This window comes from Collinsella tanakaei (assembly GCF_030373545.1).
GTDB lineage: Bacteria > Actinomycetota > Coriobacteriia > Coriobacteriales > Coriobacteriaceae > Collinsella > Collinsella tanakaei_C.
The window spans coordinates 230,498-288,168 of the sequence record NZ_JAUDCO010000002.1 but is presented as its reverse complement, the minus strand read 5'-3'; the positions used below and the strand labels follow the sequence as shown (position 1 = coordinate 288,168).

The window sequence follows — 57,671 nt, the reverse complement described above, 5'->3', positions numbered from 1 at the left end:
TTCGCTCTGATGCCAGTGCGTTCGGCCAACCTGATATCTGTCAGACGGCTGTCGGGCGAGAGATATCGTCGGACAGCCGTTTTTCTCAAGGTTCCGTTTTCCATCTCTACTTGACATAACATATATTATCGTGGTTTTGTTGAAATCCCCGGATAGCAGTGTTTTCGACACTCGTCTACGACATCGACCGCGCCCGTTGATCACGCATACAGGATACCGAACACACGCGGTCCACGTCTCGTTCCGCATACGCTGTCGACATACACCCGTGCAGACCGTACGCTGGCTTACACGCCCGCAGCGACCTCATTCAAATTCCTCGCGCGCGACGATATTCGGTCGGCACGCTCAGACGCCCCCTGAGCCCTTGAGTCCGGTACACGGGCACTGGGGCCCCGCACGTTCTGAGCTTCAACGTCAATCGACTCTGAGTGACCCGGCGGCACCCGAACCGGACTCATCGGTTGACGAATCGTTCAAGCAGACGCTGTGACTACCGGTAGAAGTCCCTGCACGCCGCAGCCGCACGTTAAGCGAAACATCATCGCATGCGACGATATGCCCGGACACTCGATCGAGCGTCCGGGCATATCGCAAGAAACCTTGAGCACAACGCTTTAAGCTTCCCTATTAGTTAGGCACCTAATTAGTAGACAGCACGTCAGAAGCTTCCTGAATGTAGGCATACGCCGCGCTTGCAGCGATCGCACCGTCGGAAGCCGCGGTGACAACCTGGCGAAGGCGCTTCGAGCGAATATCGCCGGCACAGTACAGCCCAGGGGTACGGGTGGCCATGTTCTCGTCGGTGACCACTCCCCCGTCCGGCGCAATATCGGCAAGCTGGGTGACCAGCTCGGTCACGGGATCATTGCCCGCAAAGACGAAGATGCCGAACGATCCCTCCGAATACGTTTCGGTATATTGATCACCGGTCTTGTTGTCGCGGAAGGTCACCGACCCGAGCAGGCGCTCGCCCGTCGCCTCGACAAGCGATGTCGAATACTTGACCGATACGTTGTCGCGAGCAAGAAGCTTGTCGACACGACCTTTCGGAGCGCGGAACTCGTCGCGTCGAACAACCATCACGACGTCGCTGGCGACATGCGATAGGAACAGACCCTCCTCGCACGCGGAGTTTCCGCCTCCGACCACAAAGACGCGTTTTCCGCGATAAAACATAGCATCGCAGGTGGCGCAATACGAAACGCCGCGCCCGCGAAATTCGTTCTCGCCGGCAAAGCCCAACGGACGCGGCGTCGCTCCCGTGGCGACGATCACGACGGGCGCGACATACGAACCGGTGTCCGTCTCAAGCGAAAAACGGCCGTCATCCAGATGAGTGATAGCGTTCACCATGGCATAGGCTACCTCGGCACCTGCCGACTCGGCGTGCTCGAGCATCTTGGATCCCAGCTCGGCGCCTGATATCGAAGGGATGCCGGGATAGTTGTCGACCATATCGGACGTCGCGATCTGACCGCCGGGCATACCCTGCTCAATGATGAGCGTGTGCAGGCTCGCGCGCGCCGCATAGATTCCGGCCGTGCTGCCCGCAGGTCCGGCGCCCACGATAATCGCATCATAGGTCTTACAGGCATCCATGGTTACCTCCCGTGCGAATGTCCCGACAGCCATCGATACGACAGCTATACGTTTGTTGAATAATCAGGAACAGGCTGCCTTACAGCGTACAATATACCCCGACACGCAGACCGCAGGGAGTTTCGATGTCCTCAACGGATATGATTCAAAACACGGAGGGCCCCGCCGCGGAGCCCGAGGACAACCAGAGCTCCGACCTCGCGTCATCTCGTCCTGTCATAACGATCATGCATGCGTCGGTCGGCTCGGGCCATAAGGCTGCCGCAAACGCCGTCGCACAGGCAATCGACCGCATGCGCGGCACCTACGGTGTTCCGGAAGACGTGGAAGTCGACGTCATCGATGTCCTCGATTTCGGCCGAATCAAGTTTGACGGAAACAAGACGGCAGCGGCATTCACCGGCGCGACGAGGCCCATCTACGATATCACCTGGCGCTACACCCTTACCGGCCGCCTCCTTTGGGGTGGCGGAACGGGCTGGTCTCGCGTCATGTTCCCCGCGTTCAACGAGTATGTTGCGCGCAAGCGTCCGCTTGCCATCATCGCCACCCATATCACGGCGGCCAATGTGGCCGTCGGAGCCCGCATGATCACCGGCATTACCTACCCGATCGTCTGCATCCCCACTGACTACGAGATCGAGGGATGGTGGCCCCATCTTGAGACGGATCTGTTCTGCGTCGCCACCGAATTCATGGCGGAGACCCTGCGTCCACGCCATGTAAAGGAGTCCCGCATCGAGATCACGGGTATCCCGGTCCGCGGCGGCTTCGACAAGCCGCTTGACTTCAGTGCAGAGCGAAAGCGGTTCGGCCTCCCTGCCGACAAAACGGTTGTTTTGGTCATGGCGGGCGCAAGCCTTCCGCAGCCGTACGTGCGCTTCCGCGCGGCCATCGAGCAGATTCTTCCGTTCCTGCGCGGCTTCGAGCACATGCATTTCGTCTTCCTGCCTGGACGCGATACCGAGTATTCCACGCGTCTGAAGACGATCTTCGATGCCATGAAGCTCGAGAACGTCTCGGTCCTCGACTACGTCGAAGACATGGCCACGCTCATGAGGATCTGCGATGTCGCCATCCTCAAATCGGGAGGACTCACCGTCACCGAATGCCTCTGCGCACGCCTGCCGATGATCCTGCTGGGAAAATCCTACGGCCAGGAGAAAGCCAACACCACTATGCTCACGGGATTCGGCGCCAGCATGCACGCGACCACCGCGCGCGAGCTCATCCTTATCCTACGTCACCTGCACGATAATCCCGCAGCCCTCGACGCGCTGCTCATCAATGCCGACGCGCTGCGCAAGCCGAACGCAGCGGAGGACATCGTCAAGAAGACGTGCGCCCTTATTGGAACCACACAGCCCCGGCCCAAACGGTTCGCACGCTTCTACTGGGGCGATAAGCCCGCGCATATTCGATAGAAAAACGGACCCGTGCGCACGAGGTGCACAGGTCCGTCAAAGCAACCCTTGATGCGAAGGCGCAAACGCTACGCCATGCCGCTCGAACCAAAGCCACCGGCGCCACGATCGGTCTTGTCGAGCTCGTCGACTTCGACGAGATTGACAACGGGCACAGCCTGAATGACGAGCTGGGCAATACGCTCGCCGCGCTCGATAACGATCGGCTGCTCAGGATCGAGATTGACCGCGATGACCTTGAGCTCGCCACGATAGTGGGAATCGATCAGGCCAGGCGTGTTGGCAATCGAAAGACCGCGCTTGAGTGCCATACCGCTTCGCGGCTGTACAAAACCGGCAAAGCCCTCAGGGATAGCGATGGCCAGCCCCGTGGGGATGAGCGCCCTTCCATGAGGGGGAATCTCTACCTCGGCATTGGCACGCAGGTCAAGGCCGGCATCGCCGGCATAGGCGTAACGAGGCAGCTCAACCTCGGGATCGAGGCGCTTGATCGAGACGTTCAGTACGGGCATGAAACTCACCTCAGCTTATCGAGTTCATCGAGAAATTCGTCGACATCCTTGAAATCACGGTACACGGAAGCGAAGCGGATATAGGCGACCTTATCGATGCGCTCAAGCCGTTTCAGGACCATATCGCCGATCTCGTGGGAGCTGACGGCGGTCAGCGTCCGACCCCTGAGCTCGTGCTCGATATCATCGATCAGGGCGTTCAGGGAAGCGAGATCGATATCGCGCTTCGCGGTGGCGCGCATGAGACCGACGAGCAGCTTGTTGCGATCAAACGGCTGAGTGGTGCCGTCGCTTTTGAGAACCTCGATGGGATCCTCGCACCGCTCAAACGTCGTAAAGCGATAGCCGCACGACTGGCATTCACGACGACGCTTGATGGCGTTGGTCACCTCCTGCGTCCGCGAATCAACGACGCGCGTGGTGTCCTTGCCGCATTTGGGACAACGCATGGGATTCCTCCGAACGAATGCTCCGATACCGCAAAGAGCATACCACGCGTACGGAAAACCCTGTGAGATGCTAGGCAAACAACAGAAGCGACGATGGCTACGCCGGCACGACGATGGTGTCGCCCGGCTGCAGGGAGATCACGGAAAGGTCGTTCCAACTGCGGATGATATCGACGGTCTGCTGCGTGTCGACCCCGTCGATATGATGATCCTCCGCGATGGACCACAGCGTGTCGCCGGACTCGACGACGATTTCCAGGCGATCGGCATGAGCCAGGGCAGCATCGAATTGAGCCTGCTGAGCCTGAAAGACGCCGATCATTCCGATCAGCGAGACGGCAATCAGCGCGGCAGCGATAAAGATGTGAAGACGATCGGGCTCCGCACGGCGAGGCGCGGGCGCCGGAATATGCTCGGATGCATCGAGTCGACCTTCGATGACCTGAAACGCGGACGTGCGAGCAGCGGGCGCCAAAGCGAGATTGCCGTCGACCATGGCAAAGGACTTCATGGAACTCTCCTCTCATCGGGCTGACAGGACAGGTATACCTCGGCGCCCGGACAAAAACTTCTGGCATAAGAACGAGTGTTCGTATATCATTATGGTCGAACAGTTGTTCCTGTCAAGAGAAAATGGAACATATGTTTGGTAGAAGGAGGCAGGCCGTGGCACGCAAGATCACGAAGCGTCAGCAGCAGATCTATGATTTCATTCGCACGTACCAGCAGGAGAAGGGCTATCCGCCCAGTGTACGCGAGATGGCTGCCGCCGTCGGACTCTCCTCCCCCTCCACCGTCCACGCCCACCTCTCGGCGCTCGAGGATCACGGCCTGATCAAGCGCGACAAGACAAAGCCGCGCGCGCTCGAGGTGTTCAACGAGGACGGAACCTCCGCCAAGCCCTCCCAGGAGGTAACAGAACCGGTCGACCGCGGCACCGTTTCGCTGCCGCTTATCGGCCGTGTCGCCGCCGGCATGCCCATTCTTGCCGAGCAGAATATCGAGGACACGTTCACGCTGCCCTCCGAGATCGCCACGGACTCGAGCTCCTTCGTACTCGAGGTGCATGGGAACTCAATGATCAACGTCGGCATCTACAACGGTGACTACATCATCGTTCGCGAGCAGAAAAGCGCCATGAACGGCGAGATCGTCGTTGCGATGATCGACGGCGAGGCGACGGTCAAGACGTTTTACAAGGAGCAGGGACGCGTGAGGCTGCAGCCCGAAAACGACGCCATGGAGCCAATCTTTGCCACCAACCCGACGATTCTTGGTAAGGTCGTCGCACTCATGAGGCGTTTTTAGGACAACGCATGCACGCGTCCCCCTCCGCTCAGACCGCCCAGCCGTCGCGCAGGCGTATCGTGCTGCTGGATACCCTGCGCGGCCTGCTTCTTGTGTCCATGATTGCCTTCCATGCGACCTATGATGCGGCGTATATCTACGGTTACGACGTGTCTTGGTTTTTGGACCCATTGATACAGGATGTCTGGAGGGCTTCGATCAGCTGGTCGTTTCTTTTTCTCGCCGGCTGGATGACGAGCTTCTCCCATAACAACCTTCGGCGCGCAGGGGTCTATGGAGCGGCGGCGCTCCTCGTCTGGCTGGCGACGACCGTTGCCGCTCTCGACACGCCCATCAACTTCGGCATCCTCTTCTGCATGTTCTCCTGCACGCTCGTATGGGCTGCTGCCCAGCGGATTCTTATCCGGATACCGAGCGCTCTCGGCATCGTCGTCTGTCTCGCGCTGTTCGCCGCGCTGTGGGACGTCCCCCATCAGACCTATGGTATCCCGGGCCTTGCCTGGCTCGGTCTGCCCGATGCGGGTTTCAGCTCGGGTGACTACTATCCCATCATTCCCTTTGCGTTCATGTATCTGAGCGGTGCGTTCGCTTCACGGCGCTATAACGCCCGCCATCGCGGTGAATATCCGGATTTGGCCTACCACAATCTCGTTCCACCGCTGACGTGGCTCGGGCAGCGCAGCCTTGTTGTCTACCTCGCCCATCAGGTGCTGATCGTTCTCGTATTTGAGGTGCTTGCAGTTCTCTAGCGAGCGGCTTGGACTACACGGTCTGATATCGCTCAAGAGACGAAGCGATGCGGCGCGGAACCTTCGCGACAACGCGTACGCAGCTCTCCAGGTACTCCTCAGAAATCACCTGACCCCGTTCGTGCACAAGACGGATGAGGCCGCCTTCACGATAGGGAATCTCGGCACTGACCAGACGGTCGCTTGCAGCCGCTTCCGCGGAGAGCCGCTCGGTGAGGTCGTCGATGCCCTCACCGGTTCTCGCGGAGAAGAACACGGCACCGGGATGCCGAGCGATGAAGTTCTGCTTATCTGCCTCAGCGAGCAGGTCGATCTTGTTGAACAGCAGCAAGGTCGGCTGTTGTCCTGCTCCGATCTCATCAAGAACACGATCGACCGCCTCGAGCTGACGCTCGAAGTCGGAGTCCGAGCAATCGATGACCTTCACAATCAGATCGGCTTCGAGAACCTCAGATAGGGTCGACTTGAATGCCTCGACCAAGCTATGGGGAAGCTTCTGAATGAAACCGACGGTATCGGTTATCGTCACCGACCGTCCTCCGGGAAGCGTATAGGCGCGAGTCGTCGGATCAAGGGTTGCGAACAGCTTGTCCTCAGACAGGACATGTGCACCAGTCAGCGTGTTGAGCAGCGTCGATTTGCCGGCGTTCGTATAGCCGGCGAGCGCGATTCGGAACGCATCGGAACGCGACCTGCTTTTCGCTTGAACCCCGCGACGGCGCTCGAGGAGCTTGAGCTCCCGACGCAGGGAGGAGATGCGATTGCGAATGAGGCGTCGGTCGACTTCCAGCTGGCTTTCGCCCTGGCCGAAGCGGCTTCCGATGCCGCCGCGCGTCTGCTCTTTCGCCAGATGCGACCACATGCCGCGCAGTCGCGGGAGCAGGTACTGCAACTGCGCCAATTGCACCTGGAGCCGGCCTTCGCGCGTCGTCGCGTGCAGGCCGAAGATATCGAGAATCAACGCGGTGCGGTCGATGATCTTGGTCGGCTCCCCCACCGCGCGCTCAAGATACGATTGCTGCGAGGGCGTCAGATCGTCGTCGAAGATAACGACATCGGCGGAAAGATTCCCCACCAATGATTTGAGTTCCTCGAGCTTGCCGGAGCCGATGAACGATTTCGGAACCGGACGGTCGAGCCGCTGCGTCAGTCGCCCGACGACAACGGCGCCGGCCGTATCGGCGAGGCGCTCGAGTTCGTCAAGGGACCGGTCGGTCGGCCACCCTCCGCTGCGCCACTCGACTCCCACCAACACGGCTCGCTCAGGCTCGATGGCCGTCGAGAGAAACGTGAAGCGACCCATCAGTGCGCCTCCTCAAGCCGACGGAGCACCAACTCGGCAGCCTCAGATTCCGACATGCGATCCATGTCGATCCATACGATCCGCTCGTCGCGCCTGAACCAGGAAAGCTGCCGTTTCGCATAGCGCCGGCTTCTCAATTTGATCAGCTCGATGGCCTCATCCATCGAAAGTGCGCCGTCGAGTGCGTCCATGATCTCTTTGTATCCGATGGCCTGACGAGAAGTGATGGCATCTCCCGCACCGCACTCGACGAGTCGCTTGACCTCATCGACGAGCCCCTGCTCGATCATGAGGTCAACGCGGGTATCGATACGTCGGTACAGGCGCTCTCGATCCATCGTCAGCGCGAACTGAAGGCTACGGTAGTACGGCTGCGGCTGGGAAAAGCGCTCCTTGCGATCCGCATAGCGCTCCCCCTCGTCAAGCATCTCGAGGGCGCGAATGACGCGGCGCGTGTTATGGGGATGTATGCAGGCGGCACTCTCAGGGTCTCGGCGCGCCAGCTCATCATGAATCCCTTTGGCGCCAAGGCGGGAAGCCATATCTTGGTACGCACGACGGCGTGGACTCTCCACCTCGCCGGCAGGAAACTCCATCGCATCGATGACGGCTTTAATATACAGCCCGGTACCACCGCAGAGAATCGGCGTCTTGCCACAGCCAAGCAGACGATCGACCTCGGCGCGGGCATCGCGCTGAAAGAGCGCGGCGGAGTACTCCTCATACGGCTCCACCACATCCACCATGCGCAAGGGTACGGCGCGCTCCGCAGGCGGCGTCTTAGCGGTACCGATATCCATCCCGCGATAGACCTGCATGGCATCGGCGGAGATAACCTCGGTCGCAAGCTCACGCGCGACACGATCGGCAAGCGCACTTTTGCCCGAAGCGGTGGGACCCGCGATCACGAGGACAGGGCTCGTACGCCGAGCAATCGATGCGTCAGCCATCAGCGCGAAGACCCGATGACGGTGCCGGAAAGGTACCACGTGCGCGCACGGTCGACCTTGACGTCGACGATTTTACCGACCAGATCCTCGATGGAGACGCCCTGAGGGATGGGCGCGTGCACCGTCTGGTTCTTCGGACTCTTGCCCAACAGAATCGACGGGTCCTTCTTGGACGTACCCTCAACAAGCGCGGGCACCACGGCGTTCAGGTCATGTTGGTTGAACGCGTAGGCGCTATCCTCGATGACCTTGACGAGTCGATTGAAGCGCTCAAGAATCACGTCGCGCGGCGTCGGGTCGTCGATTTCGGCCGCAGGCGTGCCGGCACGCTTGGAATAGATGAAGGTGAAGGCCTGAGCGTACCCGACCTGCTCGGCGAGCGAGAGGGTCTGCTCGAAATCCTCCTCGGTCTCACCCGGGAATCCGACGATGATGTCGGTGGAAAGCGCGATATCGGGAATGCGGTCGCGCACGCGGTCGATCAAGTCAAGATACTGTTCGCGCGTATAGCGACGGTTCATGAGCTTCAGGATGCGCGAGGAACCCGACTGGACGGCGAGATGCAGCTGCGGCATGACAGCGGGAACCTCGGCCATCGCGTCGATGGTCTGCGGAAGCAGGTCCTTGGGATGGGACGAGGTGAAGAAGATGCGCTCGACCCCCGTATCCCCGACAGCACGAAGAAGCTCGGCGAAGCGGGGTTCGCCGAACAGGTCGCGTCCGTAGGAGTTGACGTTTTGACCAAGCAGCGTGATTTCGCGCACGCCCATGCGAACAAGACCGGTGACCTCGTCGACGATCTCCTCGAACTGACGGCTCTTCTCGCGACCGCGGACATAAGGGACGATGCAGTAGCTGCAGAAGTTGTTGCATCCCGTCATGATGGGCACCCACGCGCGATAGCTCTCGGCCCGATGCCAGGGCATCGAGGTCGCAGCGCACGGATCGGATTCCTCGCACAGCACCTGCGAGGAGCCTTCGGCAAACGCCCGATCGATGAGCTCGGCGACGTGAGTGATGGAATGGGTCCCGAATATGACATCCACGTTGTCGAGGTTGGTGAGCAGGCCGGCGCCATCACGCTGTGCGATGCAACCGCCTACGGCGATAACGCGTTTGCCGGAGGGAGCGGGCGGCAGGCTCTTGCAAGACGAGCACTGGCCGTACAGGCGCGTGTCGGCAGCCTCGCGCACGCAGCACGTCATGAAGATGACGATGTCGGCGTCCTCGGGTTGTGCGACCTCAAGGCACCCACACGAATCGAGCAGGCCGCTGACCCGCTCGGAATCATGCATATTCATTTGGCATCCGAACGTTCGGATGAAATAGGTCTTACCGAAAAGATTGGAAGTCTGCATACCCTACCCGACTCGAAGGCTGTCATCCATGCGGTCGAAATCAAACGCCCCGCCCGCATGCGAAGAAAGACTATGGACATAGATGGCGAGACGAATTGCGGTCCTGGACTCACCGTTGATGAGGATATCCGAAAAGACAGGCGCGCAGGAGATATCGAAGCCGGTGGGAATCAAGAAACCGCGCGCGATGGCGATGGCCTTGATGGCCTGGTTGACCGCGCCGGCGCCCACGCACTGCAGATTGACCGGCACGCCGTCCTTCACCATGCCGGCGATAGCACCGGCCACAGAGGCCGGGGAGGATTTACTCGATACCTTCAGGAATTCCATGCTTCGTTTCTCCTGCATATGAGCCATGTTTTTGCATATGTACAGTAAATGTATCCTATTGGGAGCAGCTGGGCAAGGATTATTCCTCCTTGCCGATATCAAACGTGACCGTGATCTTGTCGCGGGTCACACGAACGCGCGGATCGCCCGCCAACGAGAGGTAATACCGCTGGGCGAGATCGGCGAAATCGCGTTCGACGGCACGGGAGAACCGCTCGATATCCTCACGTGCCATTTTAAGACCTCGGCGATCGCGCTCAAGATCGATGTCGGCGGGCTTAGAGCGCTGCCCGGCGGACCGCTCACGCAGCAGACGAGAGGCGACACTCCGCTGAGGCTTGATCGAACCGTTGAGAATGCGATGTGCGGTGCGCTCAGAGATGGAAAGACCGAGCGAAGCGGCGATCGCGATGAAATCGGAGGCGTCGGCGGCGCTGCCAAGGCGTTCGATGATGGGAAGGTCGGCGGCGTCGTTCAAGAACAGCAGCGTCGACGTATCGACATCGCGCGTCGCATGGGCAAAGAGCGTCGCTGCGATCTCGGTCGGCGAACCCATATAGACGTCGCATCCATGCAGCTCGCTGCAGGCGAACTCGCAGGCGGCACGAATCATGTTGTGGGGACCGCGCGAGCAGACGAGCTGCCCGGCGTCATCCTTCTCGGCAACCGGCCAGGTGGACTGGTCGGCGCGCTCATTCAAGCGGGCGGTGTCGACAACGACCCGAATGGATGAACCCTTGCCAGGTTCCGAGCAGACAACCGATGCCTCATCAGCGTTCTGACGGATGGAGAACAGCGCCATGCCGCGTCCGTGAACGCCCCAGCGATCCATCTTCATCGACTCGAGCTTCGAGGTGACGCGCGCATCGAAAATACGTTCATGCATGTCGGCGGGAATACCGCTTCCGTTATCGAGAAAAAGGAGGGTGCGAACACCCTCCTCCTTCTGCGTTGCAAGATAGATGCGCGTGGCGCCCGCATCGCGAGCATTGCGCAGCATCTCGATGACGATATCCTCGACGTGCTGAATGTCATGTTTTGCCTGACGGCGCTCCGCCTCGGATACGCGCAGGCGCACGAACCCGTCGCCCAGGTTCTCCTCGACGCGAAGATTGCCTTCACCGGACATCGAGGCGATAAAGGAGATGAGCCCGCTGGCGTCAGACATGGTGCCTACTTCGCGATATCGACCGCGCGGCTCTCGCGGATGACGACGACACGAACCTGACCGGGGTACTCCATCTCGTCCTCGATCTGGTGGGCGATATCATGCGCGAGCACGGTGGCCTGAGCATCGGAGATCTTATCGGGCTGGACCATGACGTGGACCTCGCGGCCGGCCTGCATGGCATACGTGCGCTCGACGCCGTCATGAGAATTGGCGATCTCCTCGAGCTTCTCGAGACGCTTGATGTAGTTCTCGGCAGACTCGCGACGAGCGCCCGGACGGGAGGCGGAGATGGCGTCGGCAGCCTGGACCAGGACCGCAAGCACGGAATTGGGATCGACGTCGGCATGATGCGCCTCGATCGCGTGAACGATCGCGGGCTTCTCGCCGTACCGACGGGCAAGGTCGGCACCGATCACCGCATGAGGACCCTCGACCTCGTGGTCGATTGCCTTGCCAAGGTCATGGAGCAGGCCGGCGCGCTTGGCCACGCGAACGTCCACGCCGAGCTCGGAGGCCATGATGCCGCAGAGCTCGGAGACCTCGATGGAATGCTGCAGGACGTTCTGACCGAACGACGTACGGTAGCGCAGGGCACCGAGCGTCTTGACGAGCTCGGGATGAAGGTCATGGATGCCCGTATCGAACGCGGCCTGCTCGCCCGCCTCGCGCACACGCTGGGAAACGAGGTCGGAAGCCTTGCGATACATCTCCTCGATGCGCGCGGGATGGATGCGGCCGTCGGCGATCAGGTTCTCGAGGGCCACACGGGCGGTCTCGCGACGAACAGGATCGAAGCTCGAGAGCACGACGGTCTCGGGCGTATCGTCGATAACGAGGTTGACGCCGGAAACCTGCTCGAAGGTACGGATATTACGGCCCTCGCGGCCGATAATGCGGCCCTTCAGGTCATCGGACGGGATATGGACGGAGGTGACCGTCACCTCGGCGGTGTGGTCGGCAGCGCAACGCTGAATGGCAAGGGAGATGATCTCCTGCGCGGTCTTATGGCACTCGGCGCGGACCTGCTGCTCGGAATCGCGGATGATCGCAGCAGCCTCATGGGTCACCTCGCCACGGACCTTATCGAGAAGCTCCTTGTGTGCGTCGTCGCGCGTGAGCTCGGAGATGCGCTCAAGCTCAGAGGTCTGCTTGGCGACGAGCTCGTCAAGCTCACGGCTGCGCTTCTCGATCTGGCCCTGCTGGCTGGACAGCTGGTGCTCGCGCTTGTCGAGCGCATCATTGCGGCGGTCGAGAGACTCCTCGCGCTGCATGACGCGGTTCTCGAGCGTGCGCAGCTCGCGCTTGCGCTGCTTCTCCTCGGCCTCGGCGGCCTGCTTGTTTTGGATGATTTCCTCTTTGGCCTCGATCAGGGCTTCCTTCTTCAGGGTCTCTGCCGCTCGCTTCGCGTCGCCAATCAGGCGCTCTGCCTCAGCATGAGCCGACTCGATCTTCGAATCGGCCTCTTTGAGACTTCCGCTCTTGGCGCTGCGCATGGCGAACACGGCACCGAGAGCCCCGATAACGAGACCGATGATACCGATTACGATTTCCATGCTCGGTTTCTCCTTCAGTACGTTCAAGCAACAATAAGGACGCCGCCCGCGTACGGACGACATCAGACATTTGCTAGGGAATGGTCACCCAGTATGAAATGAATGTTCTCAATATCAATCTCATCAACGATGAGCGCATATCACATAACAAATGACGTATTCATCCTACGTTTACATAAGCACGATGTCAAACGGGCCAAACAGGCAAAACGCCGAAACCATCAAGACTCGACGGTTGACGTGGACGCAATCAAATCACTTCGATATCGTTGAGATGCGAGCGGACGGCTTCATTGGCCACAGCGAACGAATATCCTCGCGATACCAGAAACCGCACGAGCTTCTCGCGGGGGCGCGAAGCGGGCACCGACTTGCGGGACAGCGCGTCGAGGGCGCGTGCAAGATCGCCCTGCTCATCAAAGAACTCATCGGGATAACCGGGGATGTCATCGAGATTCACACCGCGCCGACGAAGCTCGGCCTCGATCTTCACCCTCCCCCATCCACGGCGCAGCCGTTCGTCGATGAAGTATTTGGAGAACCTGGCGTCATCAAGATACCGGCGCTCCCGAGCCAGCCGGAGCGCCTCGTCGATCTCGATATCGCGAAATCCGTATGCGGAAAGCTTGCCGCGCATCTCAGCGCACGCGTAATCGCGGCGCGAGAGCATCTCGGTCAGCAGCGAGAAGCAGACTCGAAGCTCAAGGTCGTGTATGGCGTCAAACGCATCGTCCACCGGCATCGGAAGCGCTAAAGAGCCCTCGTCGAGCAGACGCCCGACACGAACCGGCACGACGATATCGCTGACACCTCCGTTCGAAAGCGAAACGGAGACCTCGGCGAGCGGCTTTCGCCCTCGCCGGGCAGCGCGCGCCCGCGCCTCGGCGTCAGGCAGCGCCACGCTGATATCGATCGCGTCAACCTGCGAGGACGAAAGCTGCGAATTAGCATCCATGAAGGCTACTCGGCCTTGAGCGCAGTCTCGGCTACCTCGGCCGCCTCGACAGCCTCACCGGTCGACTCATCATCGAAATCCAAACCGCACGCAACGCGCACCTTGTGCTCGATCTCATCGGAGAGCTCGGGGTTCTTGCGCAGGAACTCCTTGGCGGCCTCGCGTCCCTGGCCCAGGCGCTCCGAGCCGTACGTATACCAGGCGCCGGACTTCTTGACGATCTCGTAGTCGACACCCATGTCGAGGATAGAGCCCTCCTTGGAGATGCCGGTGCCGTACATGATGTCGAACTCGGCGGTCCTGAAGGGCGCAGCGACCTTGTTCTTGACGACTTTACAGCGCACGCGACTGCCGACGATCTCGTTGCCGGCCTTGATGCTGTCAACGCGTCGAATGTCGATGCGCACGGACGAGAAGAACTTCAGGGCGCGGCCACCGGTCGTCGTCTCGGGGTTGCCGAACATGACTCCGATCTTCTCGCGAAGCTGGTTGATGAAGATGCAGGTGGTGCGGGACTTTGCGAGCGAGCCGGCAAGCTTGCGAAGAGCCTGGCTCATGAGGCGCGCCTGAAGACCGACCGAGGAGTCTCCGATCTCGCCTTCGATCTCGGCGCGAGGCACGAGGGCGGCGACGGAGTCGATGACGACCACGTCGATGGCGCCCGAGCGGACGAGCATGTCGCAGATCTCAAGTGCCTGCTCACCGGTGTCAGGCTGGGAGATCAGCACCTCGTCGATATCGACTCCGATGCGAGCGGCATAGCCGGGATCCAGGGCGTGCTCAGCGTCGATGAACGCCACCACTCCCCCTTCGGCCTGCGCCTCGGCGAGGATCTCAAGCGAAAGGGTGGTCTTACCCGAGGACTCGGGGCCGTAGATCTCGATGATGCGACCGCGGGGAACGCCCCCGATGCCCAATGCGGCGTCGAGGGAGAGCGCTCCCGTGGGGATCGCCTCGACTTCGAGCTCGGGACCGCCATCGCCATAGCGCATGATGGAACCGGTGCCGAATTTCTTCTCGATCTCGGCCTTGGTGACCTCGACCATCTTGTCGCGCTCGGCGCCATACGTGCGCTCGTGAACCTGCTTCGCGGGGGTTGAGCTCTTAGCCATGCGATTTCCTCCTTGGTGTCATTGCCGTCTTGACTATAGTCGAACAGCTGTTCGCAGTCAAGCTCGTCATCGCTATCCTACGATGGCGTCTTTGACACGTGACGAACGGTTTCCGACAGATACCTTTCACGGTGCATACCAATCTGCCCGAAACGATGTCCGACAAGACGACATTCTCGACAGCCGCGCAGGTAAACATGGGAGCGCAACGTCGACACGACAAGCGAGCGAGCGCGCGATCGCATGAGGGCGTACACGGAGGGCACGCGAAACTCTATCGATTCCCCATCGCTTCCGCCCGCTCGCAACACAGCTGGAGGGCCCTCAGCGCCGCCTGAGCACGAACGGCATCGCGGTCGCCGGCGAACATGCATCGCTCGGACGACGTGCGGAACGCATCGGAGCACCCGATGTACACGGTGCCCACCGGATTAATCTCGGTTCCGCCCCCTGGGCCGGCATACCCAGTCAGGCTGACCGCGATATCGGACGAAAAGACGCGACGGGAACCGTCGGCCATCTCCTCGGCGACCTGGGAGGAGACCTCCGTGTAGCACTCGAGGGAGCGCTCGGACACGCCGAGCACCGCATGCTTGACCTCATTGACGTAAGTGACCGCTCCGCCGCGCAGGACGCTCGATGCGCCCGGTATGCCCGCAATCGCGGAGGCAACCATGCCGGCCGTGCAGGATTCCGCCGTAGAAACGGTCAGCTGGCGCGAAGAGCACGCCTCCACGAGCCGGGCCGCGCTGTCCCGAAGGGCGCTGTGCAAAGCATCGTCGACCATATAGCCCCTAAGAGAAGATGACGTCGCGGCTTTTCCAGAGATACTGGATGCCGGAGACGACAGTCAGCACCACCGCGACGACCATCAGCGCATTCGATATCATGAGCAACACGATCGAGACCGGGCTCACGCCGGCCGAAGCGGTGAGCGCCGAAAAGGCGAACGTGAACAGATAGCTGCAGATGGCCACCATGGTGACGGCGGTCTTCACCTTGCCCAAGCCATCGGCGGCGATGACGACGCCGGCGGCGCTGGCAACCATGCGCATCGCGCTGACCAGAAACTCGCGGACAAGGATGATGAAGACGAACCACAGGTTGACGTATCCCATATCCATAAGCAGCAGCAATGCCGAGAAGACCAGCAACTTGTCCGCAATGGGATCGAGAAACTTTCCGAAATCGGTGATCTCGTGACGTGAACGGGCGAGGTAGCCGTCGACCTTGTCGGTAAGGCTCAGCACGACATAGAGCCCAAATGCGACGAACGCGAGCGCCGCGCTGGCCTGACCGAAATCGTTATGGTAGGAAAGGTCGCAGATGACCATGAACACCGGAATGAACAGGATCCTCACGCACGTGACGACATTGGCGGGTGTCCAGATAGCAGAACTGCTGCCCGCGCCGGATCTATCGTGACCGCTCATGAGATTCCTCATCCTTCCACTACGTGACCGATGAGCTCATAGCAGAAGCTATCGGTGAACTCGACTGTGAGAATATCGCCGACGCTCGCCTCGGATGCGTCCAGATGCACCGCGCCGTCGCTGTCGGGCGCCTGGAACCACGCGTGGCCGATGAGCTCGGGACCGTCCTCGGTCTGCTCGATGCCGTCCACGATCACCTCGGCGACCTCGCCCACGTGCGCCGCGGTGGCGGCGAACCCAAGGGCCTCGGCGAGGTCGACGGCGGCCTGGGTGCGCTCGAGCTTCTCGTCGTCATCGATCTGCCCGTCCATCTTCGCCGCACGCGTCCCGTCCTCAGGCGAGAACGCGAAGACGCTCGTGTAGTCGAAGCCGACGCGGTCCATGAACGACAGCATCGACTCAAACTCCTCGTCGGTCTCCCCGGGGAAGGCGACAAGATAGGTCGTACGGATCACCATGCCGGGAATCTCGGTGCGCAGGCGCGCGAACAGCTCCTCGAGCTCGGGCTCGGACCCCGTGCGATTCATCGCGCGCAGCACGCGGCCACTGCAGTGCTGGACGGGGATGTCGATATAGGGCAGCACCTCGGGCGTGTCGCGGATGGCGGCGACGAGCTCGTCGGTCATGCCCTCGGGCTGCAGGTACAGGACGCGAATCCACACCTTCTGCGGGCGTACGGCGGCGGCGACCGCCTCGAGCAGCTGCGCCAGCGTGCGGGGCCCCTCGACCGTCTCGTCGAAGTCGTTGCCCCAGATACCGGTATCCTGCCCGATCAGGACCAACTCGCGGACGCCTCCGGCAACAAGATCGTGAACCTCGGAGAGGATGGAAGCGGCCGAGCGCGAGCGATAGCGGCCTCGGATATAGGGAATGGCGCAGAAGCTGCAGAAGCGGTCGCAGCCGTCCGAAATCTTGATGTAGGCGACCGCGCCTTCGACCGTGCGCTTGACGGCGGGAATGTGCGCGGGGACCGTGCGCGCGATACCGAGGACGCCGTCGACGACACCGACGATGCCGTCCTCCTCATCGGTGCGCACGAATGCCGCCACCTCGGGCAGCTCAGGCGGGAGATCCGCGCCGTAGCGCGACGGAACGCAGCCGCACATGACGATCGGCACGCTGCGGACGCCGTCATGGACCTCCTCGGCGAGCGCCAAGGTCGTCTCGATGCTCTCGGACGTGGCGGATGCCAGGAAGGAGCACGTGTTGACGATCACCAGATCGGCCTCGGCGGTGTCATCGGTCTCGCCGTACCCGGCGGCTGAGAGCAACGAGCGCATGCGATCGGTGTCGACCTCGTTTTTCGCGCACCCAAGTGTTATGTAGAGAATCGAAGACGTCGATGATTCCATGGATTCAAGCGTACCTTTCTTATGCCGGACGCATGCGTTAGCGGTAGTTGACGAACTGGAGGGGCTGGCCGTAATCCTGGTCACGCAGGAACTGGATGACCTGCTGCAACGCATCTTTGGACGGGGACGACACGCGAAGCTTATCGGCCTCGATGGTCACCTTCACCTTGATCTTCGTATCCTTGACGTCCTTGTTGATTCGCTTGGCGGTCGCCTGGTCGATACCTTCCACGATGTGGCCGACGACGCGAATCGAGCCGCCGGATGCCGCCTGGGGAGCATCCCACTTGACGGCCTTCAGATCGATGCCGCGCTTGATCAGCTTGGAGTTCAGCACGTCGATAACCTGCTTCGAGACGAAATCGGCAGGCGCGTTGACGGTAAAGGTGCCCTCTCCCTTCGAAAGCTCGATGCGGGCGCCCGAGTCCTTGAGATCGTAGCGCTGCGCGATCTCACGGGAGCACTGCTGGTACGCGTTGTCGATCTCCTGCATGTCCACCTGGGAGACGACGTCGAAACTGGAATCCTTCGCCATGGCGATCATCCTTTCAAGAAACTTGTGTCCGCGCTATCGTGCGGACTCATCGGTCGTATCGGAAGAGGAATCCGAATCGGTCCGCTCGGCGTCGGCGCCGTCGGAGCCCTCAGCGCCTTCGTCGACGGTCTTGGGAACGGTGAGGGTGACCTTGCCCACGCCGGAGGTCTTCGTGTCCCAATCGACGCTGTCGCCGTTTTTGGTCACATGGACATCGGCGGGATGGTCGACGGTGATCTCGACGGAGCTCGTCGGGGTGTACTCGACCTCATAGGGGCCGGCAACCTGCTCGGAGAGCACGATGGTGCCGTCAACCTTGACCTCGAGCCACGAGGAGGCGCCCTCATCGAGCGAAACGGTCACCTTGGTCTCGACGGGCTCTGCGGGCTTGGCGTCGGCAGCCTTATCGTCGCCGTCGGAGGCATCGGCGTCCGCCTCCGAATCGGCATCTGCCGCATCGTCGGTCTCCCCATCCGTTCCGTCGGTCGCGCTATCGGAGGGTTCATCCGCATCGGTGGCGGTATCGGTGGCGGGCTGCGCCTGGGTCACCGGAGCCGAGCCGGCAGGAGTCGTCTCGGCAGGGGCGCTGCAGCTTCGCACGAGCAAGAAGATGACGAGCGCAAGCAGGATCAAGATGATGGCGAGCCCGCCGATCATGACGCGCGGGTCCATGGGAAGGCCGCTGGCGGCACCGGAACGCGGACGCGAGGAGCCGCGGGAGCGGGAGCGCTGCGGATAGCCGTCGCGCGAAGTACCGGAGCGCGAACGGGGGCCACGGCCGGAACGGGCCGCATCACGCAGGTCGGAGCGGCGCATACGGGCCGTGACCTCCATATCGATCGGGCCGGCGCCCGCGCGCTCGCCCGGGTGCGTCCGCCCGGAGGCGGTCCTCACGTTGCGCGGCCTGCCCTCTCCCGTCGAAGCGAGGCTCGCCACGCGGCGCTCGTTGCCGGCGACGCGCATGGGAACGTGACCCGACGTCATATCGGACACATAGCCCGCCTGCGGAGGACGCTGGGCGTAGCGAGAGCTCGGAGGCGTGGGATCCACCATCAGGTAGCGGCCGCTCGTGCTGACGCTGCGGGGCACGGGGTCGGTCGCGCCCTCGGTGAACCGGCTGCCGGCGGAGCTTCCGCCCCGCTCGAACATATAGAGCTCATCGAAGTAGGCGTTCACGACCTCACGGGGATTCAGACCGAGGTAGCGGGCGTAGCTCGCGATCATGCCCTGCGCGTAGCCGCGCGGCGGCATCGAGGCGAAATTCCCGGTCTCGAAGAACTCAATGATCTGGGGTCTTATTTTGATGACGTTGGCGACCTGCTGGATCGACATGCCCAACTCACGACGTCGATTGAGCAGCATCTCGCCGAAGCGACTGGACATCAGAACCCTCCAAACTCATCTTCTTGGGCCATGCGGGCCTCGACGGCTTCGAGCTCGGAAAGTCCTTCCTCATCGAGGAGAACCTCGCGCGGCTTGGAGCCGTCAGGGGGTCCGACAACGCCCTTTTCCTCAAGCATATCCATGATACGACCGGCGCGCGCATAGCCGACCTTAAGGCGGCGCTGCAAACCGGAGGTAGAACCGAGCTGCGTCTCGACCACGATGCGCGCGGCCTCCCAGAGCAGCGGGTCGTCATCTCCCCCGTCGTGGGAGGAGGCGGAACCGCCCGCCATGGAAGCGGGAGCAACCGCCGAGAGAATCTCCTCGTGGTAGTCTGCGGGGCTTTGCTCTTTGACGAACTCGACGACCGAGAAGATCTCCTCGTCCGAGACGTAGCAGCCCTGGATGCGCTTGGGCTTGCCCCAGTCGACGCGGCTGAAGAGCATGTCTCCCTGACCGATAAGCTTCTCGGCGCCCGTCTGGTCGAGGATGACGCGGCTGTCGATGCCCGTGGCGACGGTGAGGCCGATGCGGTTGGTGATATTCGCCTTGATGAGACCGGTGACAACGTTGGAACTCGGGCGCTGCGTCGCCACGATCATATGGATACCCGCGGCACGACCGAGCTGCGCGATGCGCACGATGGACGCCTCGACGTCCTTGCCGGCGACCATCATGAGGTCGGAGAGCTCATCGATCACGATGACCAGATAGGGCATCTTCGCGGGCGGGTTGTCGTACTTCTCGAAGTCGCCCGCGGCCTGTTTCTCGTTGAACGTCGAGATCTTGCGGACGCCGATGCGCTCGAACACCTTCAGGCGACGCTCCATCTCGGAGACCGCCCACTGCAGGGCGCTCGCCGCCTGCTTAGGCTCGGTCACGACCGGGACGTACAGGTGGGGCAAGCCGTCGTAGGGAGCGAACTCGACACGCTTGGGGTCGATCATGATCAGGCGCACATCCTCGGGGAACGTGCGCATGAGGAGGCTCATGAGGATGGAGCTGATGACCACCGACTTGCCGGAACCCGTCGTGCCCGCGATGAGCAGATGCGGCATCTTGGCAAGGTCGGCGACCATGGGCTGGCCTTCGGCATCCCGACCGAGCGCGAACTCGAGCGGGCCGCCCTTGACGTAGGGCAGGATATCGCCGAACGCGACGGTCTGACGCGTGCGGTTGGGAATCTCGATACCGACCAGGGAGGTGCCGGGAATGGGGGCGAAGATGCGCACCGAATCGGTGGCGAGCGAAAGCGCGATGTCGTCCTCAAGATTGGAGATGCGGCTCACGCGCTCGCCCTCGCCCGGCTGCACCTTGAACGTGGTGACCGTGGGACCGGAGATCCATCCGACGACACGCGAGTGCAGGCCGAACTCCTGCAGCGTCGCCTGCAGGGCGGACGCGGTCTGCTCAAGCTCCTTCTCGGAGCTTTTGCCGGAAGCCGAGGCGGGGCTATGGCGGAGCATGGATGCGGGCGGCAGCTTGCGCTCCCCGTCGTCAGCGTCGGCGGCCGGCGAGACGGGCTGCACGGGCGTGCGCGAAGACGAAGCTTTCTTCTTGGCGGCAGGCTTTTGCGCGGTCGCCGGAGCAGCCGCTACCCCAGCTGCACCCTGAGCCGCCTTCTTCAGGAAATCGGGCACCGGGGGCTCGGCGACGGCTGCGGCGGCAGCGGCAGGAACGGCAGACGACGGGGCCGCGTCATGAGCGCCGCCAGACGACTGGCCGGAATCCGGCTCATCCCAAGGAAGCGCATCGAGCGGCTCGAGCGCAGATGAAGCGGAAAACGTGTCGGCCGCCGCCTTATGGATGGCATCGAGCCCGCGCGCAGGCGTCGCGGCCGCCGTGTCAGACGCGGGAATCGCATCGACCTCGGTCAGATCGCCCGCAAAGCGCTCCTTCACCGGAATGAGGGTGGTCTTCGCATGCTCGGCGGCAAGCTGATCCGACACGTCGACGAAGGGGTCCTCGCCGGTATCGGGGGCCGCATCCGCCACGCTCGACACACGGCTCCCCAGATAGGTGGTGCGCGCCGTCCCCTCCTCGTCAAACAGCGATGCCTGGGCGGGAGCGGCGGGGTGCGCTGCAGCGCGGGGGGCACGTGCGGAATCGGCGCCAGGGGCCGCATCGCCCCAAGGGCGCTCGTTGACATCGACGCGACGGCGCTGGGCAAGCGACTCCGCGCGAGCGGCGACGCCCCGTACGACATCGCTCACCGAAAACCCGATGATCACGAGGCCGAGCACGATAACGCCGACCAGGATGACGTAAGAGATGGTCTTGCCCAGAGCACCCTGCAGAGCGCTGGCGATGAAGGCGCCGACATACCCACCGGATGCCGACAGGTTTTCCGGCTCGAACATAGCCGCACTCGACAGCTCGGTATAGGGCACCGACAGGGAGAGCATGGAGATGATCGCAACGAAGATGAGGCCGGCCCCGGCTGCCGTGCGCAGCGAGACGGGCTCTCCGCCGCGGACGAACAGCAAAGCCGCGACACCGAGGATGCACAGAGGAACGACATAGGCGCCCAAACCGAACCCCAGATGGTAGAAGCCGGCAACAGCGGCAGCGACCGGGGCGGACGTGGGCGAGATGACCGAGATGAAGGAAGCCACCGCGAAGACGGCAAGCAGCACCCCGGCGATATCACGACCCGACCCGGCATCCATCAAGGGCTCCAAGGGCTGCTCTTTCTCGGCAGCCTTGTTGGCGCGCAGCTCGCGCGGCGACACCGCGGCGCCGCCGGCGCGCTTGCTCGCGCCGCCCTTCTTCGATGTCTTCTTGTTCCCCGAAGCCGCCACGCTAGACCTCCATGACGACCGGGATGATCATCGGGCGCGTGCGGGTACGGTTCCAGATGAAGTTGGACAGCGAATCGCGCACCGCCTTGCGCAGCGCGTCGGTGCCGCTGCTCGTGAAGTTGAAGGAGCCCTTCTCGATCATCTTCATGATGGACGCGGACGCGTCGGAAGTAAACTCGTCGTCGATGGTGAACGAGACGCCGCGACCGGAGAACTCGATGGCGTCGATGCGCTTGCGCTTGAGCGAGACGATGGCGACCGCGGTCACCATGCCGTCGTTGGCGAGCTTCTGGCGATCGCGCAGCACGATGGGGTCGGTATCGCCGATGCGCAGGCCGTCGACATACACCACACCGGACTCGACCGGCTCGCCGAGGCGCACCTCGCCGCCGCGCATTTCAAGGGCCTCGCCGTTATCGAGGATGAAGATGTGATCGGCGGGAATGCCCACCTTGCGCGCCAGGCGCGCATGCGCGCGCAGATGCACCGCCTCGCCATGCACGGGCATGAAGTATGCGGGGCGCGTCATGGCGAGCATCAGCTTGAGCTCCTCCTGGCTTCCGTGGCCGGAGACATGGACGAGCGTGCGATTCTTGTCGTAGACGTCGCAGCCGATCTTGGCAAGGCTGTTGATGACCTGCTGGACGCCCTTCTCGTTTCCGGGAATCGGCGTAGCGGAGATGATGACCGTATCGCCGTCGTGCATGGAAAGCGTCTTGTGCTCGCCGTTCGCCATGCGGGAGAGCGCCGAGAGGGGCTCGCCCTGGCTGCCGGTGCACATGACGACGATCTTGTCCTCGGGCAGGTTGTTGATCTCGTAGGCGTCGATGATGTCCTCTTCGGGGATATCCAGATACCCGAGTTCGCGGGCGACGCGCGTGTTGGTGAGCATCGAACGGCCGGTCACGACGATCTTACGGCCGCAGCGGCGCGCCGCATCGCAGATCTGCTGCAGACGGTGGATATGGCTCGAGAAGCTGGCGACGAACACGCGACCCGGAGCGTCCTTGATGGCAGCGTACAGCGACGGGCCGACCTCGGCCTCGGACTTCGTGAAACCGGGCACCGTGGCGTTGGTGGAGTCGGACATGAGCAGGTCGATCCCCTGCTTGGCAAAGCGGCTGATCGACGCGTAGTCGGGCGTCACGCCGTCGATGGGCGTCTGGTCGAGCTTGAAGTCGCCCGTATGCATGACGTTGCCCTGCGGGGTGCGGATGAACACGCCCAGGGCGCCGGGAATCGAGTGCGTCATGGAGAAGAAATCGATGGAGATGCAGCCCAGATTGACGTGGCTGCCGCCGGCGACCTCACGGAACTTGGGTGCACGGATGCGGAACTCGGCGAGCTTGCCCTCGATGAACCCGAGGGTCAGCTTGCTCGAGAAGATAGGAACCTTGTTATTCAGGTCCTGCAGCAGGTAGGGCAAAGCACCGGTATGGTCCTCGTGACCGTGGGTGACGACGATGCCGCGCAGCTTCTCCTCGTTCTCGAGGACATAGGTGTAGTCCGGAAGCACGAGGTCGATACCGGGCTGCGAGTCATCGGGGAACATGAGGCCCGCGTCGACGAGTACCATGTCCTCGCCGCACTCGAACACGGTCATGTTCTTACCGATGCCGTCCAGACCGCCCAGGGGAATGATCTTGAGCGGCGCCGACTTCTTCTTAGTTGTTTGAGCCATAAAGCGAGCTACGTCCTTTCTATTGATCGCGATCAATGCAACGGCGGTCGTGCCGCCGAACCGTTCTGGTAATTCCGCATGGCAGATGCCATGGGCGAAACACATGGATATTGCATTGTACCAACAAGAGCCTAACGATTTTCGCAGCAGCAGCCGTCCCCACACGAACAGCGGAACGCCCGATATACAAAAAAGGTCCCGGGTATGATCCCGGGACCCTGTGCGCGTTCTATCGCGTTTCGTTAGCCCTCGTGATGGCGACGGGGCGCGCGGCCGCCGTTGTCGCCGGGCGTGCGACGGGGACGGTCGCCGTGCTCGCGACGCGGACGACCCGGACGGTCACCGCGCTCGCGGCGCTCGCGATTGCCCTTGAAGCCGCCCTCGGAGCCGGAGCCCTCGGGAGCCTTCGGCTTGTCGATGCGATCGAGCGAGACCTTGCCCTTCTCGTCGACCTCGATGACCTTGACCTTCACCTCATCGCCCACGTTGAGCACGTCCTCGACGCGCTCCACGCGACCCTCGGCAACGCGGGAGATGTGCAGCAGGCCGTCCTTGTCGCCGAAGAGGCGCACGAACGCGCCGAACTTCTCGACCGTGACGACGCGGCCGTCGAAGACCTCGCCCACCTCGGGCTCGCGGATGATCTCCTTGATGCGGGCGATGGCCATGTCGGCCGCCTCGCCCACACCGCCCACGACGACGGTGCCGTCCTGCTCGACGTTGATCGTGGCACCCGTCTCGTCCTGGATGCTGCGGATGGTGTCGCCGCCCTTGCCGATGATGTCGCGGATCTTCGCGACGGGCACCGTGACGGTCTCGATGCGCGGCGCGCTGGAGCGGAGCTGCTCGCGCGGGCCGGGAATGACGTCGAGCATCTTGCCTAGGATGAAGGCACGGCCGGCCTTGGCCTGCTCGAGGGCGGTCTTCAAGATGTCGAACGTGAGGCCGGTGGCCTTGTTGTCCATCTGAAGGGCCGTGATGCCGCGCTCGGTGCCGGTCACCTTGAAGTCCATGTCGCCGAGGAAGTCCTCGATGCCCTGGATGTCGGAGAGGACGACGGTCTTGCCCTCCTCCTGGATGAGACCCATGGCGATGCCGGACACGGGGCGCTTCAGCGGCACGCCGCCGTCCATGAGGGCCAGGCAGCTCGCGCAGGTGGACGCCATGGACGAGGAGCCGTTGGACTCCATGACCTCGGAGACGACGCGGATAGCATACGGGAACTCCGTCTCGTCGGGCAGCACCGGCAGAAGGGCGCGCTCGGCGAGGTTGCCATGGCCGATCTCGCGGCGCTTGGGAGCGCCGATGCGGCCGGTCTCGCCCGTGCAGAACGGCGGGAAGTTGTACTGGTGCATGTAGCGCTTGCCCTCGACCGGCTCGATGGTGTCGAGGCGCTGGCCCTCGCTCAGCATGCCGAGCGAGAGAACGGAGAGCACCTGGGTCTGGCCGCGCTGGAACAGGCCGGAGCCGTGAACGAGCGGCAGGTAGGAATCCTTGACCATGATGGGGCGGATCTCGTCGGCCGCACGGCCGTCCACGCGCTCACCGGTCTCGACGACCATGGTGCGCATTGCCTTCTTCTCGAGCTTCTTGAGGTTGACCGGGATCTCGCGCTCCCACGTGAGCTGTTCCTCCTCGGTGAACTCGGCGCGGATGCGCTCCTTGAGCTCTTCGACGTGCGCGATGCGGGAAAGCTTGTCGGCGTCGGACAGGGCGGCGTACATCTCGTCGTAATGGGCGAAGATGCGCTCCTCGACCTCGGGGACGGGCTGATCGAGCACATACTCCTTCGGCTGGATGGGACCGTTGACGCGCTCCCACTCCTCGATGAAGGCAAGCTGCGCGTCGCAGAAGGCGCCGATGGCCTCCTGGCCGAACTGCATGGCGGCGAGCATGTCGTCCTCGGTGACCTCTTCGGCGCCCGCCTCGACCATCGAGATGAAGTCGCGGGTACCGGCTAGCTCGAGGTCGAGGTCGGAGTTCTCGCGCTCCTCATAGGTGGGGTTGACGATGAACTCGCCCGTCTCCTTGTTGCGACCGATGCGCACGCAGGCAAGCGGACCCTCGAACGGCACGCCGCCCACCGTAAGGGCAAGCGAGGCGCCCATCGTGCAGATGACGTCGATGGGGTTCTTCTGGTCGGCCACGAGCGAGGTCGCGACGATCTGGACCTCGTTGCGGAAGCCGTCGGGGAAGCTCGGGCGGATGGGACGGTCGATCATGCGCGCGGTGAGCGTCGCCTTCTCGGAGGGACGGCCTTCGCGCTTGAGGTAGCCGCCCGGAATGCGGCCAGCGGCGTACATCTTCTCGTTGAAGTCGACGGTCAGCGGGAAGAAGTCGTAGTTCTTGCGCTCTTTGGACACGACGACGGTCACGAGCGCGGTGGTGTCGCCCTGCTTGACCAGGGTGGCGCCGGTCGCCTGCTTGGCAAGCTCGCCGCTCTCCAGCGTGTAGGTCTTGCCGTACAGCTCGAAAGTCTTAGATACGAGAGTCATTTTTCTCCTTCATCTCCGCACGCCCCGTTGCGTGCGGGCCTCGAATAGTGTCTGCGGGACATCCCGCAGGCGGCGTAGAGGTCGCGGTTGCGGCCCCTTACATGAAAAGGAGCCCCCGCGGGGGCTCCTGCATGCACAACGTGTTACTGGATGTTGTCGCGGATGCCGAGTTCCTTGATGAGCGCACGGTACTCGAAGATGTCGTTCTTCTTGATGTAGGACAGAAGACGACGACGGCGACCGACCAGCATGAGCAGACCGCGGCGGGTGTGGAAGTCCTTCTGGTGGGACTTCATGTGCTCGGTGAGCTCGCGGATGCGCTCGGTGAGGATGGCAACCTGAACCTTGGGGTTGCCGGTGTCGACGGGGCTGTTGCCGAACTGCGCGGTGAGCTCGGCCTTGCGCTCCTTGGAGACGGTCATGGTGTACACCTTTCTCTTGAATACGCCCAACACTGGGAAGCCGCCGGTGCAGCGAGCCTCTAAGTGCGGGTAACCAACATCTGCATATGGTACCACAGCCGCGTGCGTTCACGAGAACTGCACGATACGCCGCCTGCGGGGACCCGAGGCGGCAGCGGCGCGCACGTGACGGACCGGGTGAGATGCGACCGGCCATTGTGCCCACGGGTTTGCCTCAGTTACCGACTCATAACTGAGACAAACCCGTGGGCACAACAGAGCGCCAGCAAACGGCAAAGCCGCGGCCGGGGACGGACCCCGGCCGCGGCATATCTCACCGAAGCGCTGCGCTGTCTGCGATTAGAGCAGCAGGAAGTACAGCAAAAACGCGGCGCCAGCGACCCACATGAGCGGGCGCACGTACATGGCGCGGCGCGTCACCACGGCCACGAGGATGTAGGTAATGAAACCGAGGCCGATGCCGTTGGAGATCGAATAGGTGAACGGAATGCCGGCGATGATCATGAACGTCGGGAAGCCCTCGAGCACGTCGTCCCAGTTGACCATGGCGACGTCGCCCATCATGAGGAAGCCGACGAACACGAGCGCACCGCAGGTCGCCGCCGAGCTGATGCAGGAGATGAGCGGCGACAGGAACGCGGCCAGGATGAACAGGATGCCGGTGAAGACCGAGGTCAAGCCAGTGCGACCGCCATCGGCTGCGCCCGAAGCGGACTCGACGAACGTCGTGACGGACGAAGCGCCCAAAAGGCCGCCCACCGCAGCGGCGACGGAGTCGACGATGAGGATCGGCTTGATGTCCTCGACCCTACCGTCCTCGGTCAAAAACTCGCCCTGCTTGGCCACAGCCATGGCGGTGCCCATGGTGTCGAAGAAGTCGCTCATCATGAGCGAGAACGCGAACAGCAGGATCGTCGGGGTGGTGATTGCCTTGACAAGGCCCATCACACCGTCGGAATCGTTCATGAACGGAGCGCCGGCCGTCGAGAAGTCGAGCGGCGCGACGATGCCGGAAGGCGCCTGGGTGACGCCCAGAGGAATGCCGCACACCGCAGCGATGAGGATGCCCCACAGCAGCGCGCCCTTGACCTTCATGGAGTAGAGCACGACGGTCGCCACGATGGAGATGGCGCCGACCAGAAACGTCGGGTCCGTCACGCTGCCGAGCGACACGAGCGTGTCGGCGTTGGCCAGGATGATGCCGCCGTCCTTGAGGCCGATCATGGCGATGAACAGGCCGAGGCCGATCGAGATGCCGCGACGCAGCGACACCGGGATGGCCTCCATGATGGCCTCGCGCAGGCCGCACAGCACGAGCAGCAGAATCGCGATACCCTCGATGAACACGACGGCCATGGCGGTCTGCCAGCCAAGGCCCATCGCACCGCAGAGCGTATAGGCGACAATGGAGTTGATGCCCATGCCGGAGGCGCACGCGAGCGGGCGATTGGCGAACAGGCCCATCATGATGGTCATGATGCCGGCGCCCACGCAGGTCGCCGTGACGGCAGCGTTGATGGGCACGCCGCCCGCCTCCAAGATGAGCGGGTTGACCACGATGATGTAGGCCATGGCCAGAAACGTGGTGAGTCCCGCGCGCAGCTCGGTTGCCACCGAGGAGCCGCGCTCACCGATCTTGAAAAACTGTTCCATACGGGTTCTCCCTCTCCCAAAACAAGCGGCCTCCGTTCGGAAAGCCACCCGGACACTCTAGCACGTCCGAGCGTTATGGACGCGATTTTGTAACAAGAGACCGTATTGGAGAGCGGGTTTGTACGGATTGTTTAGGCGACGGGTTTGTCTCAGTTGCAGGCGCGTAACTGAGACAAACCCGTAAGCGCAAATCAGCGACGATCCGCCAAGAGGCGACAAGATTGCACCCGACAAGATTGCACCTGGCACCAACTTGTCGCTATTGTTCCAGCGGGATGAAACGGCGAGCGGCGATGGGCGGCAGCACGATGCCGAGAACCGCCCAGATATACGTCCCTATCGCCGAGCTCCATTCGCCCACGAGGATATAGTAGATGCCGAATAGCACATTGAGGATCAGCGCTGTTCCGCCCAGAAGCGCAAGGCCAAGCAGCCAGCCCTCCTTTGCCGTCCAGGTTTGCTCGTTCGGGTATCCAGAAGCCTAGAGCGAGAACAGCCGTTGCTTGACGGCGCGGTGCGCCCGATAGATCAGCACGTACGCGCAGACGGTGACGATGATGGCCACGATGATGAGCAGGCTCGCGAGCCCGAGCGCGCGAAACCAACCGGAGATATCTTCATCGCCGAGCACAAAGACCGCGTACCCGTACCACCCTGCCGCAGCGATCGCCATGATCGCGCTCACGATCAATTCGAATTTGATGCACTTGAGAATTGCGATACGAGGAGCCTCTCCCAATACATGCCAGCGCTGCATGAACTCGCCCATGGTTCCTCAAACACCAGAAGCACTTCCCTACCGGACTGCTACCCACAACAAAGCGGCGCAAACCTTCTGCGGCAGAAAAAGCCGCGACCGGCAGACGGCCGGCCGCGGCTGAACTCACGGGAGGCGACAAGATTGTACCTAGCACCAACTTGTCGCTAACGGGGCATGGACCAGGCGGTGTGGTCGGTGTGGAGCAGCTCCTCGGCGCGCTCGGAGAGCGGATGCTCGAGATAGTCGTCGTAAACGAGTTTCACGCTCGGATTCTCGTGGCTGAAGCGGACCTCGGAGGCCGCATCGAGCCCCCACAGCACGTCGCCGCGCTCGCCTGCAAGCTCGCAGCCGTCGTGGATCGGCTGGCCGCCGCCGCCCACGCAGCCGCCGGGGCACGCCATGATCTCGACGAAGTCATAGGAGACCTCGCCGGCGCGCAGCGCCTCGATGAGCCGATGGGCGTTGCCCAGACCGTGCGCCACCGCGACGCGCAAGGGCGTTCCGGCCAGATCGAAGGTCTTCTCCTTCCAGCCGTCCAGGCCGCGCACTCCCGAGAACGCATCGGGATCGGGGTTCTCGCCGGTGGCGAGATAGTACGCGGAACGCAGGGCGGCATCCATGACGCCGCCGGTGGCACCGAAGATCACGGCAGCGCCGGTACCGAAGCCGAGCGGCTGGTCGAGCTTTTGCTCCTCGATCGTGGTCGCATCTATATGCGAGGCGCGCACCATGCGGTCGACCTCGCGTACGGTGAGCACGTCATCGACATCCGGGTCGCCGTTCTCCCCCACCATGGTGGGCAGCGCAGCCTCGGACTTCTTGGCGACGCAGGGCATGATCGACACGCAGAAGATCTTGGAGGGATCGACGCCCAGCGCATCGGCGTAGTAGGTCTTGGCCACGGCGCCGAACATCTGCTGCGGTGACTTGGACGTGGACACCTGGTCGAGCATGTCGGGATAGTGCGACTTGACGTAGCGGATCCAACCCGGGCAGCACGACGTGAACATCGGGAACTTGATGTTCTCGCCGCCGGGCTCACCGGCCTTCTTGATGCGCTCGAGCAGCTCCGAGCCCTCCTCCATAATGGTGAGGTCGGCGGAGAAGTTCGTGTCGAACACGTAGTCGAAGCCCATCATGCGCAGCGCGGTGGCAAGGCGCTCGACGGTCGCCTCCTCACGGGGCAGGCCGAGCGACTCGCTCCACGAGGTACGGACGGCGGGCGCGATCTGCACGAGGCAGATCTTGTCCGGATCGGCCAGGGCGTCGAAGACGCGCTCGGTGTCGTCACGGGCGCGCAGGGCGCCGGTCGGGCAGTGCGTGATGCACTGGCCGCACAGAGCGCAATCGGTCTCGGAGAGCTTCTTGCCGCCGGCGACGTTCACGACCGTATGGCTCGCGCGGCTCGTGAGATCCCACACGCCGGTCCCCTGAACCTTCTCGCAGATCTGGATGCAGCGCAGGCACTTGATGCACTTGTCGTTGTTGCGGATGAGCGGGAACGAGGGGTCGGACTTGAAACCCTCGAGGTGCTTGGAAAACGGCAGGTCGGTAATGCCAAGATCGTTGGCGAGCGACTGCAGCGAGCAGTTGCCCGAACGGGTGCAGCTCGTGCACTCGGAATCGTGCTGCGACAGCAGGAACTCGACGTTGGTCTTGCGGGCGATGCGCGCTTTGTTGCTGTTGGTGCGCACGACCATGCCGTCGAGCACGTAGTTGTTGCACGCGGCGACGAGCTGATCGATGCCCTCGATCTCGACCACGCACACGCGGCAGGCGCCGACCTCGTTCAGGTCGCGCAGATAGCACAGCGTCGGGATCTTGATGCCCACGCTCGCGGCGGCATCGAGAATCGTCGTGTGCTCGGGAACCTCGACCTCGCGGTCGTCGATGATGAGCTTTACCACTGGAAGTTCCTCCCCCCACGGAACGCGCCGAAGCCGAAGTGATCGCAACGCAGGCAGCGCGAGGCCTCCTGGTGGGCCTCCTCCTCGGTCAGGCCGATCTCCGCCATCTCGAAGTCGCTGATGCGCTCGGCGGCGTCGCGCTCCTTGAGCTCGCAGCGACCGCACAGACGCTTGCCCTTGAACTGAACAGGCGGCAGCTCGACGTCGAGCTCGATGTTGTGGTCGAACCCAAGATGCCGGTCGATGTTGGCTGCCGCAACCTTGCCGGCGTTGATGGCGCGGATGACGGTCGCGGGACCGGTCTGGCAGTCGCCGCCGGAGTACACGCCGTCAAAACCGGCCACCGCGCCCTCGGTATCGGTGACGATGCGGCCCCACTTGCACGGGATGCCAATGTTCTCGAACGTAGCCGAGTCGATGTCCTGGCCGATCGCGACGATCACGCGGTCGCAGGCGATCAGCTGCTCGGGCGCAGCTGCGGCGCGCGGCGCGGGGCGACCGCGGCGAGGCGCACCGATGATCTGCGGCTGAACCACCACGCCGGCAACACGGCCGTCGTCGGTCGTCTCGATGCGGACCGGGGCGTTGAGCTCCATGATCTGGCATCCCTCGGCCTCGGCACCGGCGATCTCGGCGTCCTGCGCGGTCATGTCGCAGATGCGACGACGGTACGCGATGATGACCTTCTCGGCACCCAGGCGCACGCTGGAACGCGCGACATCCATGGCGACGTTTCCGCCACCGATGACCACAACGCGCTCGCCGGAAAAGTCCGGCATCTCGCCATCGCCGATGGCGCGCAGCATCTGGACGGCCGAGACGACGCCTTGAGCGTCTTCGCCCTCAAGGCCGAGCTTCTTGTCGCTGTGGGCGCCGATGGCCAGATAGACGGCGTCGTAATCGCGGCGAAGCTGCTCGAGGCCGGCGCCGTCGATAGAGCACTCGAGCTCGACATCGATGCCGCAGTCCAAGATCCACTGGATCTCGGCCTCGAGGTCCTCGCGCGGCAGACGGTAGCTCGGGATGCCGTAGCGCAGCATGCCGCCGAGGTGCTTGCGCTGCTCGAAGATCTTGACCTTGTGGCCCATGAGCGCCAGGTAGTACGCGCAGCTGATGCCAGCGGGGCCGCCGCCGATGACAGCGACCTTCTTGCCGGTCGGCTCGGCCATGTTGGGACGGTAGTCGTGCTCCATATGGTCGGTCGCATAGCGCTTGAGCGCGAGGATGTTCAACGGGTCGTCGACGATGCCGCGACGGCAGTGCATCTCGCAGGGATGCTCGCACACGCGGCCGCACACGACCGGCAGCGGGTTGTCCTTGCGGATTAGACGCACCGCATCGGCGTAGCGGCCCGCCTCGACGAGCGAGATATAGCCCGGAATGTCGACGTTGGCCGGGCAGCCCGCAACGCACGGGACGCGCTCGTTCTGCTCGAAGCCGCAGGCGTGCTCGCGGACGTGGTGCTCGAAGTCATCGCGGAAACCGCGCACCGCCATGAGGGCCATCGAACCGGCCTCGTAGCCGATCGCGCAGTCGCTCGACAGGTAGATCGTGTTCGCGGTCTTCTCGATCAGATCGATCGTCTCGAGCGTCGCGCGGTTCGCCAGAACCTCCTCAAGGAGGTCGGCGAGCGCCTTCAGACCGACGCGACAGGGCGTGCACTTGCCGCAGCTCTGCGTGGCGCACATGTTCACCAGCGCCGCCGTGAACTCGACCGGACAGGGCGCAAGCGAACGAGCGGCGAGGCGCCGTCCGAGCGCATCATGCAGGTCGTCCATGACGGCCTGGGCATGGCTGCGCTCCATGACATGAAGTCGTGCCATAAAAACTCCCCTCTGAACGTGTCAATAAACTTTTATCACGCATACAGGCGCAATGAGCCGACGAACCTCCAAACGGACGGAACGGCTTCGTAAGCGTGCAGGTCGCAGCGCACACACGGAACTTTCACCGTAAGGACACCCGGTGGGCTCTCCCAAAATGATAGACACTTTATCCAAGTGGAATGATAGAACTTTATCATCATGCCATGCGTCACCGGCATGGCTGCAGAGACCGTCGCCGCGAACGACGATATGAGATTACCGCCCGAGCATGAATTCGAGCGCCCGAAGGCGGGCGTCAAGGTGGGTCACCGCCCACAGATGGGCCAAGGCGAGCAGATACGAGGCAGTCGTCACATCGATCGGCGAGGAGGCGAGCTCATCGAACCGCGCGTGAATGCATGCGCGCAGCCATTCCACCTGGGTCGCATCGACCGGCTCGGCCCCCGGTATGCTCGAGGCGCACGAACCGCATAGCAGCCCGCCGGCACTCGCCGAGAAATAGCTGACCGCGGCATCGCCGCAAGCCACGCATGAGGAGAAGTCGGGCCGGTAGCCAAGATGCGAAAGCACCTTGAACACGTAGGCAGCGACCACGATATCCAGGTGGACGGCGTCGGTCGAAACGTCGCCGACCACCTGCAGCGCACGCTGGGTGATCGAGAAGATGTAGGGATCCTCGGCATCCTCGTAGCAGCACAGGCGGGCGATATCGGCCACCGCGCTCGCCGCGCTCATGCGCTCGTAGGTGGGCGTCGACCCGAGCGGGGCCTCTAAAAGCTCGGCTTGCGAGACGATATCGAGGTTGCGCCCGTGTGCAAGCAGAAGATCGGTCGTGCAGAACAGCTCGCAGCGAGCCGCAAGCCGGCTGCCGGGCTTTCGCGCGCCCTTGGCGACGGCGCGAATCTGCCGGCCGGAATCGGCCAGGAGGGTCAAGATCAGGTCGGCCTCCTTCAGCTTGACCTTGTCGAGCACGAGCGCGCGCGTGCGATATGTCCGAGAACCCGCCACAGGACAGTCACCACATCCAACCGCGCGCCCGCCAACGCCATGCAGGCAGACGCGCAGCGATTCGCCTTCTACTCCTCGAACGCGTAACCCATGCGTCGGATCTCGCGCTCATCGTCGCGCCATCCGCGCTGAACGCGCACGCCAAGCGCCAAAAACACCTTGCGCCCGAACAGGCGCTCGAGGTCGCGCCGGGCATCGGTTCCGATGTGCTTGATCATCTCGCCGCGACGCCCGACGAGGATGCCCTTCTGCCCCTCGCGCTCCACATACACCGTGGCGTGGGCGCGGACGAGCTTGCGGGAGCGCTCGAAGGCGTCGCAGACGACGCCGACCGAGTGCGGCACCTCCTCGCGGGTTCGCAGCAGGACCTTCTCGCGAACGAACTCGGCGACGAGCGTCGCGTCGTCGGTGTCGGTATCCATCCCCTTGGGATACCAGCGAGGACCGGCGGGGAGATGCTCGGAGACGAGCTCGATGAACGGCTCGACATTGAAGTGCTCGGTGGACGACACGACGATCTCGTCATCGAAGTCGACGAGTTCGCGGGCGCGCGCGAGCTGGCTCATCATCTTGGCCTGGTCGACCTTGTCGGCCTTGGTGAGCACGAGAATCTTGGTCGCACGAGAGGCGCGCACGCGCTCGGCAATCCACTCGTCGCCGCGGCCGATGGGAACGGACGCATCGATGAGGAAGGCGACGACGTCGACATCGGAAAGCTCGGCGAGCGCGGAGCGATTGAGTTCGGAGCCCAAACCGTCTTTGGGCTTGTGGATGCCGGGCGTATCCACGAAGACGAGCTGGAACCCGTCGCGATCGACGATCGCCCGCATACGGCGGCGCGTGGTCTGCGCGACCGGGGACGTGATGGCCACCTTCGAGCCCATGCAGGCATTGAGCAGCGTGGACTTACCGGCATTGGGGCGACCGACGAGCGCCACGAAACCGCTGCGGAAGCCCTCGGGCGTATCGCCCGCGACAAGCCCGAGCGTCGAGGCGGCCTCAGCGGCGTCGACCATCGCATCGAGCTCCTCGTCGCTCATGTCCGCGAAGGGATCGAACTCCTCGAGCATCTCGTCGTCCTCGACCGCGCCTTCATCGTCGAGCCGGTTCGCCTCGAGGTCGAGCTCGTCGTAGGTCGTCTGATCCATGGGTTCCTCCGATATGTCGGTCGTCTACGCGATGAAGCCGAGGGCACGTGCGAACACGATGATCCCGACGATCGCGGCGGTGATGGACAGGGTGTACACGCTCGCTGCCGCGATATCCTTCGCGCGCTTGGCGAGCGGATGGAGCTCCTGGGTCGCAAGGTCGACGATAGCCTCGATGGCGGTGTTCACCAGCTCGGCGAAGATCACCAAGCCGAAGCACAGCGCGACCAGGCACCAGGAGAGCAGATCGATGCGGAGCGCGATGCCGACGACGACGGCCGCCACGCCGAGGGCGAGCATGACCTTGATGTTGCGCTCGGTCCGCACCGCGGTGACGAACCCCTCCATGGCATAGCCGAAGGAGCGCAAAAACGACGGGTGATCTTTCTTCGATCCGGGAATCATGACAGCCTCCGCTCACTCGTCGTGATGGCGCGTGGTCGGTCCGATGCGAACCGCACTCGGATCGTCTCCGCGACGGCGCGCCAGCTCGCGCAGAATCTCCGCCTCGCGCTCCTCCATGGCGGCCGCCTCCTCGTCATTCAGGTGGTCGTAGCCCAAAAGGTGCAGCAGGCCGTGGACGAGCATGAGTCGGCACTCCTCGGCAGGCGTGGCGTCAAACTGAGGGGCCTGGGTGGCAATGACGCCGGGAGCCAAGATCACGTCCCCGAGCTCGACCGGTTCATCTTCTGGAATATCCTCGTCGAAAGGCGAATCGCATTCAAAGGAGAGCACGTCGGTGGGGGCGTCGATGTCGCGCCAGGCGCGGTTGAGCCCACGCATCTCCTCGTCGTCGACAAACGAGACCGATACCTCGACGGGGCGCGCGATGCCCTCATGAGCCATCGTGCACGCCACCGCCCCCTCAATCTCATCTGGGGACACGAGCGTGTCGAGCTCGGCATCGTTACTGATGAGCACGGCCATGGCCGCCTCCTTTCCGGGTCTTCGCGCCGGCGTCGGAACCGTGCGCCTCCTCATAGGCGTCATAGGCCTCGACGATGCGGCCCACGAGCGCATGGCGCACGACGTCGGTGCGATGGAGCCTGATGAACGCGATATCGTCAACACCCGCGAGGATCTCCTCGATATCGGTAAGACCGCCGCGGCGACCGGGAAGATCGCGCTGGGTCGTATCGCCGGTGATGATGAGCTTGGAGTTGAAACCCAGACGCGTCAGGAACATCTTCATCTGCTCGGGCGTGGTGTTCTGCGCCTCGTCGAGCACGACGATGGCGTCGTTGAGCGTGCGGCCGCGCATGTAGGCCAGCGGTGCGATCTCGATGACGCCCTGCTCGACCAAGGCGGTCGCGCGCTCCATGTCGGTCATGTCGAACAGCGCGTCGAGCAGTGGGCGAACGTACGGATCGATCTTCTCCTGCAGGGTACCGGGCAAAAAGCCGAGATTCTCCCCCGCCTCGACGACCGGTCGGGTGAGCACGATGCGGCCGACCTCATGGCGCTTGAGCGCCGCGATGGCGATTGCCATGGCAAGATAGGTCTTGCCCGTGCCGGCGGGTCCCGTGCAAAACGTGACGGTGTTCGACCGGATGGCATCGATATAGCGCTTCTGTCCGAGCGTCTTGGGCCGGATGGCATGACCGCGATACGTCAGCAGGATGTCGTCGGACAGCCCCGCGATATCGGAGCGCTCGAGACGCAGCGACTCGAGCGCACGAAGCGCATCGGACTCGCTCGGCATATCTCCCGCGGACGCGAGTTTGATGAGATGCGTGAACAGACGGGTCAGCAGCTCGACCTCATCAGGGGTTCCGCTCAACGAGATCGCATTGCCCCGGACCACGACGGAAGCCGTCGTGTTGTCCTCGACCGCCCGCAGCACGGCATCGCCGGCGCCCGTCACGCGGGACGGGTCGACGCCGTCGGGAACCGTCAGCCTGACCTTCGCCGAATCCATGTTCCTCCCCTGCTCTCAGGCGTCCTGGGCGCCCATGCGCCCATGTAGGACTCCCTGTTCATCCATGTACATGATAGCAACCTCGACCAGTGAACCGACGGCGCCGTCGGGAGCATCGTCGATGACGATGCGATGGAACGAGCCGAGCGTCGCGCGCCCGGGATACTCGATGACCGCGCGCTCGACCGTTCCGATGCGCGCCGCGGCATCCTCGCGCGCGGTACGCTCGACAAGCGCACGGATGCACGAGCTGCGCTGAGCCATGACCTCCGGCTCAACCTGATCGGGCATGGTCGCAGCGGGCGTTCCGGGCCGCGCGCTATAGCGAAAGACATGCAGACGGGAGAACCCGACGCGCTCAACGAACGAACGGGTGCTCTCGAACTCTTCATCGTCTTCGCCCGGGAAGCCGACGATCAGGTCACCGGAAAGCGAGGCGGCGGGAACGATGGAGCGGATGCGGTCGGCGAGCCGCTCGAACTCGGAAGCCGTATAGGGGCGGTTCATGCGCTGCAGCGTGGAGGTGCACCCCGACTGAACCGGCAGATGCAAAAAGGGAGCGACGCGCTCGGGTGACGCGGCCATGCGGCCGAGCAGGCCGTCGCTGACATCCATGGGCTCGATGGAGGATAGGCGAACGTGCGCGATATCGGTGCGCTCGAGGATCGCATCGAGGAGACCGGCGATGTCGACGGAGTGCCCTAAGCCGTCAAGCCCCCGGTACGCGCCGAGATTCACGCCGGTCAAGACGACCTCGGCGATACCGGCGTCGTGCGCCGCGCGCACCTGGGCCAACACCTCGTCGACCCCCTCGGACCGCTCGGGCCCGCGCGCCTTCCACACGATGCAATAGGAGCACCGGTTGTTGCACCCATCTTGGATCTTGATGCCCATGCGCGAGCGAGAGGGACCCGCCGCGCGCCACGGGCACGCATCATCAGCATCGTCATCAGCAAGAGCGCTCGAGAAGAGCCGCTGCGCGCACGCCGCGACGCGCGTCTTCAGGGGTTCGGCGACGACGCGCTCGGAGAGCGCCGTCAGCTGCTCGGCATGCAGATTGACCGCGCAACCGGTCACGATCACCTGTGGCTCGCAGACGCGAGAGAGAGCATGGCGCACCGCCTTGCGCGTCTTTGCCTCGGCCTCTCCGGTAACCGCGCAGGTGTTGATGACGATCAGCTCGGCGCGGTCCTCTTCGACCAGGTGAAATCCACATCCCGCAAGGTCGGATGCGATGCGGTCGCTCTCGACGCGATTGACGCGGCAGCCCAAGTTGACCACGCAGGCAGTTGGCTTGTCCACAGGCCCCTTACTCCAAAATGTCGTCGATGGCATCGCGGATGCGATCGCCTACGGTCTTGCGCGCATTCACGTCCTGTCCCATCTCGCGAGCGAAGCGCTCGAGCGCCTCGCGCGCCGCAGGGCTCATCCGACGCGGAACCTCGATGAGTGCACGGACGATAAGGCGGCCGCGGGCGCCGCCGCCACCGGAACGGGGCATGCCGCGCCCGTCGACCGTCACGGTGTCACCATGCTGGGTTCCCGCAGGGATCTCGACCTGGATGCGCTCGTCTTGCAAAATACCTTCGACCTCGACGGTGCAGCCGAGCGCGGCGCCGGCCATCGGAACGGGAACGTCGACGTACAGGTCGTCACCGGAGCGCTTGAACCGCTGGTGGGCGGCAATGTGAACGTTGACGATCAGGTCGCCGGAAGGAGCGCCACGGAAGCCCGCCTCGCCGTAGCCGCGCACGCGCAGCTGGCGTCCGTCGGCGATGCCGGCGGGCACCTCGATATCGATCTTCTCGTGCGTGGGCGTGCGGCCCTGTCCCGAACACATCTCGCAGGGATGGTCGACGACCGTGCCCTCGCCCTGGCAATCGGGGCATGGAGAGCTCGACTGGACCTGGCCGAAGATCGAGCGCTGGACCGTGGTGACAAAACCGGTGCCGTGGCAGCGCGGGCACGGCTTGTCGCCGCCGCCGTCGGAAGAGCCGCTGCCGTGGCAGTCCTCACAGGTGGCAAGGCGGTCGTAGCTGATCGTCTTCGTGCAGCCGCTCGCCGCCTCCTCGAGCGTCACGGTCAACGTGATGGCCATGTCACGGCCGTTGCGGCGCTGAGCCCGACCGCGGCTCGACGAGGCGCCGCCGCCGAAGAAGGACGAGAAGATGTCGTCCATACCCATACCGCCGAAGATGTCGGAAAAATCGACGTAGCCCGAGCCCATGCCGGGGCCGTCGGCCGAGCCGAACCGATCGTAGTTCGCGCGCTTCTGCTCGTCGGACAAAACGGAGTAGGCCTCGTTGACCTCCTTGAATTTCTCCTCGGCATCGGGGTCGTCCGACACGTCCGGATGGACCTCGCGCGCCTTCTTCAAAAACGCGCGCTTGATCGTCCGCTGGTCGGCATCGCGGTCGACGCCCAGCACCTCGTAGTAATCCCTCTTGTCCGCCACGACGAACTTCCTTCCCCGTTATGTGAATCGCGCGAGGCAGCAGGCCTCGCCCCACAGATATACCCAACTTCCGGCGGAGACATTCCCCGTCGGCCACACCGTCCTGCCCGCTAGAGGGGCATCGCGCCCATCATCATGCCGCGCGAGCACGAGGCGAAGCTCACCGAGATAAACGCGAGGAGCAGGCCGTTTGCGCATCCGCTGACGATCTGCTCGAGCCCGCGTTTCCACCAGAGCCGCGAGCGGTCGCGCACGCCGGCGCGCACGATGGACACGATACCCGAGACCACCATGGCCAGGCAGATAAAGGTGACAAGCGACACGATGCCCGACACCGCGAACAGGATGAGGAACGGCAAGGCGAAACCGATGAGATAAAAACCCGTGCGGGCCGGACCCTCGAGCCGCTCGGAGGCGACGCGGGCACGGCCGACGAGGTCTCCCCCTTCCGCTCCATTGGTGCCCGCATGGCCCATCGCCTTCACGCGGATCATGTCGCCGTCGTGCGTGTCCGGCGGGAACTCGATGACGGCCTCGGTGACCACCGGCGTGCGTCCGCTGCCGCCGCACTCGGGACACGGATCGGAGATGACGCGCCCGCTTCCGCCGCACTCGGGGCAGACGGTCTGGAACATGCCGGCGCCGAACAGAAAGGAAAGGTCGACCTCAACCGAACCGGTACCCCCGCAGGACGGGCAGGTATGGGACGACCCGCTTGAAACCGAACCGGACCCCGCGCAGCGATCGCAGGGCTCATAGCGACGATACTTCACGGCGCGCCGCGCGCCGTTTTTCGCCTGCACGGCGCTGAGATCGACGTCGACGACGACATCGGCTCCCGCCTCGGGGTTGAATGCCGACCCGCGCCTTTGCGCGCCGCCGAAGGGAACGCCGAACGGCGAGCCCGTATATCCCTGGTATCCGCCCGAATAGCCCCCCGCATAGGGATTTGCGCTCGGTGCGCCTGCAAAGGGATTGCCCGAGCGCATGGCGTCGTAGCGTGCGCGCTTCTGCTCATCAGACAGGACGGCGTAAGCCTCGGAGACCTCCTTGAAGCGCTCCTCGGCGTCGGGTTCCTTGTTGACATCGGGGTGGAGCTTGCGCGCCTTCTGCTGAAACGCCTTCTGGATGTCTCGGGCGCTCGCGTCCTTCGAGACGCCCAGGATGGCGTAGTAATCCTTTTCGTTCATCGTTGCCATACGGCGATGCTACCTCCTGCAAGCGTATGCATAGCCGTATCATTGTACCGGACGAGAACGGATTTATTCGCACCCCACGATACCTGCACGTCAAACCCTGCAGGCGAACACCGTGCATCAGGGTCGCGGTCGCACGCGGCGGCGCTTAGGAAACCAGCTCGATCTGGCGGTAGGTGACGCCGCAGCGATCGAGGATGGTCTTCGAGATGAGGTTGTCCTCGGTTCCCTCGTACTTGTCGTCGAGGTACACGACCTCACCGATACCGGCCTGCACGAGGGTCTTCGCGCACTCGTGGCACGGGAACAGCGTGACGTAGACGGTCGCCCCCGCCATGTCCTTGAGCGATCCGCGGTAGTTGAGGATCGCGTTGGCCTCGGCGTGGATGACGTAGTTGTGCTTGTCGGTCAGCGGATCGCCGGTCGCTTCCCAAGGGAACTCGTCGTCGTCAAGACCCGCGGGCGTCCCGTTGTAGCCGACGGAGAGGATGCGGTGGTTGGTATCGGCGATGCAGGCGCCGACCTGCGTATTGGGATCCTTGCTGCGCAGGCTCGCGGCGACGGCGGCGCGCATGAAGAACTCGTCCCAGCTGATGACGTCTTCTCGTTTACCGGGCATGATCGCTCCCATCTCGACGGTACGGCAACAGCATGCCTCAACGGGCGCATATGTCAAGACACGGGACGTAAGGGCCCTATCGCGCGAGGTCCCAAAACAGGCCGTACAGCTCGTTTCCCAGCAGCCATCCGTCGTGCGTGGGCACGAGCCTGCCCGTATCCACATCCCAGCGGGCAAGCCGGCGGCTGACCGCTTCGTCCACCGCGGTGCGCACCGCATGCTCGCCGATGACGCGGCATGCGCGCGCCAGCAGGTCCTTGCCGATGCCACGGGTCATGCGCATGCCGAGCATGAGGTCCTCGGCTATCGCCTCGCGGGCGTCAAGCTCTTCCCTATAGATGTCGGCGCATCCGTCCGATCCGATGAACGCATCGTGCACCTGCACGAACCGCACGCGTCGCGCGGTATCTGCCGCCGCGGGGAGGCGCAGCGGCCCGGCAAGCTCGTCGTAGGTGGCGCGGTCGAGCATGCTCGCCGCCGAGCGCCCGATCCCCAGGTAGGAAACGCCGGTCCAGTAGGCGATATTGTGCCGGCACGCACAGCCGGCGCGCGCGTAGCTCGCGACCTCATAGGGCTCAAGTCCGGCAGCGCGCAGCGTCGTCCGCGCTTCCTCCATGAGTTCGGCCTGAAGATCCCCGTCGGGCTCGGCAAGCTCGCCGCGCTCGACGCGCGCCCAAAACGGCGTGCCCTCCTCGATGGTCAAGGGGTATACCGAGACATGGCCCGCCCCGCTCTCGATAGCGCATCGAAGCGAACGGCGCCAGCTCTCGTGCGTCTGGCCCGGCGTGCCGCACATCAGGTCGACCGACACGGCCAGACCGGCACCGATACCGCAGGACAACGCATCGAGCGCCCGCCGTGCGTCGTGCAGACGGCCGAGCGCCCGCAGCTCCTCGTCGACGAAGCTCTGCACCCCCACCGAGAGGCGCGTGGCGCCCGCCTGCCGCAGCGCACGCGCCATATCCCCCGTCAGCGACTCCGGATTCGCCTCGCAGGTCAACTCGACGAGATGCGGCGCCGCATCGCGAATCGCCGAGACGATACGCACCAACCGGTCCCCGAGCACGGTGGGCGTTCCGCCGCCGATATAGGCCGTCGCGCAGGCGCCGAGGATACCGGCATCGGCGAGCCGCCTGATACGGGCCACCGTGTTCTCGGCATAGGCGTCATACGCCGACGCATCGCGACACGGCCGCGAATCGAAGTCGCAGTAGAGACACTTCGCATGGCAAAAGGGCACATGCACGTAGAGAGCTTGAACCGGCATGCCCTCACGACCCGACCGCGATGTCGGGCAGCGGCCTGTCGAGCGCGAGTGCCTCGTCGCACGCCCGCATATCGGCCTCGATGGCGTCCGTGAGCTCCATGAACTCCTCGAATGAGGTGCAGCGCACCACACGGCCGCGCCAAGCGGCGGCATGCGGCATGCCCTTGAGGTACCACGTGGCAAACGTGCGCGCCCGCGCCATGAAGGGCAGATGGCGATGGACGAGGATCAGGTGCTCGCGCAGGGCGTCAAGACGCTCGGGCCACAGGCGCTGCGGGACGGCCGTCCCCTCTTGCGCCAGAGCGCGCGCATCGTCGAACACCCACGGATTACCGTAGGTTCCTCGCGCCACGAACACCGCGCTCGCCGCCGTATCCTGCAGCATGCGCACGGCATCCTCGGCGCAAAAGACATCGCCCGAGCCGATGACGGGAACCTCGACCGCACGCGCGACCTCGTCGATAACCGACCAATCGGCGCGTCCGGTATACAGCTGCCGAGCGGTGCGGCCGTGCACCGCGATGGCCGCGGCGCCGGCGTCCGCGAGGCGCCGTGCAAGCTCCGGGGCGCGCGTTCCGCCCTCGCGGAACGCCGTGCGCATCTTCACCGTCACCGGGACGTGCGCACGCTCCACCGCAGCGGCGACGATACGCTCGGCGCGCACGGGATCCTCCATGAGCGCGGAGCCCTCCCCCTTGGTGATGACCTTGCGCGCGGGGCACGCCATGTTGATGTCGATCAGAGAGAGCTTGTCCCCCACCCGCTCCTGGACGGCCTCGACCGCCGCGGCGAACTGTTCGGGCTTGGACCCGAACAGCTGAATGCAGATCTGCTCCTCCTCGTCGGCGGGAAGAACCAGACGCCAGGTCTTATCGCTCGCATAGGCAAGCCCGGCGACGCTGACCATCTCGGAATATGCAAGCTGTGCTCCCCGGCGGCGGCACATGATGCGATAGGCCGCATCGGTCACGCCCGCCATGGGCGCAAGCAGGAAAGGCTGGCGCGCATAGGCCGCACGCAATACCTCGGATCCGTTGGGAATACCCACTGCCGTCCTTTCTGGAGCGCATCATGCCGCCACGGCAAGCAGGGCGGCATGATGCGTACGAGAACCTATTCGTCCACCTTGAGGATGGCCAGAAACGCCTCTTGGGGAACCTCTACCGAACCCACGGCCTTCATGCGCTTCTTGCCCTCTTTCTGCTTTTCGAGCAGCTTGCGCTTGCGCGAGATGTCGCCGCCGTAGCACTTGGCAAGCACGTCCTTGCGCACGGCCTTCACCGTGGAGCGCGCGATGATCTTGTTGCCGATCGCGCCCTGGATAGGCACCTCGAACTGCTGGCGCGGGATGATCTCCTTGAGCTTGTCGCACAGGCCGCGCGCGAGCGGATAGGCCTTGTCCTTGTGGACGATGAACGACAGGGCGTCGACGTCGTCGCCGGAAAGCAGGATATCGAGCTTGACAAGGTCGCTTGCGCGGTAGTCGGCAAACTCGTAGTCAAGCGATGCGTAGCCCTTCGTGCGGCTCTTGAGCTGGTCGAAGAAGTCCAGGATGAGCTCTGCCAGCGGCATATCGAAATGCATCTCGACCGATTTGGATGACAGGTGGATCATGTCGGTCATGATCGCGCGGTGCTCGATGGACAGCTGCATGACAGCGCCGGTGTACTCGGGCGGTACGATGACCTTGGCCGCCAGATAGGGCTCCTCGATGTGGTCGATGCGCGTGACGTCGGGCAGATCCTGAGGGCTGCGGACGTCGATCATCGTGCCGTCGGTCTTATACACGTGGTAGTCGACGCTCGGGCTCGTGGCGATCAGGTCAAGGTCGAACTCGCGCTCGAGGCGCTCCTTGACGACCTCCATGTGCAGCAGGCCCAAAAAGCCGACGCGGAAGCCGAAGCCGAGCGCCACGCTCGTCTCGGGGCTCCAGGTGAGCGAGGGATCGTTCACGCGCAGCTTCTCAAGGGCGTCGCGCAGGTTCTCGTAGTCCTTGTTGTCGATCGGGAACAGGCCGGTGTAGACCATCGGCTTGGCCTCACGGTAGCCGGGCAGCGGCTCCGGGCAGGGACGGTCGCGATACGTCAGCGTGTCGCCCACGTGGACGGCGCCGGGATCCTTGAGACCCGTGACCACGAAGCCGACCTCGCCCACCGCGAGCTCGTCCACGAGCAGCTCGGCAGGGCGCTTGATGCCCACGCCGTCCACAAGGAAGCTCTCGCCGGTCTGCATCATGGTGAGCGTATCGCCCTTGCGGATGCTGCCGTCGAAGACGCGCACCGTCGCGACGACGCCGCGGTACTCGTCGAAGTAGGAGTCAAGGATGAGCGCCTTGAGCGGGGCGGCGGCGTCCCCTGTGGGAGGCGAGACGAGGAACACGATCGCCTCGAGCAGGTCATGGATGCCCTCGCCCGTCTTGCCGGACACGCACACCGCGTCGTCGGCGGGAATGGCGAGCTCGTCTTCGATCTCGACCTTGACCTCCTCGGGATGGGCGGAAGGAAGGTCGATCTTGTTGATGGCGGGCACGATGTCGAGGTTCGCGTTCATGGCGAGGTTCGCGTTGGAGACCGTCTGCGCCTCGACGCCCTGGGTCGAGTCGACGACGAGCACGGCGCCCTCGCAGGCAGCGAGCGAACGCGAGACCTCATAGGTGAAGTCGACATGCCCGGGCGTATCGATGAGGTTGAACTGGTAGGTCTCCCCATCGTCGGCGGTGTAGGCGACCCTGACCGCGTTGCTCTTGATCGTAATGCCGCGCTCTCGCTCGATGTCCATCGAGTCGAGAAGCTGGGACTCCATGTCGCGCTCCTCGACGGTGTGCGTGAGCTCCAAGATGCGGTCGGAGATCGTCGACTTGCCGTGGTCGATATGCGCGATGATGGAGAAGTTTCTGATGTGTGAGGTATTCGTCGTATCCATGCGGCCTATCATACCCGATGCGACGCGCCCCGCGCGAGGTCGCACTCGTGCACATCTCGTGAGCAACACGCCTATTCCACAGCATTTGCGCTTCTCTTGCCCCGATGTGCGTGCTATACTCACCGAGTTGTGACCTCACCGTGTCTCAGAGGCCGGATAGTAAGGCTTATTTCAAGCATTCGAAAGGATTTTTACCAGTGGCAAACATCAAGTCTCAGAAGAAGCGTATCCGCACCAATGAGATCGCGCGCGTCCGCAACAAGGCGATTCGCTCCGAGCTCAAGACCCTGATCAAGCACGTTCGCGCTGCCGTCGAGGAGGGCGACAAGGCCGCTGCCTCCGCCGCCGCGACCCGCGCCTACCGCGCGCTCGACAAGGCCGTCGCCAAGGGTGTCATCCACAAGAACCAGGCCGCCAACCGCAAGTCCGGCGTCCAGAAGCTCGTCAACACCCTGAACTAGCGTCTCGCCTGCTCAAAAGTGAAACGAAAGCCCCGCACCTGCGGGGCTTTTTTGTTGCCGGTCCACCTTGAGGCGGGCGTGGGCTCGCGAAGCGAAAGCACCTTCGCGCTCACTCAACGCGACGCCCGGGGGCCGCCCGTGCACATGCGGACGATCCACAGGCGAAGCGCAAGCGCGGAATCGCGCGACCCCTTGAGGGCAAGCTCCACGTCAACCGCTTCACGCAGGGCATCGATCAGCTCGGATGTCTTCCATCGGCGAGCCCACGTCAGGTGGTTCTTGACCTGCCAGGGCTGACAGCCGAGCGTCGCGGCAAGCTCGCGGCCCGCGCCTCGCGCGTCAAGCGCGCGAGCGACGATCAGTTCGCGGACGCGTCCCACCAGCAATGAGAAGATCCTTACCTCGCTGCGGTCGGGCTGAAGTGCGAGCAGCTCGAGCGAGCGCTCCAGATCGCGCGCGGCGACCGCGTTGAGCAAATCCCACGGTTTGACCTCGGCGGTGCGCATGACGAGGCGCTCGACGTCCTCGCGGGTGATCTCGGGCCCCTCGACCATCTGCGCCAACCTGATGAGCTCGTTGTCGAGCATGCGGGACGACTCGCCCGCGCGGCTGACAAGCTCCTCCGCGGCGGGCAGCCCCATCGTCTTGCCGTGGGCGCGCGCCATCGAGACGACCTGCTTGGGCATCTCCCATGCCTTCTTGGCCGCGCAATCGACCACCGCATGGGCGTCGATCTTGGCGACCGCCTTGTACAGGCGCGTGTTCTTGGCAAGCGTGTTGGCCACGATCAGGCAGACGGTCGTCGGCGCGGGGTTGGCAAGATACGCGACGATCGGCTCGCTCACGGCCTTGGAGAGCCTATCGCAGCCATCGAGTATGACAAGCCGGAACTCCGCACCCATCGGGAAGGTGTTGAGCGACGCCACGATATCATCGATCGCCTGGTCTTTGGTCATATCGCGCTCGTCGAGGTTGAAGTCGGCCATGCCGCTGGCCGCAAGACGCGCCTTCATGCGCTCGACGGCGCGCGAGCGCTTGTATTCGTCAGCGCCCACGATGAGATAAGCGGGCAGCAGCTTGGACTCGGGCACGGGCGAAACCTCCTCGACGATCGGACCTCCCTATTCTACCCCGCCCGCTCCACCGTGACGACACATCCGCCCCGCGCGGGCTCGATTCGGATATCGCCGCAATCGGCCGTGCACGCAAACGCCGCGCCCTGCTGCAAGACGGCGTCAACGCAGGCGTCAGCCGGGTGGCCATACGGGTTATCCCTGCCCGCGCTCGCGACGGCGAGCTCCGGTTCGAGCGCGGACAGGACCTCCGTATCGACCGACTCAGCCGACCCGTGGTGCCCGAGCTTGAGAACATCGATATCGCCCACATCGGCGGCGAACTCATGGGCTTGGTCCGCCTCGGCGTCGCCGGTAAGCAGAACCGAGAGGCTCGACTCCTCCGACTCGTAGCGCACGTCGAGCACAAGCGATCCGGCGTTCTCATCTTCCTTCTCCGCATCGCGGGGCCATACCACCTGACACGCAAAGGCCCCGACGCGAAGGATGTCTTGGCAGTCGAGCTCAACGCACGCATCCGCGATCGTGCCCGCAAGCTCCGCAGGTACCCGCTCGGATGCCCCCGGGCCCACGTAGACCGCGTCGATATCGACTGCCTGAAGGACGCTTGGAAGCCCTCCCCAGTGATCCTTATCCCAATGCGTGACGACGACCGCATCGAGTCGGAAGACATTGTTTCTCGCCAGCGCCCCTACGACGGCATCGTCGACACCGGTGTCGACGAGAATCGCGCATCCCCGGTCCCTGACCAGAATCGCATCGCCTTGCCCCACGTCCAGCACCGTCACGCTTGGCGGCGCGCAATGCAGCCAGAACACAAGATGAGCGATGCCGCACAGCATAAGGCAAAAAATCGAGGGGACAAGGACGCGACCGGATACGTCCGGCCATAGAGCGTAGATCGCAACCGCCAGGGCATAGGGCAACGCCAACCCGATGATTCCCGGCTCGACGGATACGCAGGCAAGCGGAAGGCCCGCAAGGATGCTCGCCAGGAACATCGAAAGGTCCGCAAGCGCCACGGGCAACGCCATCAGCGGCTCGAACGCAGGGGCAAGCGCTGCGAGCGGCGTGCAGACCAGCCCCGTAGCCAGCACCCCGCTCATGAGCGGACCGACAACCAGGTTTGCCAGGGGCGAGACGAGGGGCACCGAGCCGAAGACCGGCATCGTCAAAGGCAGCGTCGCCCACTGAGCAGCGAGGGTCGCCGCGAGCGCCCCGGCGATCGACCTTGGCAGATGCAGGCGCTCGAGCAGCACCGCGAGGTAGCGACCAAAGACGGCGAGGAACAGAACGCTCGCCGCGGATAGCTGGAATCCGAGGTCGTGTGCAAGGCCCGGGTCGGCAGCAAGCAGCGCGATCACCGTCAACGAGAGACTCGATATCCCGTGCGCCCGCCGCGTCGCCGTCGTGGCTGCAAGCCCGAGGCACACCATGATGGCGGACCGTATGGCCGACGGCGCGCCTCCCGTGAACACCGCGTAGGCAACGCATATCGCGCCCAGGGCCAACGATCGCGCCGCCTGCGATCTCACCATGCGCTGCAGCAGGGTGCGCACCAGCGCGATGACCAGCACGAGGTGGCCACCTGATACGGCCACGAGATGCGACAGGCCGGTGCGTGAGAACGCCTCTTGGGTATCCGTTCGTCCAAGCTCCGTCGTCGTTCCGCATACGACACCCGCAACCAGGGCACGGCTCTCACGAGAAGCCGGATCAATCGCATCGAGTAGCGCCCTTCGCATTGCCAGCAAAGGTCCGCCACCGCATTCGACACGACGGACGGCCCGGCCCGTCACTGCGGCGACCTCGCCTTTCATGAACCGTGAGCGCTCCCACTCCCCCGCCTCGAGCCGCTCGATGCGACCGACCACGGCGAGGACATCACCGCGGTCATAGACTTCGGGCAGCGTCAGGCGTACGCAGCCGAGCACCCGCCTCCCCTCGCCCCTTACGGCAGCCGACATCGACGCACCCTGGGAGTTCACGCTCGCATCGGAGGTAATCTCAAACCGATAGGCGCTTGCCGTTCCCACAAGCTGCGAAGCGGCCGCATCCATACCGCGAGCCCACACGAAGCTCGAGACTCCGGACAGGACGAGCGCGAGGGCGACCCATGCGAGCAGGCGGCGAAAGCGCGCGTCGCGGCGCGTGCGTGAGAACAGTCCCAGGGCAACGCCTGCAACCGCGACCATCCAGCACACAGGGTGCTCTGCCGAGCCGCTGTGAGAAAACCCCGCCCAGCCAAACTCGGTTAAAGCCCCGGACGACACCCACGACGCAAGCGCTGCCGCCAACGACGGAGTCAGATAGGGCCGCGGCGGCAATGCATCGGACGCATCACGCGCAGATGAGCGTCGCAAGCTTCTCAAACTTCTTCTCGCCGATTCCCGAGACGCGCATCAGGTCCTCCGCACTTGCAAAGCGACCGTTTGCCGCGCGGTCATCCACGATCGCCTGTGCCGTCGCCGGGCCGATTCCGGGCAGGGCGTCGAGTTCATCGACGTCCGCGAGGTTGATATTGACAAGCGCTGGCTCCTGCGAGCTCGACGGCTCGCCCGACCCTCCCTCAGGCTCCTGCGACGCAGTCGGCACATACACCTTCTCGCCGTCCTCGAGAACGGCGGCACGATTGAGCGCCGAAAGGTCGGCATCGTCGGCAAGGCCTCCCGCCGCCTCGATCGCCTCGTATACGCGCGATCCTTTAGGAAGCGTGGCCACCGTCGGATTCCTCACCGCACCCGAAACGTCAACCACCACGGATGACGCCTGATCGCCGGCCACCTCCGCAGAGCTCCCGCCCGCCCCGGCCTCCCCGTGCGATGCCGTCTCGACCTGCGGATCCGTGCGCTCGATGACAAGTCGCTCAGATCCACGAGCATCCACGATGCCCGCTGCGCATACGGCGCACAGCGCGATCGCCGCCGCCGCGGCGATAAGCACCTTTCTTCGCATGTCGTGACGATGAAGCACCCCGACGAGGCGCTGCCAGGCCGATGTATCCCCCTCGTGCACCTGCGCCATCGCCCATCACCTCCCGCATCCATCATCGCATGCGCGATGGGAGGGCAATCGGGGTTTCCAAATTGCTGGCGCGCCGTCCGACAGGGTCCCGACAGCTGGAATACCACCTGCTCAGCGATACCGGAAATCGCCAGAACGCAACAAGGAGCCCCGCCGCGACCGAAACCATGCAGGATGGACGGAAGCGACGGGGCTCACAGTTCCCCTTGGAGTGCGATATGTGCGCCCGAAGGCGACCAGGCCCCAAGTATCTAGGCGCGCGGAGCCAAGACGTCGTGACGCTCCGCGATAACGCGCGGCGCCCGGTAGCAGGGGCAGTCGAAATCGATGTACTCGGCCTGAGCGACCAGCTCGTCGATCATGGCGTCATGATCGAACATATCCCACGCCTCGTGCACGGCGTCGAGCTTGGCGTGCGTCTCGGGACGGCGCGGCATAAACAGCGTGCAGCAGTCGGGAGCATCCTGCGTCGAGATGTCATAGGTCCCGATCTGCTTGGCACGGGCGATGATCTCCTGCTTATCGGAGCCGATCAGGGGCCTAAAGACAGGCAGGCTCACGACCTCGTTCACCGCCATGATGTTCTCGAGCGTCTGGGATGCGACCTGTCCGAGCGACTCACCGGTCACGATCGCCTTGGCGCCCTCGATCGCACCGAGCCGCTCGGTGACGGCGTACATGATGCGTCGGTACATGATGACGCGAAGCGAGCTGGGGCACGCAAGCGAGATCTCGCGCTGGCAGTCGCCAAAGGGAACGACATAGACCCTGCCGACCTGAACCGCCGGCGACAGCGCGCGCACGATGTCCTGGACCAGGTACTCGCTCGTGTCAGATGTCTGAGGACGTCCGGAGAAGTGCACCGGTACCGGCACGGCGCCGCGACGCGCCAGCATCCATGTCGCCACCGGGGAATCGATGCCCGAGGACAGAAGCGTCATGACCTTGCCGGCACTCCCCTGCGGAAGGCCGCCCACGCCGCGCTCTCCGCGGGCGTAGACGTACGCGCTTCCCTGGACCACGAGGACATGCACGGTCGCATCCGGATCGTGCATCTGCACCTTCTTGTCCGGATACGCTTCGCACAGCACCTCGCCGACCTGTCGATTGAGGTCGAGGGAGGTGAGCTCGTAATCCGTATTGGAACGACGCGCGGCGACCTTGAACGAGGTGAACTCCCCCACCTCAGCCAAGGCCTGCACGGCGGCGGCGCAGTACTCGTGCGGATCGCGATTCGTGTGGAACGCGAGCGAGACGCGTGCGACGCCCGGAACGCGCGCGATGAGGCGATAGGCCTCCTCGGCCTGGCCGGCAACTGAGAACGTCACCAGGATGTGACCCGAGATGCGCACGATGGTCGCCACGGAAAAGGCGGCTAACGCCGCCTTGAGGTTATCCATGAGGATGCGCTCGAAATGAGCCCTGTTTTTGCCTTTGAGCCCGATCTCGTGGTAATGGACCAGGCAGACACGGCTACCCATCTGAGCGATCACGCCTCCGCGACGCGGTGCTGCAGCGCCGCCTCGTAGCGATCGTGATCGTAGGAGATGTCGCCGTCGAGGATCTCGTTCATCGCCATGGAGATGGTGTCGGCTCCGGACAGCGCGATGGTGATGTCATCGACATCCTGAACAGCCAGAACGCGGCTGTGCTGGCCGCGCAGCATGCTGTTGATGTCGCACGCGCGCTTGGAAGCCAAAGAAGCGAGGAGGAAACGGTTGTTATCGGTCTTCTCCAGCAGGTCGTCGATTCGGGGTTTGATAACGGACACGTGACCTCAGTTCCTTTCGTGCTTCTGGATGACGCGCAGCAGCTCATCGGTGGCCGAATCGAGGTCATCGTTCACGATGACCTCGTCATAGCGGTCGGCGAGAACCATCTCGCGCTCGGCGTTGGCCATGCGCGTGGCGACGGACTCAGCCGTCTCGGTCCCGCGACCGACGAGTCGCTGCTGCAGAACGGAAAGCGAGGGCGGTTTGATGAAGATCAGGACCGCATCGGGAAAGCGCTCCTTTACCTGGAACGCACCCTGCACATCGATCTCCAAGATGAGAGACGATCCGGCATCGAGCTTGGAGGTGACTTCGCTCACAAGCGTGCCATAGGAGTGGCCGTGCACATGCGCCCACTCGACGAACTCACCTTCCGCCACACGACGGGAGAACTCCTCGTCGGACAGGAAGTAATAGCTCGTACCGTCGATCTCGCCCTCACGCGGCTCCCTCGTGGTAGCGGAAACCGTCAGGCCGAGATGAGGATGACGCTCGCGCACACGTGCGACGAGCGTCCCCTTTCCCGCGCCTGACGGTCCGGAAATCACAAAGAGCTTTGGTACGATACCGCTCACTTAACGGGAAAGCTGCTCGAGGAGCTGCTCACGCTGACGGACGCCGAGGCCCTGGACGCGACGCGTGGCGGAAATGCCCAGCTCGTCCATGATCTTGGCAGCCTTGGCCTTGCCATAACCCGGGAGCGACTCGATGAGGGTGGAAACCTTCATGCGGGAAGCGATCGGGTCGTCAGAGTTGAGAACGGACTCAAGAGAGACCTCGCCCTTCTTGATCTTCTCGCGAAGCTCGGCACGGGCGTGACGGGCGGCAGCGGCCTTCTCGAGAGCGGCCTTGCGCTGCTCATCGGTGAGCTGAGGAAGCGCCATGAGTACCTCCAAATACGTTGGTTTACATACAAACTGAACCTTTGACCTCGCAGAATATGCGAGAAGCGCTTTTGCGCGCCTGAATACCTTAGTCGATGTCCCTGGAAAGTTCAAGCAAAACCGCAGGAAGACCGGACAAACGGTCATCCGCTCCATAGAACGTCCGCGATACGGACGCCCTACGGAGCGCGAAAAACCACCTCGCTACGCGTCGCGCACGAGCTCGGCGACGATGGCATCACACGCTGCGACCGGGTCATCTGCGCCGGTAATAGGCCTACCGACGACGATATGGCTCGCGCCGTGAGCCAGCGCCTCGGCCGGCGTGGCCACGCGGCTCTGGTCGCCCAGCGCCGCGCCGGCAGGACGGACGCCGGGGGTCACCACGAGGGCATCCTCACCTAAAAGTTCACGCATGCGGGCCGCCTCGTGCGGCGAGCAGACAACACCGTCGATACCGTTTTCACGCGCAAGGCGCGCAAGACGGTCGGCCTCGTCGGCAACGGGCAGCTCGACGCCGATGTCGGAAAGCGCCTGCTGGTCCATGCTCGTCAACACGGTGACGGCGATCACGCGAGCGCGCTCGCCGCCCTCAGCCGCCTCCTCGACGCCTTCGCGCGCCGCCGCCATCATGGCACCGGCTCCCAGACCATGGATGGTGATGAGATCGGCACCCGTCAGGGCGGCGGCACGGGCGGCACCGTGAACCTGATGGGGAATATCGTGGAGCTTCAGGTCCAAGAAGACCTTGAAACCGCGCTCACGCAGCTCGCGCACGATCGTGGGGCCCTCGGCATAAAACAGCGTCATGCCGACTTTCAGCCACGCCGCATGGCCTGAAAGCGCATCAGCAAGCTCGAGCGCGCGGGCTCGGTCGCAATCGAGCGCGACGATCACGCGCTCGCGGGCATCGGCCTCTAGCATATGACGGCTCCCCTCAGCTCGTTGATATCGGATACGCCCTGAGACGCCGCCCAGTCCTCGAGCTCATGCAGGATGCGCACGGATGCGGTGGGGTCGACGAAATTGGCCATGCCCACCGACACGCACGTCGCGCCGGCGAGAATGAACTCGGCGGCGTCCTCGCCCGTCATCACGCCGCCCACACCGTTGACGGGGATCTTCACGGCGTTGGCGACCTCCCAGACCATGCGCACGGCGATGTGGTGGCACAGCGGGCCCGACATGCCGCCCGTGGGCTTGGACAGACGGGAGCGGCGCGTATGAACGTCGATCGCCATACCGGAGATGGAGTTGATGACCGACAGGCCGTCGGCGCCCTCGGCCTCGAGGGCGCGGGCGATCTCGGCGACGCGCACCGGGGCCATCTTGACGATGAGGGGCTTATTCGTGACCTTGCGGCAGGCCCGCATGACCTCGGCGGCGCCGTCAGGCGTCGAGCCGCAGGCCGCGCCGCCGGCAGCGATGTTGGGGCAGCTCACGTTGATCTCGAAGCCAGCGGCCCACGGGCACAGCTCGCAGAACAGCTCGAGGGCGCGGACGTACTCCTCGGTGGAATGGCCCGCCACCTGGCAGATGACCTGCGTGCCCTTCTCGGTCAGCTCGGCGAGGTACGGACCCGACTCCTCGGCGAACGCCGGGACGCCGGGGTTCTGGAGGCCGACGGAGTTCATCATGCCGCCGGGGATCTCGCACATGCGCGGCGCGGGGTTGCCGGGCCACGGCTCGGCAGCGCAGCCCTTCGTGGTGATCGCGCCGAGCTCGCTCACGTCGATGAACGGCTCGAACTGCCAGCCCTGTCCGAAGGTGCCCGCAGCCGTGTTGATAGGATTCTTCATCTTGATGCCGCCGAAGTCGACGGCCATGCTCACCTGGCTCACCAGACCACCACCTTGCTCGCATCGAACACCGGGCCGCACATGCAGGCGCCCTTCATGCCCTCGGTCGTCTCGACATTGCAGGTGCTGCACGCACCGAAGCCACAGCTCATCATGCGCTCGAGAGAAGCCTCGCAATAGACCTCGGCCTCCCCAGCCGCCTGGGCGACTTTCTGCATCATGACGCCCGGGCCGCAGGTCGCGACGTAGTCGTAGGACGTCTGGCCCAGCGCATCGGCGGCGAGGTCGGTCACAAAGCCGTGGTGGCCCTGCGTGCCGTCATCGGTCGCCACGGCGACGGAAGCGGCGCCGAGCGCCTCGAAGCTCGATACGCCCGCGCAGGTGGACGCCGTCTTGGCACCGATGCAGACGTCGAAGGCGATGCCGTCGTGTGCAAGCTGCTCAGCCAGCGGCACGAGCGGGGGCACGCCGATGCCGCCGCCCACGAGCAGGACTCGAGAGCAATCGGCGGGAACGGACCACCCGTGGCCACCGGGGCCGAGCACCGTGGAGGTGTCACCGGGACGCATGCGCGAAAGGCGCTCGGTTCCCTCTCCCACCACCGCGTACCACACCTCGACCGTACCGGCCTCGGCATCCGCGCGGGCATAGGACAACGGGATGCGCAGAAGCGACTGCGCATTTCCGGGAACCTCGAAATTCATGAACTGACCGGGCTTGATGGCAGCAGCGAGCGCAGGCGCCTCGATGACGAGCGAGAAGATGCCGTCGGCGATCTTGTCGTTCGAGACGATCCTGAACTCGTGCAGCCGCGCTGAAGATGGCTGGGGCATACGCGTCTCCTCTCGATAGTGCGACGGAGGCGTCGCGTCGATGCGCTGTGCCGCGTCGGCGGCACGATGCGGCGACACGCCTCCCTTATGACGCCCAAGCGGGCACCGCCGGATTCCCAGCCGTGCCCGCTTTGGATTATCTCACGTATATGGCGTGCAAGCGCTCGAAACGCTAGCAGACGACGCCGTCACGCATCGTCGCCACACCGCCGACGAACACGTCGGTGGCGCGACCGGTGAGCTCGGCTCCCTTGAAGCCGGAGTTCTTGGCGGCGGACTCGAAGTCGTCCTCGCACACGGTCCACGTCGCATCCGCGTCGAACACGGTGATGTCGGCAAGCGAGCCGGCGGCGATGCTCACCTGGTCCACGCCGAGGATACGGCGCGGGGCGATGGACATCAGCTCGACCAGGCGCGCGTAGTCGATCTTGCCGGTCTTCACGAGATTGGTGATCACGAGCGCGAGCGAGGTCTCGAGACCGATCATGCCGAAGGGCGCAAGCTCGAACTCGCGGGACTTCTCCCAGTCCGCGTGCGGCGCGTGGTCGGTCACGATGGCGTCGACCGTACCGTCGACCACCGCGGCGATGACGGCGGCGGCATCATCGGCGGTGCGCAGCGGCGGGTTGACCTTGAGGCTGGTGTCGTAGGTCCCCGTGATGGCGTCCTCCGTGAGGAACATGTGATGCGGCGTCGCCTCGCAGGTGACCGGCAGGCCCTCGGCCTTGGCGGCGCGCACGAGCTCGATGCCGTGAGCGGTGGAGATGTGCTGGATATGCAGCTTAGCGCCCGTCAGCTTGGCGATGGCGATATCGCGGGCGATCTGGATCTCCTCGCCCTCGGCGGGCCAGCCCAGAAGACCCAGGCGCGTGGAGGCGACGCCCTCGTTGACCTGACCGTCGCCGACCAGATCCTCGTCCTGGCAGTGGCTCATGAAGACCTTGCCGAACATCTTGCCGTAATCCATGGCGCGGCGGAGCATGCCGGCACCCTGGACGCCGCGGCCGTCATCGGTGAAGGCGACGCACCCATGGGCGACCATGTCGCCCATCTCGGAAATGATCTCGCCCTTGAGACCCTTGGTCATAGCGCCGGACGGATACACGCGGCAGTGACCCTTGGCGGCGGCGACCGACTTGACGTACTCGATCGTCACGCCGTTGTCCGTCACCGGGTCGGTGTTGGGCATCGAGCACACGCCGGTGAAACCGCCGTGAGCCGCGGCGCGGGTGCCGCTCTCGATGTCCTCTTTGTGCTCGTAGCCGGGCTCACGAAGATGCACGTGCATATCGACGAGACCGGGAACGAGGTACTTGCCGGTAAGGTCGATGACCTCGGCACCGTCGCAGCTGAGGCCCTCGCCGACCTCGGCGATTCGGTCGCCGTCGACAAGGACGTCGAGAATGCCGTCAAGCTCGACGGACGGATCGACGACGTGGGCGTTCTTAAGAAGCAAGGCCATTATCGGCACCTCCAAGCAGCAGATACAGGGCGGCCATGCGCACGCAGATGCCGGCGTAGACCTGGTCGAGGATGACCGAGCGCTCGGGGTGGTCGGCCATGTAGGAATCGAACTCCACGCCACGGTTGATGGGACCGGGGTGGCAGATGATCGCGTCCGGCTTCATGAGGCGCTCACGCTTCTTGGTCAGGCCGAACAGCTGGTGGTACTCGCGCAGGCTCGGGAAGGGAGCGCCCTCCAGACGCTCGCGCTGGATGCGCAGCATGTAGACGACATCGAGCTCGGGCAGGACGTCGTCGAGGCAGTAGCTCACGTGATCGGCACCGAGCACCTCGGGCGCCGCGGGGATGAGCGTGCCGGGGGCGACGATGGTGACCTCGGCGCCCATAATCTTGAGCGCGGGGATGAGCGAGCCGCACACGCGCGAGTGGGCGATGTCGCCCACGATGCCGACCTTCAGGCCGTCGAAGCTACCCTTACGCTCCCAGATGGAGTACAGGTCCAGCAGGGCCTGGGTGGGATGGCCGTGCTTGCCGTCGCCGGCGTCGATGACCGACACGGGCGAGGACTGGGTGATGATGTAGGGAGCGCCGGCATGCTTGTCGCGCACGACGATCATGTCGATCTTATAGGAGTTGAGCGTCATGACCGTGTCGATGAGGCTCTCGCCCTTGACCGTGGAAGTCGACGAACCGCCGAAGTTGAGCGTATCGGCGGACAGGCGCTTCTCGGCGAGCTCGAACGAGGAGCGGGTACGGGTGGACGGCTCGTTGAACATGTTGACGATCGTCTTGCCCTTGAGCGTG

At 63.9% G+C, this 57,671-nt stretch carries 53 protein-coding genes (1 of these 53 cut by a window edge); 4 read left to right on the top strand and 49 right to left on the bottom strand.

Going from position 1 to position 57,671, the window contains the following annotated elements:
• Window positions 1-642: 642 nt before the first annotated feature.
• On the bottom strand, window positions 643-1,602 hold the full coding sequence (locus QUW00_RS02715; protein WP_289612858.1) for an NAD(P)/FAD-dependent oxidoreductase: 960 nt from the start codon (window positions 1,600-1,602) through the stop codon (window positions 643-645).
• 125 nt (window positions 1,603-1,727) lie between these two features.
• Here QUW00_RS02715 and QUW00_RS02710 point away from each other — a divergent pair, with 125 nt between their 5' ends.
• Window positions 1,728-3,026, top strand: a complete 1,299-nt coding sequence (locus tag QUW00_RS02710) for an MGDG synthase family glycosyltransferase (protein WP_289612857.1) — start codon at window positions 1,728-1,730, stop codon at window positions 3,024-3,026.
• A 68-nt stretch (window positions 3,027-3,094) separates the two neighbouring features.
• Here the strand turns inward: QUW00_RS02710 and dut are convergent, their stop codons facing one another.
• The 3 genes from dut to QUW00_RS02695 all read right to left on the bottom strand — a co-directional run bounded on the left by dut (window position 3,095) and on the right by QUW00_RS02695 (window position 4,498).
• The gene (gene dut / locus QUW00_RS02705; protein WP_289612856.1) at window positions 3,095-3,538 is read right to left on the bottom strand and encodes a dUTP diphosphatase; all 444 of its coding nucleotides are present in this window, start codon (window positions 3,536-3,538) and stop codon (window positions 3,095-3,097) included.
• Window positions 3,539-3,543: 5 nt separating this feature from the next.
• The gene (gene nrdR, locus QUW00_RS02700; protein WP_289612855.1) at window positions 3,544-3,987 is read right to left on the bottom strand and encodes a transcriptional regulator NrdR; all 444 of its coding nucleotides are present in this window, start codon (window positions 3,985-3,987) and stop codon (window positions 3,544-3,546) included.
• 97 nt (window positions 3,988-4,084) lie between these two features.
• Entirely contained in the window at window positions 4,085-4,498 is a 414-nt protein-coding gene (locus tag QUW00_RS02695) for a LysM peptidoglycan-binding domain-containing protein (protein ID WP_289612854.1), read from the bottom strand.
• Window positions 4,499-4,629: 131 nt separating this feature from the next.
• Between QUW00_RS02695 and lexA the strand changes: the two genes are divergently transcribed.
• Window positions 4,630-5,295: a transcriptional repressor LexA gene (lexA, locus tag QUW00_RS02690; RefSeq protein ID WP_289612853.1), complete on the top strand. Its 666-nt coding sequence runs from the start codon at window positions 4,630-4,632 to the stop codon at window positions 5,293-5,295.
• A 59-nt stretch (window positions 5,296-5,354) separates the two neighbouring features.
• The gene (locus QUW00_RS02685) at window positions 5,355-6,044 is read left to right on the top strand and encodes a heparan-alpha-glucosaminide N-acetyltransferase (RefSeq protein ID WP_289612852.1); all 690 of its coding nucleotides are present in this window, start codon (window positions 5,355-5,357) and stop codon (window positions 6,042-6,044) included.
• Window positions 6,045-6,057: 13 nt separating this feature from the next.
• Here the strand turns inward: QUW00_RS02685 and hflX are convergent, their stop codons facing one another.
• The 33 genes from hflX to lepA form a co-directional block, all read right to left on the bottom strand.
• The gene (gene hflX, locus QUW00_RS02680; protein ID WP_289612851.1) at window positions 6,058-7,347 is read right to left on the bottom strand and encodes a GTPase HflX; all 1,290 of its coding nucleotides are present in this window, start codon (window positions 7,345-7,347) and stop codon (window positions 6,058-6,060) included.
• Window positions 7,347-8,297, bottom strand: coding sequence for a tRNA (adenosine(37)-N6)-dimethylallyltransferase MiaA (gene miaA, locus QUW00_RS02675; protein WP_289612850.1), 951 nt, complete (start codon window positions 8,295-8,297; stop codon window positions 7,347-7,349). The genes hflX and miaA overlap by 1 nt, the downstream gene beginning before the upstream one ends.
• The gene (gene miaB, locus QUW00_RS02670) at window positions 8,297-9,655 is read right to left on the bottom strand and encodes a tRNA (N6-isopentenyl adenosine(37)-C2)-methylthiotransferase MiaB (RefSeq protein WP_289612849.1); all 1,359 of its coding nucleotides are present in this window, start codon (window positions 9,653-9,655) and stop codon (window positions 8,297-8,299) included. Before miaB ends, miaA begins: the two co-directional genes overlap by 1 nt.
• 3 nt (window positions 9,656-9,658) lie before the next feature.
• Window positions 9,659-9,985 (bottom strand): stage V sporulation protein S, encoded by a 327-nt coding sequence (locus QUW00_RS02665; protein ID WP_289612848.1) that lies wholly within the window; start codon window positions 9,983-9,985, stop codon window positions 9,659-9,661.
• Window positions 9,986-10,064: 79 nt separating this feature from the next.
• Window positions 10,065-11,153 (bottom strand): ATP-binding protein, encoded by a 1,089-nt coding sequence (locus QUW00_RS02660; RefSeq protein WP_289612847.1) that lies wholly within the window; start codon window positions 11,151-11,153, stop codon window positions 10,065-10,067.
• 5 nt (window positions 11,154-11,158) lie between these two features.
• Window positions 11,159-12,709 (bottom strand): ribonuclease Y, encoded by a 1,551-nt coding sequence (gene rny / locus QUW00_RS02655; RefSeq protein WP_289612846.1) that lies wholly within the window; start codon window positions 12,707-12,709, stop codon window positions 11,159-11,161.
• A 250-nt stretch (window positions 12,710-12,959) separates the two neighbouring features.
• Window positions 12,960-13,664 carry a regulatory protein RecX gene (locus tag QUW00_RS02650; protein WP_289612845.1) on the bottom strand — a complete coding sequence of 235 codons (705 nt, stop codon included), beginning with the start codon at window positions 13,662-13,664 and terminating at the stop codon, window positions 12,960-12,962.
• Between the two features lie 5 nt (window positions 13,665-13,669).
• A complete protein-coding gene (recA, locus tag QUW00_RS02645) occupies window positions 13,670-14,776 on the bottom strand; it encodes a recombinase RecA (protein WP_289612844.1) in 1,107 nt (368 codons plus the stop codon).
• Window positions 14,777-15,050: 274 nt separating this feature from the next.
• A complete protein-coding gene (locus QUW00_RS02640) occupies window positions 15,051-15,563 on the bottom strand; it encodes a CinA family protein (protein ID WP_289612843.1) in 513 nt (170 codons plus the stop codon).
• A gap of 7 nt (window positions 15,564-15,570) precedes the next feature.
• Entirely contained in the window at window positions 15,571-16,209 is a 639-nt protein-coding gene (gene pgsA, locus QUW00_RS02635) for a CDP-diacylglycerol--glycerol-3-phosphate 3-phosphatidyltransferase (RefSeq protein WP_289612842.1), read from the bottom strand.
• An 8-nt stretch (window positions 16,210-16,217) separates the two neighbouring features.
• Window positions 16,218-17,561: a 30S ribosomal protein S12 methylthiotransferase RimO gene (gene rimO, locus QUW00_RS02630; RefSeq protein ID WP_289612841.1), complete on the bottom strand. Its 1,344-nt coding sequence runs from the start codon at window positions 17,559-17,561 to the stop codon at window positions 16,218-16,220.
• A gap of 37 nt (window positions 17,562-17,598) precedes the next feature.
• Window positions 17,599-18,096 carry a YajQ family cyclic di-GMP-binding protein gene (locus QUW00_RS02625; RefSeq protein WP_289612840.1) on the bottom strand — a complete coding sequence of 166 codons (498 nt, stop codon included), beginning with the start codon at window positions 18,094-18,096 and terminating at the stop codon, window positions 17,599-17,601.
• Window positions 18,097-18,129: 33 nt separating this feature from the next.
• Window positions 18,130-19,479, bottom strand: a complete 1,350-nt coding sequence (locus tag QUW00_RS02620; protein WP_289612839.1) for a helix-turn-helix domain-containing protein — start codon at window positions 19,477-19,479, stop codon at window positions 18,130-18,132.
• The gene (locus tag QUW00_RS02615; RefSeq protein WP_289612838.1) at window positions 19,479-22,280 is read right to left on the bottom strand and encodes an FtsK/SpoIIIE family DNA translocase; all 2,802 of its coding nucleotides are present in this window, start codon (window positions 22,278-22,280) and stop codon (window positions 19,479-19,481) included. Before QUW00_RS02615 ends, QUW00_RS02620 begins: the two co-directional genes overlap by 1 nt.
• 1 nt (window position 22,281) lies before the next feature.
• A complete protein-coding gene (locus tag QUW00_RS02610; RefSeq protein WP_289612837.1) occupies window positions 22,282-23,961 on the bottom strand; it encodes a ribonuclease J in 1,680 nt (559 codons plus the stop codon).
• A 242-nt stretch (window positions 23,962-24,203) separates the two neighbouring features.
• A complete protein-coding gene (locus QUW00_RS02605; RefSeq protein WP_289612836.1) occupies window positions 24,204-26,456 on the bottom strand; it encodes a polyribonucleotide nucleotidyltransferase in 2,253 nt (750 codons plus the stop codon).
• 143 nt (window positions 26,457-26,599) lie between these two features.
• Entirely contained in the window at window positions 26,600-26,878 is a 279-nt protein-coding gene (gene rpsO, locus QUW00_RS02600) for a 30S ribosomal protein S15 (RefSeq protein ID WP_235421277.1), read from the bottom strand.
• Window positions 26,879-27,217: 339 nt separating this feature from the next.
• The gene (locus tag QUW00_RS02595) at window positions 27,218-28,531 is read right to left on the bottom strand and encodes an NCS2 family permease (RefSeq protein ID WP_289612835.1); all 1,314 of its coding nucleotides are present in this window, start codon (window positions 28,529-28,531) and stop codon (window positions 27,218-27,220) included.
• A gap of 481 nt (window positions 28,532-29,012) precedes the next feature.
• The gene (locus tag QUW00_RS02590; RefSeq protein WP_289612834.1) at window positions 29,013-29,300 is read right to left on the bottom strand and encodes a hypothetical protein; all 288 of its coding nucleotides are present in this window, start codon (window positions 29,298-29,300) and stop codon (window positions 29,013-29,015) included.
• 155 nt (window positions 29,301-29,455) lie between these two features.
• Window positions 29,456-31,198, bottom strand: a complete 1,743-nt coding sequence (locus QUW00_RS02585; RefSeq protein WP_289612833.1) for a [FeFe] hydrogenase, group A — start codon at window positions 31,196-31,198, stop codon at window positions 29,456-29,458.
• A complete protein-coding gene (locus tag QUW00_RS02580; RefSeq protein WP_289612832.1) occupies window positions 31,192-33,021 on the bottom strand; it encodes an NAD(P)-binding protein in 1,830 nt (609 codons plus the stop codon). The genes QUW00_RS02585 and QUW00_RS02580 overlap by 7 nt, the downstream gene beginning before the upstream one ends.
• Window positions 33,022-33,279: 258 nt before the next feature.
• Window positions 33,280-34,032: a DNA repair protein RecO gene (gene recO, locus QUW00_RS02575; RefSeq protein WP_289612831.1), complete on the bottom strand. Its 753-nt coding sequence runs from the start codon at window positions 34,030-34,032 to the stop codon at window positions 33,280-33,282.
• Window positions 34,033-34,100: 68 nt separating this feature from the next.
• Window positions 34,101-35,180, bottom strand: a complete 1,080-nt coding sequence (era, locus tag QUW00_RS02570) for a GTPase Era (protein WP_436232151.1) — start codon at window positions 35,178-35,180, stop codon at window positions 34,101-34,103.
• Between the two features lie 24 nt (window positions 35,181-35,204).
• Window positions 35,205-35,585 (bottom strand): diacylglycerol kinase family protein, encoded by a 381-nt coding sequence (locus tag QUW00_RS02565; RefSeq protein WP_289612830.1) that lies wholly within the window; start codon window positions 35,583-35,585, stop codon window positions 35,205-35,207.
• Window positions 35,586-35,597: 12 nt separating this feature from the next.
• Entirely contained in the window at window positions 35,598-36,107 is a 510-nt protein-coding gene (ybeY, locus tag QUW00_RS02560; protein WP_289612829.1) for an rRNA maturation RNase YbeY, read from the bottom strand.
• Window positions 36,088-37,098, bottom strand: coding sequence for a PhoH family protein (locus tag QUW00_RS02555; RefSeq protein WP_289612828.1), 1,011 nt, complete (start codon window positions 37,096-37,098; stop codon window positions 36,088-36,090). Before QUW00_RS02555 ends, ybeY begins: the two co-directional genes overlap by 20 nt.
• 15 nt (window positions 37,099-37,113) lie before the next feature.
• Window positions 37,114-38,400: a MiaB/RimO family radical SAM methylthiotransferase gene (locus tag QUW00_RS02550; RefSeq protein ID WP_289612827.1), complete on the bottom strand. Its 1,287-nt coding sequence runs from the start codon at window positions 38,398-38,400 to the stop codon at window positions 37,114-37,116.
• 7 nt (window positions 38,401-38,407) lie between these two features.
• A complete protein-coding gene (gene dnaJ, locus QUW00_RS02545; RefSeq protein WP_289612826.1) occupies window positions 38,408-39,553 on the bottom strand; it encodes a molecular chaperone DnaJ in 1,146 nt (381 codons plus the stop codon).
• Window positions 39,554-39,663: 110 nt separating this feature from the next.
• On the bottom strand, window positions 39,664-40,752 hold the full coding sequence (locus tag QUW00_RS02540; protein WP_289612825.1) for a DnaJ domain-containing protein: 1,089 nt from the start codon (window positions 40,750-40,752) through the stop codon (window positions 39,664-39,666).
• Window positions 40,753-40,897: 145 nt separating this feature from the next.
• On the bottom strand, window positions 40,898-41,368 hold the full coding sequence (locus QUW00_RS02535) for a deoxycytidylate deaminase (protein WP_289612824.1): 471 nt from the start codon (window positions 41,366-41,368) through the stop codon (window positions 40,898-40,900).
• Between the two features lie 76 nt (window positions 41,369-41,444).
• Window positions 41,445-42,635 carry a radical SAM family heme chaperone HemW gene (gene hemW / locus QUW00_RS02530; RefSeq protein WP_289612823.1) on the bottom strand — a complete coding sequence of 397 codons (1,191 nt, stop codon included), beginning with the start codon at window positions 42,633-42,635 and terminating at the stop codon, window positions 41,445-41,447.
• Window positions 42,636-42,639: 4 nt separating this feature from the next.
• Window positions 42,640-43,683, bottom strand: a complete 1,044-nt coding sequence (gene dusB / locus QUW00_RS02525) for a tRNA dihydrouridine synthase DusB (protein WP_289612822.1) — start codon at window positions 43,681-43,683, stop codon at window positions 42,640-42,642.
• A 65-nt stretch (window positions 43,684-43,748) separates the two neighbouring features.
• Entirely contained in the window at window positions 43,749-45,557 is a 1,809-nt protein-coding gene (gene lepA / locus QUW00_RS02520) for a translation elongation factor 4 (RefSeq protein ID WP_289612821.1), read from the bottom strand.
• Between the two features lie 197 nt (window positions 45,558-45,754).
• On the opposite strand from lepA, the gene rpsT reads away from it, so the two are divergent.
• Window positions 45,755-46,018: a 30S ribosomal protein S20 gene (gene rpsT / locus QUW00_RS02515; protein WP_289612820.1), complete on the top strand. Its 264-nt coding sequence runs from the start codon at window positions 45,755-45,757 to the stop codon at window positions 46,016-46,018.
• A 113-nt stretch (window positions 46,019-46,131) separates the two neighbouring features.
• Here the strand turns inward: rpsT and holA are convergent, their stop codons facing one another.
• From holA to QUW00_RS02455, 12 genes are all read right to left on the bottom strand, one after another.
• Complete coding sequence (holA, locus tag QUW00_RS02510; RefSeq protein ID WP_289612819.1) at window positions 46,132-47,109, bottom strand: DNA polymerase III subunit delta; 978 nt, start codon at window positions 47,107-47,109, stop codon at window positions 46,132-46,134.
• 35 nt (window positions 47,110-47,144) lie between these two features.
• On the bottom strand, window positions 47,145-49,286 hold the full coding sequence (locus QUW00_RS02505; protein WP_289612888.1) for a DNA internalization-related competence protein ComEC/Rec2: 2,142 nt from the start codon (window positions 49,284-49,286) through the stop codon (window positions 47,145-47,147).
• Between the two features lie 145 nt (window positions 49,287-49,431).
• Window positions 49,432-50,115: a helix-hairpin-helix domain-containing protein gene (locus QUW00_RS02500; RefSeq protein WP_289612818.1), complete on the bottom strand. Its 684-nt coding sequence runs from the start codon at window positions 50,113-50,115 to the stop codon at window positions 49,432-49,434.
• Window positions 50,116-50,366: 251 nt separating this feature from the next.
• On the bottom strand, window positions 50,367-51,596 hold the full coding sequence (gene thiI / locus QUW00_RS02495; RefSeq protein ID WP_289612817.1) for a tRNA uracil 4-sulfurtransferase ThiI: 1,230 nt from the start codon (window positions 51,594-51,596) through the stop codon (window positions 50,367-50,369).
• Between the two features lie 8 nt (window positions 51,597-51,604).
• On the bottom strand, window positions 51,605-51,886 hold the full coding sequence (locus tag QUW00_RS02490) for a DNA-directed RNA polymerase subunit omega (RefSeq protein WP_289612816.1): 282 nt from the start codon (window positions 51,884-51,886) through the stop codon (window positions 51,605-51,607).
• A gap of 6 nt (window positions 51,887-51,892) precedes the next feature.
• The gene (gmk, locus tag QUW00_RS02485; protein WP_289612815.1) at window positions 51,893-52,462 is read right to left on the bottom strand and encodes a guanylate kinase; all 570 of its coding nucleotides are present in this window, start codon (window positions 52,460-52,462) and stop codon (window positions 51,893-51,895) included.
• Window positions 52,463-52,771 (bottom strand): integration host factor, actinobacterial type, encoded by a 309-nt coding sequence (mihF, locus tag QUW00_RS02480; RefSeq protein ID WP_235421314.1) that lies wholly within the window; start codon window positions 52,769-52,771, stop codon window positions 52,463-52,465. It abuts the gene before it with no gap.
• 204 nt (window positions 52,772-52,975) lie between these two features.
• Window positions 52,976-53,695, bottom strand: a complete 720-nt coding sequence (gene pyrF / locus QUW00_RS02475; protein WP_289612814.1) for an orotidine-5'-phosphate decarboxylase — start codon at window positions 53,693-53,695, stop codon at window positions 52,976-52,978.
• Window positions 53,689-54,597, bottom strand: a complete 909-nt coding sequence (locus QUW00_RS02470; RefSeq protein WP_289612887.1) for a dihydroorotate dehydrogenase — start codon at window positions 54,595-54,597, stop codon at window positions 53,689-53,691. Before QUW00_RS02470 ends, pyrF begins: the two co-directional genes overlap by 7 nt.
• An 11-nt stretch (window positions 54,598-54,608) precedes the next feature.
• On the bottom strand, window positions 54,609-55,403 hold the full coding sequence (locus QUW00_RS02465; protein ID WP_289612813.1) for a dihydroorotate dehydrogenase electron transfer subunit: 795 nt from the start codon (window positions 55,401-55,403) through the stop codon (window positions 54,609-54,611).
• A gap of 172 nt (window positions 55,404-55,575) precedes the next feature.
• A complete protein-coding gene (locus QUW00_RS02460) occupies window positions 55,576-56,865 on the bottom strand; it encodes a dihydroorotase (protein ID WP_289612812.1) in 1,290 nt (429 codons plus the stop codon).
• Window positions 56,849-57,671, bottom strand: partial view of an aspartate carbamoyltransferase catalytic subunit gene (locus QUW00_RS02455; protein WP_289612811.1) — the 3' portion only. 122 nt of this gene lie beyond the right edge of the window; 823 of the gene's 945 nt are visible here — the last part of the coding sequence; its start codon lies off the right edge, out of view; the stop codon is at window positions 56,849-56,851. The genes QUW00_RS02460 and QUW00_RS02455 overlap by 17 nt, the downstream gene beginning before the upstream one ends.

What these genes read in the sequence shown, in the direction of transcription:
- QUW00_RS02715 (WP_289612858.1), bottom strand. Translation starts at nt 1,602, where the DNA reads ATGGATGCCTGTAAGACCTATGATGCGATTATCGTGGGCGCCGGACCT.
- QUW00_RS02710 (WP_289612857.1), top strand. Translation starts at nt 1,728, where the DNA reads ATGTCCTCAACGGATATGATTCAAAACACGGAGGGCCCCGCCGCGGAG.
- dut (WP_289612856.1), bottom strand. Translation starts at nt 3,538, where the DNA reads ATGCCCGTACTGAACGTCTCGATCAAGCGCCTCGATCCCGAGGTTGAG.
- nrdR (WP_289612855.1), bottom strand. Translation starts at nt 3,987, where the DNA reads ATGCGTTGTCCCAAATGCGGCAAGGACACCACGCGCGTCGTTGATTCG.
- QUW00_RS02695 (WP_289612854.1), bottom strand. Translation starts at nt 4,498, where the DNA reads ATGAAGTCCTTTGCCATGGTCGACGGCAATCTCGCTTTGGCGCCCGCT.
- lexA (WP_289612853.1), top strand. Translation starts at nt 4,630, where the DNA reads ATGTTTGGTAGAAGGAGGCAGGCCGTGGCACGCAAGATCACGAAGCGT.
- hflX (WP_289612851.1), bottom strand. Translation starts at nt 7,347, where the DNA reads ATGGGTCGCTTCACGTTTCTCTCGACGGCCATCGAGCCTGAGCGAGCC.
- miaA (WP_289612850.1), bottom strand. Translation starts at nt 8,297, where the DNA reads ATGGCTGACGCATCGATTGCTCGGCGTACGAGCCCTGTCCTCGTGATC.
- miaB (WP_289612849.1), bottom strand. Translation starts at nt 9,655, where the DNA reads ATGCAGACTTCCAATCTTTTCGGTAAGACCTATTTCATCCGAACGTTC.
- QUW00_RS02665 (WP_289612848.1), bottom strand. Translation starts at nt 9,985, where the DNA reads ATGGAATTCCTGAAGGTATCGAGTAAATCCTCCCCGGCCTCTGTGGCC.
- QUW00_RS02660 (WP_289612847.1), bottom strand. Translation starts at nt 11,153, where the DNA reads ATGTCTGACGCCAGCGGGCTCATCTCCTTTATCGCCTCGATGTCCGGT.
- rny (WP_289612846.1), bottom strand. Translation starts at nt 12,709, where the DNA reads ATGGAAATCGTAATCGGTATCATCGGTCTCGTTATCGGGGCTCTCGGT.
- QUW00_RS02650 (WP_289612845.1), bottom strand. Translation starts at nt 13,664, where the DNA reads ATGGATGCTAATTCGCAGCTTTCGTCCTCGCAGGTTGACGCGATCGAT.
- recA (WP_289612844.1), bottom strand. Translation starts at nt 14,776, where the DNA reads ATGGCTAAGAGCTCAACCCCCGCGAAGCAGGTTCACGAGCGCACGTAT.
- QUW00_RS02640 (WP_289612843.1), bottom strand. Translation starts at nt 15,563, where the DNA reads ATGGTCGACGATGCTTTGCACAGCGCCCTTCGGGACAGCGCGGCCCGG.
- pgsA (WP_289612842.1), bottom strand. Translation starts at nt 16,209, where the DNA reads ATGAGCGGTCACGATAGATCCGGCGCGGGCAGCAGTTCTGCTATCTGG.
- rimO (WP_289612841.1), bottom strand. Translation starts at nt 17,561, where the DNA reads ATGGAATCATCGACGTCTTCGATTCTCTACATAACACTTGGGTGCGCG.
- QUW00_RS02625 (WP_289612840.1), bottom strand. Translation starts at nt 18,096, where the DNA reads ATGGCGAAGGATTCCAGTTTCGACGTCGTCTCCCAGGTGGACATGCAG.
- QUW00_RS02620 (WP_289612839.1), bottom strand. Translation starts at nt 19,479, where the DNA reads ATGTCCAGTCGCTTCGGCGAGATGCTGCTCAATCGACGTCGTGAGTTG.
- QUW00_RS02610 (WP_289612837.1), bottom strand. Translation starts at nt 23,961, where the DNA reads ATGGCTCAAACAACTAAGAAGAAGTCGGCGCCGCTCAAGATCATTCCC.
- QUW00_RS02605 (WP_289612836.1), bottom strand. Translation starts at nt 26,456, where the DNA reads ATGACTCTCGTATCTAAGACTTTCGAGCTGTACGGCAAGACCTACACG.
- rpsO (WP_235421277.1), bottom strand. Translation starts at nt 26,878, where the DNA reads ATGACCGTCTCCAAGGAGCGCAAGGCCGAGCTCACCGCGCAGTTCGGC.
- QUW00_RS02595 (WP_289612835.1), bottom strand. Translation starts at nt 28,531, where the DNA reads ATGGAACAGTTTTTCAAGATCGGTGAGCGCGGCTCCTCGGTGGCAACC.
- QUW00_RS02590 (WP_289612834.1), bottom strand. Translation starts at nt 29,300, where the DNA reads ATGGGCGAGTTCATGCAGCGCTGGCATGTATTGGGAGAGGCTCCTCGT.
- QUW00_RS02580 (WP_289612832.1), bottom strand. Translation starts at nt 33,021, where the DNA reads ATGGCACGACTTCATGTCATGGAGCGCAGCCATGCCCAGGCCGTCATG.
- era (WP_436232151.1), bottom strand. Translation starts at nt 35,180, where the DNA reads ATGGATCAGACGACCTACGACGAGCTCGACCTCGAGGCGAACCGGCTC.
- QUW00_RS02565 (WP_289612830.1), bottom strand. Translation starts at nt 35,585, where the DNA reads ATGATTCCCGGATCGAAGAAAGATCACCCGTCGTTTTTGCGCTCCTTC.
- ybeY (WP_289612829.1), bottom strand. Translation starts at nt 36,107, where the DNA reads ATGGCCGTGCTCATCAGTAACGATGCCGAGCTCGACACGCTCGTGTCC.
- QUW00_RS02555 (WP_289612828.1), bottom strand. Translation starts at nt 37,098, where the DNA reads ATGGATTCGGCGAAGGTCAGGCTGACGGTTCCCGACGGCGTCGACCCG.
- QUW00_RS02540 (WP_289612825.1), bottom strand. Translation starts at nt 40,752, where the DNA reads ATGGCAACGATGAACGAAAAGGATTACTACGCCATCCTGGGCGTCTCG.
- QUW00_RS02535 (WP_289612824.1), bottom strand. Translation starts at nt 41,368, where the DNA reads ATGCCCGGTAAACGAGAAGACGTCATCAGCTGGGACGAGTTCTTCATG.
- hemW (WP_289612823.1), bottom strand. Translation starts at nt 42,635, where the DNA reads ATGCCGGTTCAAGCTCTCTACGTGCATGTGCCCTTTTGCCATGCGAAG.
- lepA (WP_289612821.1), bottom strand. Translation starts at nt 45,557, where the DNA reads ATGGATACGACGAATACCTCACACATCAGAAACTTCTCCATCATCGCG.
- QUW00_RS02505 (WP_289612888.1), bottom strand. Translation starts at nt 49,286, where the DNA reads ATGGTCGCGGTTGCAGGCGTTGCCCTGGGACTGTTCTCACGCACGCGC.
- QUW00_RS02500 (WP_289612818.1), bottom strand. Translation starts at nt 50,115, where the DNA reads ATGGCGCAGGTGCACGAGGGGGATACATCGGCCTGGCAGCGCCTCGTC.
- thiI (WP_289612817.1), bottom strand. Translation starts at nt 51,596, where the DNA reads ATGGGTAGCCGTGTCTGCCTGGTCCATTACCACGAGATCGGGCTCAAA.
- mihF (WP_235421314.1), bottom strand. Translation starts at nt 52,771, where the DNA reads ATGGCGCTTCCTCAGCTCACCGATGAGCAGCGCAAGGCCGCTCTCGAG.
- pyrF (WP_289612814.1), bottom strand. Translation starts at nt 53,695, where the DNA reads ATGCTAGAGGCCGATGCCCGCGAGCGCGTGATCGTCGCGCTCGATTGC.
- QUW00_RS02470 (WP_289612887.1), bottom strand. Translation starts at nt 54,597, where the DNA reads ATGGCCGTCGACTTCGGCGGCATCAAGATGAAGAATCCTATCAACACG.
- QUW00_RS02465 (WP_289612813.1), bottom strand. Translation starts at nt 55,403, where the DNA reads ATGCCCCAGCCATCTTCAGCGCGGCTGCACGAGTTCAGGATCGTCTCG.
- QUW00_RS02460 (WP_289612812.1), bottom strand. Translation starts at nt 56,865, where the DNA reads ATGGCCTTGCTTCTTAAGAACGCCCACGTCGTCGATCCGTCCGTCGAG.